The 57,671-nt window shown below is 69.2% G+C and carries 44 protein-coding genes (1 of these 44 running past the window's edge); 32 read left to right on the plus strand and 12 right to left on the minus strand.

Annotation, left to right across the window (positions count from 1 at the left end):
• Positions 1-48 precede the first annotated feature (48 nt).
• On the minus strand, positions 49-1,107 hold the full coding sequence (locus LBW94_RS35510) for an alpha/beta hydrolase (RefSeq protein ID WP_225056927.1): 1,059 nt from the start codon (positions 1,105-1,107) through the stop codon (positions 49-51).
• Between the two features lie 135 nt (positions 1,108-1,242).
• On the opposite strand from LBW94_RS35510, the gene LBW94_RS35515 reads away from it, so the two are divergent.
• From LBW94_RS35515 to LBW94_RS35525, 3 genes are all read left to right on the plus strand, one after another.
• A complete protein-coding gene (locus LBW94_RS35515; protein WP_225056928.1) occupies positions 1,243-1,947 on the plus strand; it encodes a demethylmenaquinone methyltransferase in 705 nt (234 codons plus the stop codon).
• A gap of 150 nt (positions 1,948-2,097) precedes the next feature.
• Complete coding sequence (locus LBW94_RS35520; RefSeq protein WP_225056929.1) at positions 2,098-6,663, plus strand: bifunctional nitrate reductase/sulfite reductase flavoprotein subunit alpha; 4,566 nt, start codon at positions 2,098-2,100, stop codon at positions 6,661-6,663.
• A 248-nt stretch (positions 6,664-6,911) separates the two neighbouring features.
• Complete coding sequence (locus LBW94_RS35525; protein ID WP_225056930.1) at positions 6,912-7,451, plus strand: DoxX family protein; 540 nt, start codon at positions 6,912-6,914, stop codon at positions 7,449-7,451.
• A gap of 186 nt (positions 7,452-7,637) precedes the next feature.
• On the opposite strand, the gene LBW94_RS35530 is transcribed toward LBW94_RS35525, so the two are convergent.
• The 4 genes from LBW94_RS35530 to LBW94_RS35545 form a co-directional block, all read right to left on the minus strand.
• The gene (locus tag LBW94_RS35530) at positions 7,638-7,844 is read right to left on the minus strand and encodes a DUF397 domain-containing protein (protein WP_225056931.1); all 207 of its coding nucleotides are present in this window, start codon (positions 7,842-7,844) and stop codon (positions 7,638-7,640) included.
• Entirely contained in the window at positions 7,834-8,421 is a 588-nt protein-coding gene (locus LBW94_RS35535) for a DUF5753 domain-containing protein (RefSeq protein WP_225057052.1), read from the minus strand. Before LBW94_RS35535 ends, LBW94_RS35530 begins: the two co-directional genes overlap by 11 nt.
• 66 nt (positions 8,422-8,487) lie before the next feature.
• A complete protein-coding gene (locus LBW94_RS35540; protein WP_225056932.1) occupies positions 8,488-9,540 on the minus strand; it encodes a tyrosine-type recombinase/integrase in 1,053 nt (350 codons plus the stop codon).
• Entirely contained in the window at positions 9,537-10,040 is a 504-nt protein-coding gene (locus LBW94_RS35545; RefSeq protein WP_225056933.1) for a hypothetical protein, read from the minus strand. The genes LBW94_RS35540 and LBW94_RS35545 overlap by 4 nt, the downstream gene beginning before the upstream one ends.
• A 661-nt stretch (positions 10,041-10,701) precedes the next feature.
• Between LBW94_RS35545 and LBW94_RS35550 the strand changes: the two genes are divergently transcribed.
• On the plus strand, positions 10,702-11,496 hold the full coding sequence (locus LBW94_RS35550) for a helix-turn-helix domain-containing protein (RefSeq protein WP_225056934.1): 795 nt from the start codon (positions 10,702-10,704) through the stop codon (positions 11,494-11,496).
• Between the two features lie 75 nt (positions 11,497-11,571).
• On the opposite strand, the gene LBW94_RS35555 is transcribed toward LBW94_RS35550, so the two are convergent.
• Positions 11,572-12,480, minus strand: coding sequence for an MBL fold metallo-hydrolase (locus LBW94_RS35555; protein WP_225056935.1), 909 nt, complete (start codon positions 12,478-12,480; stop codon positions 11,572-11,574).
• Positions 12,481-13,438: 958 nt separating this feature from the next.
• Here LBW94_RS35555 and LBW94_RS35560 point away from each other — a divergent pair.
• Both LBW94_RS35560 and LBW94_RS35565 read left to right on the plus strand, forming a co-directional pair.
• Positions 13,439-14,200 carry a hypothetical protein gene (locus LBW94_RS35560; protein ID WP_266272948.1) on the plus strand — a complete coding sequence of 254 codons (762 nt, stop codon included), beginning with the start codon at positions 13,439-13,441 and terminating at the stop codon, positions 14,198-14,200.
• 139 nt (positions 14,201-14,339) lie between these two features.
• Complete coding sequence (locus LBW94_RS35565) at positions 14,340-15,146, plus strand: DUF6545 domain-containing protein (protein ID WP_225056937.1); 807 nt, start codon at positions 14,340-14,342, stop codon at positions 15,144-15,146.
• A 194-nt stretch (positions 15,147-15,340) separates the two neighbouring features.
• Here LBW94_RS35565 and LBW94_RS35570 read toward each other — a convergent pair whose 3' ends face one another.
• Together LBW94_RS35570 and LBW94_RS35575 are read right to left on the minus strand one after the other, a co-directional pair.
• Positions 15,341-15,802 carry a hypothetical protein gene (locus tag LBW94_RS35570; RefSeq protein ID WP_225056938.1) on the minus strand — a complete coding sequence of 154 codons (462 nt, stop codon included), beginning with the start codon at positions 15,800-15,802 and terminating at the stop codon, positions 15,341-15,343.
• Between the two features lie 43 nt (positions 15,803-15,845).
• On the minus strand, positions 15,846-16,565 hold the full coding sequence (locus LBW94_RS35575; RefSeq protein WP_225056939.1) for a helix-turn-helix domain-containing protein: 720 nt from the start codon (positions 16,563-16,565) through the stop codon (positions 15,846-15,848).
• A 538-nt stretch (positions 16,566-17,103) separates the two neighbouring features.
• Here LBW94_RS35575 and LBW94_RS35580 point away from each other — a divergent pair.
• The 26 genes from LBW94_RS35580 (at position 17,104) to dnaG (ending at position 48,236) form a co-directional block, all read left to right on the plus strand.
• Positions 17,104-18,492: a cutinase family protein gene (locus LBW94_RS35580; protein ID WP_225056940.1), complete on the plus strand. Its 1,389-nt coding sequence runs from the start codon at positions 17,104-17,106 to the stop codon at positions 18,490-18,492.
• Positions 18,489-19,409 (plus strand): hypothetical protein, encoded by a 921-nt coding sequence (locus LBW94_RS35585; RefSeq protein ID WP_225056941.1) that lies wholly within the window; start codon positions 18,489-18,491, stop codon positions 19,407-19,409. Before LBW94_RS35580 ends, LBW94_RS35585 begins: the two co-directional genes overlap by 4 nt.
• A gap of 286 nt (positions 19,410-19,695) precedes the next feature.
• Positions 19,696-19,863 carry a hypothetical protein gene (locus tag LBW94_RS35590; RefSeq protein ID WP_225056942.1) on the plus strand — a complete coding sequence of 56 codons (168 nt, stop codon included), beginning with the start codon at positions 19,696-19,698 and terminating at the stop codon, positions 19,861-19,863.
• Positions 19,860-20,921: a GAF domain-containing protein gene (locus LBW94_RS35595; protein ID WP_225056943.1), complete on the plus strand. Its 1,062-nt coding sequence runs from the start codon at positions 19,860-19,862 to the stop codon at positions 20,919-20,921. The genes LBW94_RS35590 and LBW94_RS35595 overlap by 4 nt, the downstream gene beginning before the upstream one ends.
• Complete coding sequence (locus LBW94_RS35600; protein WP_225056944.1) at positions 20,918-21,436, plus strand: hypothetical protein; 519 nt, start codon at positions 20,918-20,920, stop codon at positions 21,434-21,436. Before LBW94_RS35595 ends, LBW94_RS35600 begins: the two co-directional genes overlap by 4 nt.
• Positions 21,433-21,579, plus strand: coding sequence for a hypothetical protein (locus LBW94_RS35605; RefSeq protein WP_266272952.1), 147 nt, complete (start codon positions 21,433-21,435; stop codon positions 21,577-21,579). The genes LBW94_RS35600 and LBW94_RS35605 overlap by 4 nt, the downstream gene beginning before the upstream one ends.
• Entirely contained in the window at positions 21,576-22,778 is a 1,203-nt protein-coding gene (locus tag LBW94_RS35610) for a cytochrome P450 (protein ID WP_225056946.1), read from the plus strand. The genes LBW94_RS35605 and LBW94_RS35610 overlap by 4 nt, the downstream gene beginning before the upstream one ends.
• Positions 22,779-22,813: 35 nt before the next feature.
• Entirely contained in the window at positions 22,814-24,667 is a 1,854-nt protein-coding gene (locus LBW94_RS35615; RefSeq protein ID WP_225056947.1) for an acyl-CoA dehydrogenase family protein, read from the plus strand.
• A gap of 2 nt (positions 24,668-24,669) precedes the next feature.
• Positions 24,670-25,005 carry a transposase gene (locus LBW94_RS35620; RefSeq protein WP_225056948.1) on the plus strand — a complete coding sequence of 112 codons (336 nt, stop codon included), beginning with the start codon at positions 24,670-24,672 and terminating at the stop codon, positions 25,003-25,005.
• Between the two features lie 516 nt (positions 25,006-25,521).
• The gene (locus LBW94_RS35625) at positions 25,522-26,574 is read left to right on the plus strand and encodes a hypothetical protein (protein WP_225056949.1); all 1,053 of its coding nucleotides are present in this window, start codon (positions 25,522-25,524) and stop codon (positions 26,572-26,574) included.
• Positions 26,575-26,598: 24 nt separating this feature from the next.
• The gene (locus LBW94_RS35630) at positions 26,599-27,300 is read left to right on the plus strand and encodes a hypothetical protein (protein ID WP_225056950.1); all 702 of its coding nucleotides are present in this window, start codon (positions 26,599-26,601) and stop codon (positions 27,298-27,300) included.
• Complete coding sequence (locus LBW94_RS35635) at positions 27,297-29,378, plus strand: cutinase family protein (protein WP_225056951.1); 2,082 nt, start codon at positions 27,297-27,299, stop codon at positions 29,376-29,378. Before LBW94_RS35630 ends, LBW94_RS35635 begins: the two co-directional genes overlap by 4 nt.
• Positions 29,375-30,985 (plus strand): M23 family metallopeptidase, encoded by a 1,611-nt coding sequence (locus LBW94_RS35640; protein WP_225056952.1) that lies wholly within the window; start codon positions 29,375-29,377, stop codon positions 30,983-30,985. Before LBW94_RS35635 ends, LBW94_RS35640 begins: the two co-directional genes overlap by 4 nt.
• Positions 30,982-31,593: a hypothetical protein gene (locus LBW94_RS35645; RefSeq protein WP_225056953.1), complete on the plus strand. Its 612-nt coding sequence runs from the start codon at positions 30,982-30,984 to the stop codon at positions 31,591-31,593. Before LBW94_RS35640 ends, LBW94_RS35645 begins: the two co-directional genes overlap by 4 nt.
• On the plus strand, positions 31,574-32,941 hold the full coding sequence (locus tag LBW94_RS35650) for a MinD/ParA family ATP-binding protein (RefSeq protein WP_225056954.1): 1,368 nt from the start codon (positions 31,574-31,576) through the stop codon (positions 32,939-32,941). Before LBW94_RS35645 ends, LBW94_RS35650 begins: the two co-directional genes overlap by 20 nt.
• 22 nt (positions 32,942-32,963) lie before the next feature.
• Positions 32,964-33,356, plus strand: coding sequence for a hypothetical protein (locus tag LBW94_RS35655; RefSeq protein WP_225056955.1), 393 nt, complete (start codon positions 32,964-32,966; stop codon positions 33,354-33,356).
• A gap of 12 nt (positions 33,357-33,368) precedes the next feature.
• A complete protein-coding gene (locus LBW94_RS35660) occupies positions 33,369-34,124 on the plus strand; it encodes a hypothetical protein (protein WP_225056956.1) in 756 nt (251 codons plus the stop codon).
• Between the two features lie 10 nt (positions 34,125-34,134).
• Complete coding sequence (locus LBW94_RS35665; protein ID WP_225056957.1) at positions 34,135-36,309, plus strand: hypothetical protein; 2,175 nt, start codon at positions 34,135-34,137, stop codon at positions 36,307-36,309.
• Positions 36,306-37,883: an SCO6880 family protein gene (locus tag LBW94_RS35670; protein WP_225056958.1), complete on the plus strand. Its 1,578-nt coding sequence runs from the start codon at positions 36,306-36,308 to the stop codon at positions 37,881-37,883. The genes LBW94_RS35665 and LBW94_RS35670 overlap by 4 nt, the downstream gene beginning before the upstream one ends.
• On the plus strand, positions 37,880-39,337 hold the full coding sequence (locus tag LBW94_RS35675; RefSeq protein ID WP_225056959.1) for an ATP/GTP-binding protein: 1,458 nt from the start codon (positions 37,880-37,882) through the stop codon (positions 39,335-39,337). The genes LBW94_RS35670 and LBW94_RS35675 overlap by 4 nt, the downstream gene beginning before the upstream one ends.
• Positions 39,338-39,353: 16 nt before the next feature.
• Positions 39,354-39,863: a hypothetical protein gene (locus LBW94_RS35680; protein WP_225056960.1), complete on the plus strand. Its 510-nt coding sequence runs from the start codon at positions 39,354-39,356 to the stop codon at positions 39,861-39,863.
• Entirely contained in the window at positions 39,860-41,254 is a 1,395-nt protein-coding gene (locus tag LBW94_RS35685; RefSeq protein WP_225056961.1) for a type IV secretory system conjugative DNA transfer family protein, read from the plus strand. The genes LBW94_RS35680 and LBW94_RS35685 overlap by 4 nt, the downstream gene beginning before the upstream one ends.
• The gene (locus LBW94_RS35690) at positions 41,251-41,694 is read left to right on the plus strand and encodes a hypothetical protein (RefSeq protein ID WP_225056962.1); all 444 of its coding nucleotides are present in this window, start codon (positions 41,251-41,253) and stop codon (positions 41,692-41,694) included. Before LBW94_RS35685 ends, LBW94_RS35690 begins: the two co-directional genes overlap by 4 nt.
• A 34-nt stretch (positions 41,695-41,728) precedes the next feature.
• Positions 41,729-44,026 (plus strand): hypothetical protein, encoded by a 2,298-nt coding sequence (locus tag LBW94_RS35695; protein ID WP_225056963.1) that lies wholly within the window; start codon positions 41,729-41,731, stop codon positions 44,024-44,026.
• A gap of 188 nt (positions 44,027-44,214) precedes the next feature.
• A complete protein-coding gene (locus LBW94_RS35700; protein ID WP_225056964.1) occupies positions 44,215-46,392 on the plus strand; it encodes a hypothetical protein in 2,178 nt (725 codons plus the stop codon).
• A gap of 41 nt (positions 46,393-46,433) precedes the next feature.
• Positions 46,434-48,236, plus strand: a complete 1,803-nt coding sequence (gene dnaG, locus LBW94_RS35705) for a DNA primase (RefSeq protein WP_225056965.1) — start codon at positions 46,434-46,436, stop codon at positions 48,234-48,236.
• 70 nt (positions 48,237-48,306) lie between these two features.
• Here the strand turns inward: dnaG and LBW94_RS35710 are convergent, their stop codons facing one another.
• The 4 genes from LBW94_RS35710 to LBW94_RS35725 form a co-directional block, all read right to left on the minus strand.
• A complete protein-coding gene (locus LBW94_RS35710) occupies positions 48,307-48,783 on the minus strand; it encodes a GNAT family N-acetyltransferase (RefSeq protein WP_225056966.1) in 477 nt (158 codons plus the stop codon).
• Positions 48,784-48,806: 23 nt separating this feature from the next.
• The gene (locus tag LBW94_RS35715) at positions 48,807-49,130 is read right to left on the minus strand and encodes a hypothetical protein (RefSeq protein WP_225056967.1); all 324 of its coding nucleotides are present in this window, start codon (positions 49,128-49,130) and stop codon (positions 48,807-48,809) included.
• Between the two features lie 67 nt (positions 49,131-49,197).
• A complete protein-coding gene (locus LBW94_RS35720) occupies positions 49,198-49,479 on the minus strand; it encodes a hypothetical protein (protein WP_266272961.1) in 282 nt (93 codons plus the stop codon).
• A 175-nt stretch (positions 49,480-49,654) separates the two neighbouring features.
• On the minus strand, positions 49,655-57,671 hold the end of the coding sequence (locus LBW94_RS35725; RefSeq protein ID WP_266272963.1) for a UvrD-helicase domain-containing protein. It continues 12,110 nt past the right edge of the window; only the last 8,017 of its 20,127 coding nucleotides appear in the window; its start codon lies beyond the right edge, outside the window; it ends in the stop codon at positions 49,655-49,657.

Here is a 57,671-nt window from a genome sequence, read left to right on the forward strand (position 1 = left end):
TTCGCGCGTGCACCGGCCGACGACGGCGAGTGGTGGGGCGGCCTCGGGTCAGGCTCCCAGTCCGGCGGCCAGCACCGGCCACGAGGTGTGCAGGTCCTGCTGCCAGTAACCCCAGGAATGGGTGCCGCTGTCCCGGTACACGAACGTGGCCGGGATGTGCAGCGAATTCAGCTTGTCCTGCATGTTGTGGTTGGCCCAGTCCACGCCGGCCTCGATGACGCTGCCGAGCGCGACCACCTTCGGGGTGTCGGCCGGCGCCTCCAGCCGGAACTTGCCGCCGGGGAGGTCGTAGATGCCGGGGATGCCGTTGCCGGTGGAGAAGAACAGGTTGGTGCCGCGCAGCTTGTCGGCGTTCACGTAGGGGTCGTTGGTCACCCACAGCGGATTGTCGGTGGGGCCCCACATGTTCCGGGTGTCGCCGCCGCCCCAGGTCTCGACGGTCAGCTTGACCATGTCCTGGCCGACCCGGTCACTGGTCTGGGTGAGACCGCTGTAGACGGCGGCGCTGCGGAACAGGCCCGGATGCGCGATCACCAGATCCAGCACCGGCACGCCCGACATCGACAGGCCCGCAATGGCATTCACCTGGTTGGTGTTCAGCGCGGCATCGATCAGCGGGGGTAGCTCGTCACCGATGTAGGTCTGCCACTTGTTGACGCCGAGCACCGGATCGGTGGCGATCCAGTCGGTGTAGAAGCTCCACGCGCCGCCGATGACCTGCACCACGTTGATGTTCTTGTCGGACAGGAATTGCAGTGCGTCGGTGCGCAACTGCCAGGACGCGTCGTCCACGCCGCCGCCGGCGCCGTTGAGCAGATACAGCGACGGGCGCGGCGTCGAGGTGTCGGTGGGCCGCAGCACATCCACCGGGAAGGTCTTGTCCATTGCCGCGGAATGCACCTGGAGGGTGAGGTTACGGCTGTCCTTCACCTCGATCTTCTCGATATAGGAGCCGTCCGGCGAGGTGACGGCCGGTAACACCACCCCCGGACTCTCGACCGGGTCGGCCCCGGCCGGGACTCCCGCCGCGAACGCGCCGGCAATTACCGTCGCCGCCAAAGTCATCAGGCTGCCGAATCCGAGTCGCAACGCCCAACCCTCACCCATGTGCTTGTGCCGCCGCCCTGACGGCTTGCGACTGTGATCTAAAACCGAGACGGTTATGTTACGCAAGTGGGGAATTGAGATCGGTGGGTTCACCTCCCGTGGTTGGCGGGTATCGCCGCGCTAGGGTGGTGCGTCGTGGCGAAAACTGAGTCGTTCCGAGCCTCGCTGGACAAACAGCCCCGAGAGGTCGCGTCGATGTTCGACGGTGTCGCGCGCCGGTACGACCTGACCAACACGGTGCTGTCCGGCGGCCGGGACCGGTACTGGCGGCGGGCGACCCGGGCGGCGCTGGCCCTGCGGCCCGGCGAGCGGGTGCTGGACCTGGCGGCGGGCACCGCGGTGTCGACCGCCGAACTGCGCAAGTCCGGCGCTTGGTGCGTGGCCACCGACTTCTCCCAGGGCATGCTGTCCGCGGGCCGGTCCCGGCAGGTGCCGATGGTCGCCGGGGACGCGATGGCGCTGCCGTTCGCCGACGACGTCTTCGACGCGGTGACCATCTCCTTCGGGCTGCGCAATGTCGCCGACACCGGACTGGCGCTGCGTGAGATGCTGCGGGTCACCAAGCCGGGCGGGCGGCTGGTGGTGTGCGAATTCTCCACGCCGGTGATCCCCGGTTTCCGCACGATCTACATGGAATATCTGATGCGGGCGCTGCCGCGGATCGCGAGCGCGGTCTCCAGCAATCCGGACGCCTACGTCTATCTGGCCGAATCCATCCGGGCCTGGCCGAGCCAGTCGCAGCTGGCGCTGAAACTGACCGACGCGGGCTGGTCGGCGGTCAAGTGGCGCAATCTCACCGGTGGCGTGGTCGCGCTGCACCGGGGTTACAAGTTCGGCTGACCCGCCGCGGACGCCCGCGGACTCCGGTGAGCTGCGGCAAGTGGTGCAGATCACATCTCACAGTCGCGAATCACGGTTGTGAGGTGCAAAGTCACCTACCGATAACGTCGGTTGATTCCGGCGCAATCGGTGCTCGGAATGATCGATCGCATGGCGCAGTCAACCGAGCCCACGAGCAGCACGCGCACCGTGTGCTCGTACTGCGGTGTGGGGTGCGGGATCATCGTGGAGACCCGGCCCGGCGCCGACGGCGCCCCGGTGATCGCCAAGGTCCGCGGCGACAAACTGCATCCGGTCAACGGCGGCCGGCTGTGCACCAAGGGCGCCACCCACGCGGAGCTGATGCGGGCGCCCGGCCGGATGGCCGCCGCGTACCGCCGGGCGGCCCGTGGGCGCGCCCCGGCGCCGATGCCGGTCGACGACGCGATCGAGGAGACCGCGGCCCGGCTGCGGGCGATCCTGGACGAACACGGGCCGGACGCGATCGCCCTCTACGTCTCGGGGCAGCTGTCGATCGAGGCGCAGTATCTCGCCACCAAACTCGCCAAGGGTTATCTGCGGACGGTCCATCTGGAGGCCAATTCGCGGCTGTGCATGGCCAGTGCGGGCACCGGCTACAAACAGTCGCTGGGCGCCGACGGCCCGCCGGGCTCCTACGACGACATCGACCGGGCCGACCTGTTCTTCGTCATCGGCGCCAACATGGCCGACTGCCATCCGATCCTGTTCCTGCGCATGGTCGATCGGCTGCACACGGGTGCGCGGCTGATCGTGGTCGACCCGCGGCGCACCGACACCGCCGCGCGCGCCGACCTGTTCCTGCAGATCGCCCCCGGCACCGATCTGGCACTGCTCAACGGCCTGCTGCACCTGCTGGTCGACAACGGCGACATCGACGCGGCGTTCATCGCCGAGCACACCCGGGGCTGGGACGCCATGCCGGCGTTCCTCGCCGGATATCCGCCCGCCGAGGTCGCCGCGATCACCGGACTCGCCGAGGACGACATCCGCACGGCCGCCCGGTGGATCGGCGAGGCGGGCGAATGGATGTCGCTGTGGACCATGGGCCTGAACCAGTCCACCCACGGCACCTGGAACACCAACGCGCTCTGCAATCTGCACCTGGCCACCGGCGCCCTGTGCCGGCCCGGCAGCGGGCCGTTCTCGCTCACCGGCCAGCCGAATGCCATGGGTGGCCGCGAGATGGGGTACATGGGCCCGGGGCTGCCCGGTCAGCGCACCGTGTTCGCCGCCGCCGACCGGAGTTTCGTCGAGACCGCGTGGGGGCTCGCGCCGGGGTCGATCCGCGACGAGGCCGGGCCGGGCACCGTGGAGATGTTCCACCGGCTGGCCGCGGGCGAGATCAAGGCGTGCTGGGTGATGTGCAGCAATCCCGTGGCGTCCATGGCCAATCGGCGCACCGTGATCGCCGGGCTGGAGGCCGCGGAACTGGTGATCGTCCAGGACGTCTACACCGAGACCGCGACCACCGCCTACGCCGATCTGCTGCTGCCGGCCACGCTGTGGTCGGAATCCGATGCGGTGATGGTGAATTCGGAGCGCACGCTGACCCTGCTGGCGCGGTCCACCGATCCGGCCGGCGAGGCGCGGCCGGACTGGCAGCTGATCGCCCAGGTGGCCACCGCGATGGGCTTCGCGGGTTTCGACTTCGCCTCCAGCGCCGAGGTGTTCGAGGAGATCCGTGGATTCACCAATCCGGCCACCGGCTACGACCTGCGCGGCATCGACTACGCCGGGCTGCGCGAGGGCCCGATGCAGTGGCCGTGCCCCGATCCGGCCCAGCGCCGCAACCCGATCCGCTACCGGAACGACGGCACGGTCCGGGAGCCGTTCACCGACGAGACCGGGCACCGGCCCCGGCTGGTGTTCCCGGCTCCGGGCGGGCGCGCGGTGTTCCACCCCCGGCCGCACATGTTGCCCGCCGAGATGCCCGACGACGACTACCCGTTCGTACTCAATACCGGCCGGCTGCAACATCAGTGGCACACCATGACCAAGACCGGCCGGGTCGCCAAACTCACCAAGCTGACCGGTGAGCCGTTCGCGGAGATCCACCCGGACGACGGGGAACGGCTGGGCATGCGCGCCGGGGACGCGCTGGAGATCACCTCCCGGCGCGGCCGCGCCGTCCTGCCGGTGCGGATCACCGACCGGGTCCTGCCCGGCAGCTGCTTCGCGCCCTTCCACTGGAACGACGAACACGGCGAATACCTGACCGTGAACGCCGTCACCAGCGACGCCGTGGACGCCGACTCGCTGCAACCGGAGTTCAAGGTCTGCGCGGTGGCGTTGCGGAAGGTGGCGGTGGCGCCGGGGGTCGACCGGATGGTGGCCGCCGGTGGCCGAGCGCCGGTGGTGGCGAGTGGCCAAGCGCCGGCGGTCGCCGGTGGCCGAGCGTTTCCGGAGGTGGGCGGCCGGCCGTTGGTGACTGCGGCCGGTCAGTCGTCCCCGATCGCGGGTGGTCAGGCGTGGGCAGCCGCGCGTGACGAAGCGTTTCCGACCGGTGGCGGCCCGGCGGCGACTGCCGCGCCCGGCCAGTGGGCGGCGGCCGACCGTGGCGGAGCATGGCCGGGTGCGGGCGGGCCACCGATGACCGCGGTGGACGGTTCGTGGACGCCGGCCGGTGGCGGTGGATCGGCGTCGCTCGCCGGCGGGGGGTCCTGGGCGGACCGCAGCGGGCGTCCGGCCCTGCATCCGCTGTCCGCCGCGCTGGGCCTGGAAACCGCGATCGCGCCGACGTTCAGCGAAGCCGAGCGCATCTATCTGGCCGGATATCTCGCGGCCCTGCACGAGATTCCGGTGCGGGGGCAGCCGATGTTGCCGGAGTCGTCGCCGCTGTCCCCGCAGAGCCGGACCTGGGTGAACGGGCTGCTGGCCGGGATGTACTCCCGGGCCGTCGAGCCGGTCCTCGGGACGCTGATCCCGGCCGTCGCCGCGGATCCCGTTGCCGCGGCGGATCCGGAGCGGTCGATCACGGTGCTGTGGGCCTCGCAGACCGGCACCGCCGAGGAACTGGCCGCGACCGCCGCGGCGATGCTGGCCGAATCCGGTTTCCGGCCCCGGCTGCTGGAGCTGAATTCCTGTGCACCCGACGAACTCAGCGGTGACACCCTGGTCATCACCAGCACCTTCGGCACCGGCGGCCCGCCGGACAACGGTTCGGACTTCTGGGACAGCCTCAGCGACAGCGCGATCCGGCTCACCGGCGTACGATTCGCGGTGTTCGCCCTCGGCGACTCGTCCTATGACGACTTCTGCGGATACGGCCGCAAGATCGACGAACTGCTGGCGAAGCTCGGCGCGACCCGGGTGCTGCCGCGGGTCGACAGCGAGCCGGATCACGAGGAGCTGTCCGAGCACTGGCTCACGGAGGTGCTGGCGGCCTTCGGGACCGCCGCGCCGCAGTCCGGCGCGGGTCCGGCAGGCGGTCCCGCCGATGGTCCCGATGCCGGTCCCGGCGGTGGTCCGGTCACTGCTTCCGCCGGTGGTCCGGCCGCCGCCCCGGTTCCCGCCGGTGCCGCCCCCGGGACCGCGCCTCGCGCCGCCGGTGTCGCGACCCTCGGCCGCACCGAAAAGCCGGCCACCGCAGCCCCTTTCACCCGGCAGTCGCCGGTACCCGCGCCGGTGGTCCGCAACCGGTTGCTGTCCCGGCCCGGTGCGGCGAAGGAGGTGCGGCAGTTCGGCTTCGACCTGAGCGGGCTGGGCGTCCGCTACGAGGCCGGTGACGCGCTGGGCGTCTGGCCGACCAATGACGAAGCGCTGGTGGCGGAATGGCTCGAGGTGACCGGACTGGACGGTGATCGGTCCGTCGAGCCGGACGGCCGGGCGGTGCCGCTGGCCGAGGCGCTGCGCACCCGCTACGACATCACCCGGCCCGGTCCCGATCTACTGGCCTTCGTCGCCACCGAGAATCCCAGCCCGCGGCTGGCGAAACTGCTGCGGCGCGACAACCGCAACGAGCTGGACAGCTATCTGTGGGACAAGCAGGCGGTCGACGTGCTGCGCGACTTCCCGGTGCGGGCCGATGCGGTGGACTGGCTCGGCGTGCTGAAAAAGCTGCAACCGCGCCAGTATTCGATCTCGTCCAGCCCGCTGGTGACGCCGGACGAGGTGCAGTTGACCGTCTCCGTCGTGCGCTACGCGCAGCGCGGCGGTGTCTGCTCGACCTTCCTGGCCGACCGTTGCACGACCGCACCGGTCCCGGTGTTCCTGCAACGCGCACCGCATTTCCGGCCGCCGCTGGACCCGAACGCGCCGATGATCATGGTGGGCCCGGGCACCGGTATCGCCCCGTTCCGCGGCTTCCTCCAGGAGCGCCGGGTGCTGGGCTGCCGCGGTCGCAACTGGTTGTTCTTCGGCGATCAGCACGCCGCGGACAATTTCTACTACCGCGCGGAGTTGGAGGACATGTTCCGCAGCGGCTTCCTGACCCGGCTGGACCTGGCCTTCTCCCGGGACCAGCGGGAACGGGTGTACGTCCAGCACCGGATGATCGAGCACGGCGCCGAATTGTGGTCGTGGCTGTCGGAGGGCGGCCACCTGTACGTCTGCGGTGATGCCGCCCGGATGGCGAAGGATGTCGACGACGCCCTGCTGACCATCGCCCAGGTGCACGGCAAACTGGACGAGGCCGGGGCCGCGGCCTTCAAGAAGCGGCTCGTCGCCGAGAAACGCTATCTCCGCGACGTGTACTGACACCTCTGCGGATCACGGAGACAGCTCTCGGCAAAGTTCGGGTTCCGACTTGCCGCCGGTTCGGTCACGCGGCGGTGCCGCACCCGCCCGCGCGGTCCTATCTTTCCGGTATCGGCTTCTCATGGTCGTTGTTCGACGTGGTGCGACCCGATACGGTTCCCTCGCGCACTGCCCGGTCTGCACCACGCGCGACCGGCCGACGGGTGGTGCCGGGCCGATTCGGCCGACCGCTACGAAAGGACGGCAAAATGTCAGCAACTGCATCTCCCGTCTCGCCCGCGCACGCCGCCGCCGACCCGCTGCCGGGCAGTCTCGGCGCCGATATCGGGTTGCTGGTGCTGCGGGTCGTGGTCGGCGTGGTGATGGCCGCGCACGGCACGCAGAAGCTGTTCGGCTGGTTCCACGGCAACGGGCTCAGCGCCACCGGCCGCTTCTTCGAAGCGAAGGGTTATCCGGCGGGCAAGACCATGGCGGTGATCGCCGGGCTCAGCGAGACATTCGGTGGTCTCGGCCTGATCGTCGGCCTGCTCACGCCGCTGGCTGCCGCCGCGGTGATGGGCGTGATGATCAACGCGGTCGCCGTCAAATCCGGATTCTTCGCGCCCAAGGGCTACGAATACGAACTGGTCCTGCTGGCGGCGGTCGTCACCCTGGCGCTGATCGGCCCGGGCAGGCTGGCCCTCGACCGCGCCGTCCCGGCGCTGCGTCACTACCGCCTGGTCTACGGCGTCGCGGCGATCGTGCTGGCCGCCGTGGTGGCGGGCGTGGTGCTCTCGATGCGTGACTGACGGCGGAGCACGACCGGAGGCGGAGCCGGGACCGAAGGGAGCGCGGCCGCCGGGCCGATCGTGAGGGGGCCCAGCGGCCGGCTCCGGTACGGTGAACGGGCGGCTCCGCCCTGGTGGAGTCGGGGCGGAGCCGCTTCTTTCACTGTCGTCGAGCCCCCGGCGTCGTGACGCCGTGAGCCCTCGGCATCACGCCGTGCGGTCGAACTCCTCGGCCTTCACCCCGGAGGTGAACGCCGACCATTCGGCGCCGGTGAACACCAGCGCCGGGCCGCCGGGATTCTTCGAATCCCGCACGCCCACGCCGCCTTCCGGCAGCCAGGCCACCTCCACACAGTGGGTGGTCTCGCTGAAGGTGCTCTTGAACCAGTCCGAGTTCGCGATCTCAGTGTTCATGGTCGTACTCCTTTGCCACCTGCCGTAGCAGGTCTCGTGTTTCGGTTTCCGTGAGAGCCATCGCGCGGATCGCCGCGGACAGCTCGGTATAGCGATCCACCTCATCCGGTTTCTCGATGTAGATGTCGCTGCTCGGTGCACCTTCGCGGTACACGATCGATGGTTCGGTCGAACCTCCTCTCGAATCGGGACGGAAGCTCAGGATCACGAACGGGCCGTGCAGGATTCCCCACGTCAGGCCCGCCCGGTACGGATGGATGCGCAGCGACACGTTCGGCAGCGTGGCGAACTTGTCCAGGTGCCGTAACTGGGCCGCCATCAACTCGGCATCGCCGACGAGGCGATACAGCGCCGATTCGTGCAGCAGCACGTCGAGAGTCAGCGGCAGCCGCTTCCTGGTGAGCAGGCTCTGCCGCTTCAGCCGCAATTCCAGGCGCTGTTCGAGTTCCTCCTCCGGCACCTTGACGTGACAGGCGCCGATCATCGCCTCGGCGTAGTCGTCGGTCTGCAACAGGCCGGGAATGTGCTCGTTGTAGCAGATCATCTGCTGCGCAGCGGATTCCAGATCGAGATACAGACCGAAGGTCTCGTCGGACCAACACGCAGATGGGGGCGAACTCGCGGCATTCGCGGGTTCATAGCGTCACAGTGTACGTCCACCGGCACTCCTCGGCGCCAGAGGATGACGCACCGCCCGCGCCAGCGGATGCCGCTGCCCGGTCAGCGCCGCCAGCGCCTCCGCGACCTCGACGATGCTGGCCTTGGTATAGATCGGAGTCGTTGTGCCACCACCGGATTCGGCATGACCGGCGTACGCCCGCGCGATCGCCTCCCCGAACTCCCGCTCCACCCACGTCAACGTCGTGTGCCGCACCCAATGGATCGACACCTGCAACCGCGCCGCCCACGGCAGATGCTCCCGCACCCGCCCGGTCAGATGGTCGTAGCGGCGCCCGGTGATCGCCGCACCGCTGCGGTACCGCAGCACCTGCCTGGTCGCCTCCGGCCCCCCACGCCGGGCCACATGCTCCACCAGCCTGCCCATCAGCAACGGCGAGATCGGCTGCCACCGCACCTGCTCACCCTTCTCGTGCAACCGGATCAAGCAGTACTCGGTATCCAGATCATCGACGGTCAACGCGACCGCGGCACTGCGCCGGCACGCCGCCTCGATGTGGATCCGCACGATCAGCGCATCCAACTCCGTGTCGTTCCCCGTCGTCGACGCCACCTCCCCCATCGCCACCACCTGCTCATGGGTCAGCGCATGCCGCGAACTCGGCAACCGGCCCGGCTTGCGCACATTCGCCGCCGGATTGTCCAGCGGCCCGATCAACTTGTCGTACTCCGCCCGCTTGTACAGACACCGGATCGCCGCCACCAGATGCGCCTCCGCCCCACGGCCACCACGCCAATTCGACCGCACCACCGCCCGCCCACGGTGATCCTGCACCAGCGCACCGATCTGCGACGTCGTCGGCTCATCGATGCGCCGCGGCCCCCACTCCCGTTCCAGCACACGCCAATACGAGTCGTAATTCCGGACCGTCGACACCGGAAGCGCCCTCCGCAACGTCGCGATGTACTCCGAGAACGTCGGCACCACACGATCCACCGACCCACCGGGAACATCGGCGACCGCCACCCCCAGCCGCGACGCGATCAACTGCAACGCCCGACCGACCTCGTCGCTCATCGCGCCGCCTGCCACAGATCCGGAAAAGACCGCCACAACGCCACCGTCACCGCCGGAATCGGCAGCACCACCAGACGATCCGACACCCCATGCCCCGCCAGCAACACCCGGTCACCGGGCATCAGGCCGCACCGGCGACGACGCGCCGCCGGAATGCACAGATACCCGTCCTTGCTCACCGCCGACCCGCCCTGTCGCACGCACGACACCACCACCGCCCGATGATCCGCCGCGAACGACACCCGCTGCCCCGGCCACCACCCCAGCGACCTCAGCACCGAACGATCCGACAACCGCCCCTGCCCATCGACAGACGCCGTCGCACACGACAACGCACCCACCGGGCAGTCCGCATCGACCGCCCCCGGAAACGCGAACGGCACCGGCTCGATCGCCGCAACCCCCCGCTGCGAGCGCAGAACCGGAAACAGGCCACCGAACCCGAGATCGCCGAGCACCGGCGGACCCTCCCGCCCGGCCATCGAATCGGTACCGTTCACCGCCGCCCACCTCGCCGCACCCGACGACCGGCCCTCGTCAGCAGCCGCGCCGCCGCACGATGTACCCGCCACCGCGACCACCGCTCCACCCCTCCAGGCCGTCGCCGGCGCCGCCCCCGGCAGCCACCCACCTCCACCTCGTGCCCGCCGACACCCGGCCCGCCACACCGCCGCATGGTCTCCTCGGTCCTTCTCTCGCCGTGCCGACCGATCACATCGTGAACGCTGCGTCGGATACTAATCAGCGCAACATACACCTGTCCATAGGACCACTGATCCTATATACAGGATCGAAGGGTGGGGAGACCTCCCGGGCCCGGACGCGGGCCACGCGGCCCGGCCCCGCGTGGCGCCCCGCCCGGGCCGCACCACCGGGTCGCGTCACCGCACACCGCCGGCGGCGGACCCGTGCCGCCGGTACCTGCCGCCGCCGGGCATCGATCCTGCCCGGCGCGCGGATGCCGAGACGGAAATGCACGTGCAACCGACGGAAATGCACGTGTACTCCGGGTCCGCGGCGAGCGTGCAAAACGCGCCGCCGGTATGTTTGAGATCGGCACGGGTGGACTCACCGGATATCGACTGGCATTCTGGACTGTCGGGTTCCCGGATGCCCGGCCGGACGACGTAATTCCGGGATCCCCGGGGAGGAGTACCACTGATGGCTTCGGCGTCGGACGCGGCGCGCAACGACTGCGTGGCGATACCCTCCTCGCCCGCGAGTCTCGAGCGCGCCAATCGGCAACGTGCAGCGCGGGTCATGCGCAGTCTCCGAGAGGCAGCCGGACTGACCCGGCCGCAACTCGGGGCATTACTGGGGGTCGCCCCGCAGACTATCGCGGGCATGGAGCGCGGGCGCTCCCCGGTCACCATCGACACGGTGTACCGGTATTACCGGACTCCCGAGCTGGGCATGACATACCTGTATTTCGAATTCATCGTCGACATCATCAGCGGGCGCGTGCGGCCGGTCGACGACCTGAATCCACCCGATGCCCGGAAGATCGCCTTCTGCGATCAACTACCGGGTCCGGCTTTGATCGTGAGCCACGGAATCTTCGATCTGGGACATTGCAACCAGCCCGGCCGGAGCTGGTTCCAGGGTATCGACGAGTTCCGGAACCTGACTGTGTGGTTGATGCTGGACCCCCGCGCCCGGGATGTATTCGGCGACGGCTGGGAACCCATCGCCTACATGGCGGTACTGGCACTGCGGCATCTATCGATCGAGCTGGTCGGCGAACGCCGCCGGCGCACCGTCGTCGGAGCGGCGAGCCAGGCCGAAGAATTCAGCGAACTCTGGGACAGAAGAACTCCCGTCGACGAGGTGATGCCGGATCAATTCACGCTCAACAATCTCACGACCGGCGAGACCGCCGACTTTTATTTCGGCGCCTGGCGACCCTATTTTCCCGTCGACAGGGACTGGCAGCAGATGACGTTCTGGCGTGTGTGACCTGCCGACCCGGCACAAGCCGTAGCAGCGCCCCCGGAGACACCCGCCGCCGCGCGCGCGATCCGGCCGTGTGCCTCACACCGGCAACGGCCGCCAGTGGATGCGGCCGTCGTCCCTGCGGGCGCAGACACCGAATTGGCAGTCGGCGAAGTGCACACCGAACGCGATGCTGGTCTCACCGCCGTCGGCCAGCGAGGCGACGAGGGCCTGGCGCACAGCCGCAGCCCGGCGAGGGTCGAGATCGCCGGCCGCGGCGAGCTGGGGATACTCCACTTGCAGCGGCGTGTGGAGAGCGTCGCCGAACGCGATCAGCGAGACTCCCTGCGAGGAGATCCGGTAGCCCACGTGACCGGGAGTGTGGCCGGGCAGGGCCACGACGCTGACCCCCGGCCAGATCTCCTCGCCGGCGGTGACGAGCCGGACCTGACGCTCGAACACCGCGAGCAGGTCGGCGCCGACGCCGTGGGAGGCCAGCAGGTGCCGCTGCTCCCAATCGTCACGGCCGACGGCCACCGACGCATGGGCGAAGGGCAGCCGATCGGTGCCGGGGATCGGCCTGGCCAGCCATCCGGCGTGGTCGAGATGCGGATGCGTGAGCGCGACGGTCGTGATCCGCGACAACAGATCCGGACCGGACCCGCCGCCACGATCGACACGCTCCAGGTTGGCCAGCAGCGCACCCCCCGCGAGCGCGCCGAACGGCGTCTCGAAGTGGACGGGCCCGAGGCCCGCGTCGATCAACATCGCCTCACCACTGGCGTCGTCCTCGACCAGCAGCCCCCCGACCCCGGCGGTCAGCGCACCGTCGGGATCGAGGAAACAGCGGTGGGCGGGATCGTCCCAGAACTCCTCGGTGGCGGTGGGCAGCCAGCCGCGCGCCGCCAACGGGGTCTGGCCGTCGGGCACATAGGTGCAGGTGAGGTCCCCGAGAACGATCCGGCGGATGCCGGGGACAGCGACCCTGCGTGCATCGACACCGGTCATCGGTGATCTCCCTTCCCGAGTCGGACGCCCGCCGGCCCGCGGCCGCCGCGACGGCCCGCAGGCACCGTGCCCGACGGTGACGGGACCACAGGCGCGGTCACCTGCACCGTGGGAGGAAACGATGTGCGCACGAAAAACAATCCTCTCCGACAATTCAACCCACACGGGGCGTCGAACCCTGCCCCGGCAATACGGTTGCGAGATGTCATATCGTTGATCGCCGACCGGAACACGGAACCCCGGCACAGTGATCCGACAATGGCTGAATGCCGACGTCGGTGAATCCCGACTTCTCGGTCATGTGACACGACGCGGTACATCGTCATCTGCTCCCCCGATCGACCGGAAGCCCGGACCGGTGACGCGCCGCCGGGACACTGCGCCGCACAAAGTCGAGGATATCGTGCATCAGCAGAGCGTGTGCCGAACTGTCATCTACCGATCGTGGGCATATCGGCCCGGGCCGTCGCCGTTGGTAGAAGTAACATCGGCAAGAGATACGAATGGTAGTCCTCGAGGCTGCGAGAACTACGAACGGTAGCCCCGGGCCCGATACCGGGCCGGGCTGGTGTGTTGTCGGAGCGGGCGTCCTGCGGGACGGGCCCTTGCGCACACGAACCGTAGCCGTGTGCGAACCGAGGACTACGAACGGTGGTTCCCGATATCGCCATATTCGCGCCAGTGCTACGAATCGTAGCTCTCGATCCCCGCAGAGATACGAAATCCAGGTGTAGTAAGGGTTGCATTACGTTGCCGCCGCCGCAATGCTGGGCTCGACGCTCTATCGAGGCTGGCGACAGTGGCCCCGACGGAGGTCCAGCGACGGGTGGGTAATGCGCTGACAGCATTGTGACGGGGCGTAAGGGCCGCTCCGCTATTCACGCTGTCGCGCTCATTCATCGATTCACATCCATCGACTGACGCATTGCGAAAGGGGCACGTGATGAGGGCATTACCGATGACCACAGAATTTCCGGACACGACCGATACAGCGCCGGAGGAAACAGGCAGCATCGAATCCGGTGCGCAAGCCATGGATCCGGCCGCAGCGGGTCGCCCGCACCCGGGACAGCACATGGCAGGCAACCCGGACCCGAGCCTGTCGCGACCGGACCTCGCGGCTGCCCCCGAGGAGTCCGCCGAGGCATGGGGCGACCACATGGCCGGCCTGCTCGGTGAATGGCTGCACCTCCGCACGGCGAGCGAACGGGCCGGGGCGGCAACCGAACAGACGGTGGCCGCGGACTCCCGCGACGGTTCCTCCCGCGAGCAGGCCGCACAGAAGACCCCGGAGGCCGCCGACGAGCGACTGGCACGCCTGCTTGCCGAAGCGCTCCGTGCCCAGTCGGATTCGCGCTCGGATGCGCCCTACGTGGGACCGGACCTTCCGGACGACATTCTGATGCGGGGATGGTTCGACCTCACGAAGGGCGCGAAGATCCTGGCCGTGGCGTGGCCGCGTCCCCTGCCGTGGCGGCGGCGTCAGCTACTGCTCCCGTTGCTCGTCGACGCGCTGCGGCACCAGGCCGACTCCCGCGTCGACGGGCCGTACATCGACGCGGCGACCCCCGACGACGTGCTGTTGGACGGGTGGTGGGACCTGGAAGCCGCGCTGCGGCACATCCTTGCCGCGATGCCACCGGATGTCGCGCCCCGCCGACGCGGGTTGCATTGCTTCACCGGCGACAGGGACCCCGGCGGCGAGGCACCCGTTGTCTGATCTGCCGTATCAGCGATCAGCAGGGCGGTGGGAACGACCCGGGCCGCCGGCGCGACCCCGCACGGTGTCGCGGCCGGACCGTGTTCAGTTCCGGCGGGAACTCCTGGCTCTGATCGGGCCCGAGCCCGGGGTGAAGCCGGTGGCCGAGCAGGCGCTGGCGATCGTGGAGGCGGTGCCGCTGGCGGTGCCGTGGACGGTGGCCCAGCTGTGTGGCTGGCTCGAGCAGGCCACGGGGAAACGAGTCGATGTCGCGCCGTGGCCGCTGACCCCGGCCGCGGCACCGCAGCCGGCGGCCTGCCTGGTGCATCCGGGCCGGTTGATCGTCCGCTTCGACGGCCGCCGCAGTCCACGGCACCGTCTCCAGCAGGTCATGCACGAGCTTGCACACCTGATCGGCGACGACCCGGCGCTGTTGCGCTGGGGGAGAACGGAATCGGACAGCCTCGCGCACATCTCCCACCGCGGGACAATGGCCACCGCGACAGAACTGCGGGCGGAGATGGTCGGCACAGGGCTGGCGGTGTCGAGCCGCGACATCGCCGACCTGGCCGCAGCCGGCCCGTTCCGGTCGCCGCTTCGCCCTGGTGCACACCGGGTTCGGACGCTGGCAGTGCTGTGGAGGGCATTGACCGAGGTCGTGCCGGACGTGCGCCTGGGCAACGCCGATTCACCACTCGACCAGGGTGTGGCCGAGCATCGGATGCGCGTCGAGATCGAGGACGCCGTGGTGGCGTTGTCGACTCAACTCGAACCCCCACCGCGCACCGGTGATCCCCACGGGTGGGCTCGCGCGCTCACCGACGCGGTGGACCGGTACCGCCGTGCGGTGCCGGCCACCGCGTCCGGTGCGCACTGGTCATGGCCCGGTGACGAACAGCACGTGCTGGCGATCGCGCGAGCATGGAAACACCTGCACTGCACGGCATCCGCGCCGCAACCTCGATGAAGAACCGCGAGAACCTGCCCGTTGTGCAATACGCGTCGGGCAGGTTCTCCTCGATCGGCGCGCGATCAGTGCCCACCCGGTGCACACGCGCATCGCCGCACTGTACGTGGTCGCACCGCTCGCGCTCCCCGGCAAGCCGTCGCCGAGAGGCCACGGTGCCGACCACGGGCACCGGCGTGGAAACGCCGACGCCTCTACGGGAAAGCCGTGAGGTCGTGGTGCCGGGCGGCGGAGCCGGCTGCGGTCTGCGGCACCGGACATTCGTTCTCGATCAACGCAACGAGTTCCTGAAGCGCCACCGTGTCGAGGTTGAAGGCACGAAACGCCACGCGCAGACCACGATCGCGGATAAGAATGCAGACCTGCAACACCAAGTCGTAACGCGTGACTTCCTCACCGGTTTCGCGCAGGTACATGGCATCGACCGCGAACACGTCCGCCAGCGCGTCGGCGATCTCCGCAGGCAGATCCAGGAGGTCACCGGAGCGCGCGCTGTCGATGATCTCCGGGTCGACGATCCTGCCGAGGAGCTGCGAGACGGTACCTGCCACGTCGGCTGTGCTGCGCTCGGGCTCGTCCCGTGATCGGCCGAATTCGAACAGCCGGTCGAGCTTCGTCCGGAGGGGTAGTGCTGGTTGATCGCCCGTATGCGACATCGGCTCCCGATCTTTCCTGAGTGTGTGGGGATGGCTCGGCAGGTCATCCGGAGGGGGGGTCTGCGGACGGTTCGCCGTCGGCGCTGAGGTGGGCACGCAGCAGCGCGAGTTCGGCCCGACTCTCGTTGTTGTTGGGCGTCTTGCGGGCGAGAGTGGTCGCCAGCATCGCTGTGACGAACGGGTCATCGGGGACACCGTCGGCCCGCCGTCCGGCCACCTGCCCGTCGTAGAAGGCCCGCAGCAGCATGTCGGTGCTGCGCGCAATCACCTCGTGAACCTCTCGCAGCTCCGAATTCCTGGTGGTCAACGCGATCCGTGCGAGAGCGGCGTCGGCTCCGGCCAGATCGATCAGAGCCTGCAATGGCATCTCCACCGGATACAGCTTGGCCGGCACCCGCGTCTGCGGCAGCGGTGCCGGCACTTCGATCGGGACCAGATCACGGCCGTGGTGGTACAGATTCCACACCGAACCGGACAGGCATCGCAGCCAGGTGTCGAGCTTGTCGAAGGTTTCGGGGCGCTTGGGTGCGCGGTACCCGTTCTCGTAGTCGTTGACCATCGATGGGGAAAGGCCCACCGACCGGGCGTCGCGTCGTGTCAAATCCAACTCGTCACGGCGAGCGCGCAGGACACCGCCGCAAAACTCGAGGTGCTCGTCGGTCGGACGTATCGGGCCGTTGCCTACTTCTTCGGCAGCGGCGGGCGGCGTGTAGGTTGCCAGCCCGCGTTCTGTCGTGTCGTCGTCATCCCCATGCGCGTCCACCGGGAAACGATACCACTCACTATTGGTGCACGGGTACACAAACGATGGACACGCGATCCTATAAATAGGTCCACATGCTCCGATGAATCGTTGCCTTCGATCCTGTATGTAGGTATGTTCGGTGGTGTAGGCGTAACCCGCCGGGCGGGCTGGGCGTGAAAGGTGTTGCGAGCCCACCTATCCGGCAGTCAAGTCAGGAAGGGAGGGGAATCATGGACTTCTCGGCACTCGTGGCGATCGCGTATCAGGTACTCGGGATAGTGGGTAGTGGTCTGAACCTGGTCTACGACGGCATCGGACTCCTGTCGCAGTCAGCCTGATGGCGCGGCAGGTCAAGAGCACGGTTCCCGCGGAACGAAATCCCCAGCGTGTCCTGCGGGGACCGTGCTCGTCACCCACCAGTTCCGCCAACGGCCTTCCTTCTGCGATCGCCATGGCGCCTATGTGGAACCACCCCTCGCTGAGCGGCGCGGCCGCCGCGCCGCTGGCTATGTGCAGGCACGCATTCTTGTGGCGGTGCCAGTCAAAAGGACACTCTGTGCGACGACAAATCCCCCGACTTGGCGTTCCCGCCGTGCGGCGCTGCCGCGAACCGAAGACTGACTGTCTCGAGATATCTTGCAGTGCAACAAAATTAACCTCTCCAGACGGCATACGTTCCGCGCCGGTTGCATGGCGAGGCCGCAGAGCCTTTGATCGCAGCTTCTGGGCAGCGGCGACCTGCGCGACCGCGGCCCTTGTTGCGTCTGGGCTGGCGCGAGCTGACGATGCGGTGCTCGTGCCCGATCTCGGCACCGGGTGCCCGGCGCTGGTCGTCCTGGGTGTTCAGGGGACGTCGGAATCGTCACCGGCTGCGGATCCGCGCGCGCTGACCGGCATGATCGGGCAGGTTTTCGCGCCGATGCTCGGCTCCGACCCCGGCATCGGCGCTTTCACGATTCCCTACGACGCAAGTTTCGGCGGCGTCTGGGGTACCGGGGCGGACACCACGACGTTCGCGGCGTCCTCGACTCGCGCCGAGGATCGACTGGGGGCGGCAGCGGCACGGGTGGTGGCCGAGTGCCCGCACACCCAGCTCGGTGTCGTGGGCTTCAGCCAAGGCGCCGGGGCCGCAGCGGGTTTCGCACGCGCTGTCGGCGATGGCATCGGCCCGGTCGACGCCGATCACGTCGCCGGTGTTGCGCTGCTGTCGGACTGGACACGGTCGCCTGGTGGTCAGATTCCCGGGCGACCCGGGCAGACCACACCGGACCCTGCCCCGGGCACCGCCGGCACGGAAGTCTCCGGAATCTCGCTGCCCCCGGTCCCCAGCACCGGTGGAATAGTCTCGGACGCAGCAGATTTCGGTGACCTGAGCGGCCGGGTCGGTCAGTACTGCGCCGCTGGGGACCTGGCCTGTGATTTTCCGGATCATGCTGCGGTGGTGCAGGCGGTTGCCGGTATCGCCGCGCAGGCCGATCTCGGGGATCCGGTGAGCGCGGTGTCCTCGCTGACCGCCGTGGCCACGGCCACGGCGGCGCGGGCGGGTACCGCCGCGATCCTCGACGATGTGCAGTTGGGTGCCGACGGCAGCGTGGATTACGTTCCCGCCGAGTCGTTCTGCCGGCGCCTGGCCGACGCGGCCGACCCGCGTGACCCCGGTCCGGCGCCCGAGGCAGAAACCCGTGCGGCCTCGGACAAGGCCGCACAGGTCGCGGCGGCGATCGCCGCCGATCCACTCGGCCAGATTCCCCGCCTCGTCGGAGAACTCGGTGCCGCGGTCGCGGCCAATATCGCCGACAATGCCGATCTCGCCGATCCGGCGGTGCTCTCCCGTGCCGCCGGTGTGGTCGCCGACCACACCGGTTACGGCCGGGACGGCACCGCCGCAGCCGCCGGTGACTGGTTCGACGCGATCGCCCACGACCTCGAAGGGGACGGGCGGTGACGATCGAATTCCTCTACGGCAGAGCGCTGTACTCGGCTGACCGGCCGCGCGGTGCACGCGAGCAGCGACCGGAGGGCGTCGAACAGCAGGCGATGGTGCTGCGGCGGACTGTGCGCGCGGCGGCGGTGATCGCTTTGTGGGAGTACGAGTGGTGCCGTCGTGTGCGTGCCACCGGTGCGGTGCTGGAACCGCTGCGTGATCGAGTCGACGGGTCGGTGAACGGGTTCGTGGTGCAGTACCGGGATCTGGACACGGGGCGGCTGATGGCGCCGGTGACCGACTGTGACCTCGCGCCCGATCTCCGTTTGCACGAACTGCGCCGCGGGTGGTCCGCGGATCCCCGCACGATCACCGACGCCGAGGTCGAATGGCGGCGGCCGCCGGGTGCGCCACTGCCCGCCGGCCGTGACGGCCTGGTCCTGACCGCGCCGGTGATGTGGTCACGGGCGCTGGCCGACATAGGCCGCTTCGCCGGGGCGGTGCAGCGGTACCCGGCCGGGGACGTGGCGGCGTGGCGGTGGGCAGCCGGGCGGATCGCCGGGGTGCTGGCGGTCTGGGCGCAGCGTGCCGAGTTCGGCACGGTCGGCCCGGTGACCCTGGCCGCCGACGCGCTGGCCCGGCTGACGGCGGCGCCGGGCAGCCGATGCCGGCCCGCCCACCGGGCACCGAGGTCGGACCTGAGCATCACGGGCCTGATCCTGGGCCACCTCGACCACGAGGACCCCGGCAGCGATTTCGTCGTGCAGGGCCAGCTGATCGCGCTGGCGATCGCCGTGGGCAAGGTCCACCGTGATCGCGGGGAGCACACGACCGCGCAGGCGCTCATCGACGAGGTGGTCGCCCCATTGACCCAGGCCCGCCAGGACCTGTCGTCGAAGGCCCGGCCCCTGGACCCCGGCGACGGGACGTCACGGTGACACCGGCGCGCGGCCTCGACCCCGCCACCGCAGACACCCGCGACCGGGACGACCGGCCGCCGCCGGGCCGATGGGCGTATGCGGCCGCAGCGGCGCTGCCGATCGCTGCGGCCGTGGCGATCTGGGCTGCGTCCGCGGCCCCTGCGCCGCGACCGGTGCCGCCGCAACCGCTGCCGCCCCTGTACGTGCTGACCCCGTTGATCATCGGCCAATCACCGCTGGGGCTGTGCCGGTCGCGCAACGGCGCCGGCTGGCAGCCTCTCGGACCCGTGGGAGGTGGTGGACCATGGGTTTCGACTTGTTCCTCCTGATCGCGGTAGTCACCGCCGCGGGCGCGGTCAACCTGGCCATCACTTTGACCACGTCGGATCCGGCCGCCCGCAGCGAGACCGCGACCGATGGCCCCGAGGAGGACGTGCGCCTCGCTCGTGCTGCCGGAGGCCGGCGGTGGTGACCATCGGCAGCTCGACAGCCTCCACCGGCACGGACACGGTCGCCGAGAATCCTCCGTCGTGGGCGCTGGTGGAAACCATGTCCGGTACAACGACATTGGCAGTGATCGCCGATGGATCCAGGCCCCGCGACTACACCAGGCTGTCTCGTACCCGCATCGCGGTCACTGCCGGGGTGGGCAGGGAGATCATCGCGACGGTGACCGCCTGCGCGAAACGTGGTGAACCGCAGGTCCGGGCTGTCTGGCTGCCGGACAGCCGGAAGATCCGCGTCATCGCCGTGCCGGTCTCGGGTCCCGACACCGCCGTCCACGCCGTGCACGTGTGGGCCGGTCCGAGCCGCCGCCGCCCGCCGCCACGGCCGCCGGTGGCGACGTTGTGCTGGGATGTCCGCACCGGTGTCGCGACCACCACGATGGCGCTGGAGCACCTGATCGACAGCGACAGTGCCGTCGGCAGGGATCGGGCGCTGCCGGACCTGATGCGGCACTTCGACTCCCGGCAACCGGGCATGATGGCCGTGTTCGACCGGGCCCCTGCGCCGGTGGCGTGGTCGGGAATCTTGACCACCGCCGGACTGCACACCGGCCGGCAGCGCCGGGTACGTCTGGCCCTCCACCGCTGCCTCACCCCCGGCGGGCGGGATATCGTGCGTGCGGTCGCCCACGATGTCGGCGTCGCGGACCCGGCACCGGCTCCGGTGATGGCGATGGTGTTGCGGCACCTCGCTAGTGCCACCTCGCATGCCCTGGGCGTGATCGATCTTCCGACCGGGCTGCTCCAGGACTGGCTGCTGCCCGGTATACCGCCGGTGGATCGCTGGGCGGCCGAAACCCCCGAGATCCACCCCGACGACATCCCCGTTCTCGCGTCCGCCCGCGCGTCCCTGCTCGCCGGTACCGAGCATCTGCGCACAAAGTTCCGCCTCCGGTTCGGCAGTAGCGACTGGACCTCCGTCGACACGCATTGGAGCGCATTCCGGACCGGCCCACGACCACAGGCCATGATCGACGTGAAGCTCACCACGCCCGGCTCCCCGGACCGACAGGCGATCCGGTGACCCCCGGCCATCGCCGCGACCCAGCCGACACCGCCCCGAAAAGCGGCACGGTGCAACCGTGGTGGCGGGCACTGGCCTCGAAGGTGTTTCCGCACGGTACTTCTCGCCACCTGCACATCATGGTGGAGCATCGTGGGGGCTATTCGCTGGCGCTGCCGGCGCCGCGGGCCCACGCCGGGATCGGCCTGGTCGCTGCGGATGTCGCGGCGCTGGTGGACGCGGTCGAATCCATGGTGCTGCTGACCAGCACCGGCCATGCCGATCTGGTGGTGCGTGAAGTGGTCCTCCGGCATCCCTGGGTCAGGTCCCGGATCGCCGCGACCGAGATCCTGTGGCCCGCAGCCGATGTCGAGGCCGTGGCGGGCCGTTGGACGACGACGCTGTCGGCTCACCTGGTCGGCGCACTACACGGGCCACCGCTGCCGACGGTAGCCGAATCCCTCAGCGGCCGTGGCAGTGCGGCACTGCTGCGTATCTCGGAATCGGCGCTGCGGGCGCGGCGGGCGAGGCCGTGATGATCGCGATCCCGCGTCTGCGCCGCACCGCCCACGGCTGGACGGTGACCTGCCGCGAGCCGTTCCCGCTGTGGGTGTACCGCTTCGTGTTCCCGCTGCTCGAGCGGCTCGCCCGGTCACTACAACGAAGAAGGCAGCCTTGACCGAATCCACCACCGGCACCACGATGCACGAGTTGCTCACTGCGGCCATCGACTCCGGACAACGACTGGTCGTGATCCCCGGCACCGACGGACGGCCGCGCATGGTGGTCACCACCGACCCCGGCGATGCCCGCAAAGTGCTGCTCTCCGGCGATTACAGCGTCTTGACCGGCCCGAAAGCCTGGTTCGCCGAGCATGTCGCCCCGCACGGACTGCTCGTCACCGAGGGCGACCCGTGGCGTGTCCAGCGGAGGTTGCTGGATCCGCTGTTCGCGTCCCCGGAGTGGATGGACGACACGATCACCGAATGCGTCGCCGCGGCCGTCGAACAGCTGGAAGGTTATGCAGACACCGGGGAACCGGTCGACCTGACCGCCATGATGAGCCGTCTGCTGCTCGCCATCACCGCCGGTGGCCTTTTCGGTGTGGCCGGACAAGATTTGACCACCGCCATCGAAGACGTGACCGCGGTCCTCGACACGGTGACCACCCTGTTGCCGTCGGCTGGGCGGGCCCGCGAATCCGGTGCGGTCGAGGCACTGCGCACGGTCGTCGCCCGCCGCATCGACGACCTGGCTCCCGACGAACACGGGCCCGTCCTGCGGGCGCTGCTGACCGTGCCGGGCGACGACGACCGTGCACTGATCGATCAGATCGTCACCTTGTTGCTGGCCGGGTTCGAAACCACTGCGAGTACGGTGACCTGGGCCTGGGTGCACCTCATGCGACACGAGCAGCTCTACCGGCACTGGCGGCGACTGGTGTGCACCGGCGACCCGGACGCCGACGCGATGACCGCCGCCATCCTCGACGAGACCCTGCGCGACACGCCCGCCTCATGGCTCATCGGCCGCACCGCCCGCCACGACACCCGCCTCGGCGACATCACCATCCCCGCTGGATGTCCGGTGACCACCTCCCCGTGGCTGATCCACCACCACCCCCGCCATTGGGATACTCCCAGCGTTTTCGACCCGGGCCGGTTCCTGTCCGGTCCGCCGCCGCGGCGGGCGTGGCTGCCCTTCGGCGCCGGCAGGCGCTATTGCCTCGGCGCGCGCCTGGCCCGGCGGGAAGCCCTCGTGGTCCTGACCGGGCTGGCCACCCGATTCACGTTCCAACTGCTCAGCGATGACCTCCGCCCGCGGTACCAGTTCGTACTCAGACCTCCGGTCGTCCACGTCAGCGTCCACACCGAGTGATACCACCCCATCCACGCACCGACAGGTCGTCCGCCATGAGTACTGCCATTCCTGCTCGATCCTCTTCGCCCGCAACAGATCCCGTCCCTCAGGACGCGATCTCGATTCCCGCCCTGCACTCGGTGATCTTCGGTGAGGACCCGGTCGCGTCGTTGCGCATGCGGGACCGGGTCGCCGCGCTGGGGGACCGCCCCGACCCGGGCCCCGGGCACACCATCGACGATCGGCTCCGCACCGGATATGGCTGCCTCCAGCGCATCTCGCGTGAGCTGGGCGGATCGCGTGCCCTCGCAGCGGATGTGGCGGCGGGGGTGGATCTGTGTGAATGGGCCGCGCAACTGGCCCCGCATCTGATGCCTTTCCTCACCGGACATCTCGATCTCGCCGTGGGCACGATCGCACGCCTGACCAACGGCGCACCGTATCAGCTGGAGGCACTGACCGACCTCGACGGCGTCGATGCCGTCGGGGTGATGGCGCTGACCGAGATCGGTCACGGCACCCACGCCGTCGACCTCGAGACCCGCGCCGAATGGCGACCGGACCCCGTCCACCCTGACGGCGGCTGGTTCGACCTGCACACTCCGCGGCCGGAGGCCGCGAAACAACCCCCGAACGTCGGACTGGACGGGATCGCGAAAATCGGGATCGTGCTCGCGCGGATGATTGCCTTCGGTCGCGACGAAGGCGTCTGGCCCTTCCTGGTGCGGCTGCGGACCCCCGCCGGCCCGGTCGATGGAGTGACGATCCACGCGATGACCGACAACCGGCACGGGCCGGTGATGGACCACGCGACCGTCACCTTCGACCACCTGCGGATACCGGCGGACGCCTGGCTGCGCGGCGACCTGGCGCGCCTCGACGGAGACAGGTTCGAGTGCGCACTCGACCATCGCCAGCGGCTCGGCGAGGCGATCAGCGAACTGGTCACCGGCCGGGTGAAACTGGGCCGCGCGGCCACCGCCAGCAGCCGCGCCGCGCTGGCGTTGACCGTCGGCTACGCCCCGCGCCGGCGTCTCGGCGACCAGACCCTGGCCGACCTCGACACCGTCCAGCGGGACCTGGTGACCGCGACCGCCGCCGCCTACGCCATGTCCGCGCTCGGCCACCACCTCACCGGGGCACTGATCGCCGACGATCCGGTCGCGCCGCTGCTGGCGATGCTGGGCAAACCGCTCTTGGTCACCACCGCCCGCGCCACCCTGGACACCTGCCGCCTGCGACTGGGAGCCCAGGGCACCTCCGCCGCGAACTACCTCCCCGCCTGGATCGCGAACGCCAACGGGATGACCACCGCCGAAGGAGACGACAAGGCACTGCTCGCCGCCGCCGGCCACCGACTCGCTGCGACACCGGCCTTCGCGGCCGCCGCCGACACCGGCCTGTGGCGGCCCGAGAACCCCGACGAGGTGCCCTGGTGGCAGCAGATGCTGCACAACCGTCAGCGGACCATGCTCGCCGCCGCACGCCGCGACGACCCGCCGCGGGGCATCGTCGCGGTCGGCGCAGTCTGCGAAGCCACCGCACTGGCCCTCGCCGTCGCGCAACGGCTGGCCGTCGACAGTCTCGCCGCCGCTGCCGCCCGGATCCCCGACCCACCGACCCGGGCACTGGTCAACGCCCTCACCGCCATCCAGGCCCTCACCACGATCCACGACCACGCCCACTGGTATGCCGCCCACGACCAATATCAACCCGAGGTCGCCGACACCGTCGACAGCGACCTCGTCTACTACATCAGCATCGTCGCCGACCAACTGCCGGTGCTCACCCAGGCATTCGGCCTCCCGCTGCTCACCGCGCCGCTGGCACACCCCGACTACGCGGCGAAATCGGCAGCTCATTATTCCGCACAGCCCGGGAGCGGGCCCGGCGTGCAGCGGAGCTGAGAATGGCGAAGCGGTACTCTCCCGAAATCCGTGCGGAGGCCGTTCGTGTCGCGCTCGAGCATTTCGACGAATACGGGTCGGCGTACGCGACCGCACAAGCTCTCGGCCCCGGCCTGGGAGTCAACTACGCGACGCTGACGCTGTGGCTCAAGAAGGCTCTCGCCGACGGAGCCCGCACGGGTAGACGACGCGCCCCTGTACCGCAGCCGCAGTCGGCAGTCGATGATCAAGAAGAATTGCAGCGCCTCCGCAGGGAGAACCACGAACTGCGGCAGGTCATGGAACTGCTCGGACTCGTTTTCGGGCTCTACTCCCGACCCTCACCGCAGGATCGCTGACAGCTACCGGCTGATATTCGTGCGGGCTCGAACACGGCAGGGTGCCGCTGTGGTGAGCGTGATGTGATGTGGCACAGATCATTTCGTCCAGTGGTGTTCGGATGGGACGCGATCGCGTCACCGTCGCGGTGTCGCTGTCGCCGGTGCCGCAGCGACGAGGGCCGTGGCGGTCTCGAGTGGGTTGCCGCTGTCGAATTACCGTGTCCGCGAGTTAATTTCGGTCGAATCGGGATGAAAGTCGTTCGTGAACATTGTGCTCGAGGCGTACCTCGATCTAGAGTGGGGTGGCGTCTCGCGTTCGCGAGGTTTCCCGGTTCCTCGATTCGGTTCCGGATGTTGCGCCGCTGCCCGGCTCCCTCGGTTGTTCGCTGATGGGTCTTCCCGGTCGCGGTCCGTGAGTGGGCTCCTGTGGCACACCGGATCGCCGTCGGCGTCCGGCTGTTCCTGCCTGGGGCGACTCGCGTCCGAAGACATCCTGCGATGGGTGACGTGGTCACCCGGTGCCGAGGGGATTCGATGACCGAGACGTATCACCGCTGGCTGCGCCGATCCGTGATCATCGGCGTGATGCCGGTCGCGATCGCGACGATGATGGCATCCGCCGGTACCGCCGATCCCGGGCAGGCCGGGGTGACCGACAGCGGCCAGGCCGGTGTCACCACTCCCAGCGAACCCGCGCCCGCGCCCGCCCCACCGGCTGCGGGCCTGGCGGTGTTCGTGCCGGACCCCCCGCCTCCCTCGGTACCGGACCGGCCGGTGCCGCGCCCGCAGTGGACCGTGTCCCAGGCCGGTGACACCGACCAGCCCGAGGACACCACCGGCGACGCCACGCCGCCCGGCGACACACCGGCCCCTGCACCGGGCCCGCGGATTCTCCAGATCGGTGATACCCCGGTCCCCGTTCCGGACTGGATGGATCCCGGTCTCCAGGACAAGGTGCAAGCCTGGTCGGACTACATCGCCACTGAGATCGCGATCGGTTACGACGCGCTGGGCGTGCCCCGCGACGAGTCCGATCGACGGACCCTGTCGACGGTCTCCGGTGGTTTCGGCGGCGGCTATCTCGGGCTGGAAGTGGCCGGTATCGCCTCGGGCATCCTCGGCTGCGTCGGCGGGATGGCTGTCGGCGCCGCCGTCGGGGCGGGCGTGGGCGCTGCGGGCCTCGGTGCGGGCGTGCTCGCCGGTGCTCTGGTCGGTGCCTCGGTCGGGTGCCCCGCCGGGGCGGCGATCGTCGGCCTGCCGGTCACCGCGGCGGGTGTCGCCGTGGGCGCGGCGATCGGCGCCGGAGTCGGTGCGGCTGTGGGTAGCCAGACCGATCCGGGCCCGGTCACCCCGCCGCCACCGCTGATCGACCCGCCGCAGGCCCCTTCGGACCCGGCACCGGACCCCGATCCACCCGCGGACACCGCAAACCCGGATCCCGCGCCGGCACCGGATCCGCTGACCGCGGCCGCGGAAACAGTGTCAGCGGTCGCCGGCACCGTGGCGCAGGACGTGACGCATGCTGCGGCCTCTGTGGTCACGGCCGTGCAGCAGGCCTTGTTCCCGTCACCGGCACCCGCGCCGTAGTCGGCGACTCACGGGAGCAACGACATGATCGTCTCGGATCCTCGTACGGAACCCGGCCGCCGGGCACTGCCCTCGGTCGCCGACGCGGCACGGGCCCGCCGCCTCGATGACCCGGGCGCTGCGGGACACCACCGCGACTGGGCTGATGACCTGGACGACCGGCTCACTGAGGCAGTGGCGCAACGACTTCCGCGTTCACACTGGAAGATTTCGCTCCGCACCGGCCTGATGGCGGGCATCGCGGCGGTGGCCCTGGCGGTGGCCGTGACAGTGCTCGCCCACCCGGCCCGGCCCCGGCCCGCACAGGTGCCGATCGCCGCTTCCTCGCCGACGGGATCGCCGTCGGCGGCTTCCGGTGACTGGTGCCCGGCGGCGACCCACGGTGACGTGGTGACCGGTGCCGGGCCCGGCGGGACCGACACCGGCCCGGACGCGATTCTCGCGTTCGAGAGTGGCTACTACCTCGCGCGCAGCGGCCCGCTGGCGCGACAGGCGACCACCGCCGACGCGGCAGTTCCGTCGGCGGACGCGATCCAGCACGGCATCGACACCGTGCCACAGGGGACGACCTACTGCGTGTCGATCCGGCCGGACGGTGGCCCCGGCCGGTGGCAGGTCGACCTCACCGAGCACCGGCCCGGGGCCGCAGCGGTGAGCTACCACCAGACCGTCACCACCATCGAGCAGGGTGCGCAGGTGCTGATCACCGGAATCACGGCACGATGAGCACCCCTGGACACCCCGCCGACCGCCGGACCGCGCGCGCAACCCGTCGCCTCGCGGCCGAGCACTGCGGTCGTTTCCTCCACCGCCGGACAGCGGCAGCCTGCTGGTCCCTGCTGCTGGTGCTTCTGGTGATGGCCACCCGGTACCCGTGCGCAGTGGCGCAACCCGACACCGGCCAGCCCGGCCTCGCTACCGGCCAGGGATGCCCGGCCGTCGCCGGTGTGTTCGTCGCGGGCACCTGGGAAACGGGTCAGGACGCCGATCCGAGACAGCCGGTCGGGATGCTCGCCCCGATCGCCACGGCACTCGGCCAGAAATTCGGTGCCGGGTTCACCGCGATCTTCCCCGCCTACCCCGCGCGTGCGATGGACGGTCTCGCCTACGGGGACAGCGAATCCCTGGGCGTCGCCGCAGCGTCACAGGCGCTCAGCGACCTCGCTGAGCGCTGCACCGCGACGAAGTTCCTGATCTCAGGCTATTCCCAGGGCGCCGACGCCGCCGGTGACCTCGCCGCCGCGATCGGGTGCCGCCGGTCCCCGGTCCCACCGTCGCGGATCTTGGCGGTGGGACTGCTCGCCGATCCCCAGCAGGGCACCGCGGGCGGCAAACTCGTGGGGCCGCCGGTCCAGGGAACCGGCATCCGTGGCACCCGGGCCGGCGGGTTCTGCGCACTGAGCGCGGTCACCGCCGAACTGTGCGCCACCGACGACCTCTATTGTTCGACCTCCGCCGCCAGCAACCCCGTGATCGCCGCCCTCGGGAGGGTCCTGACCCAACCGACCGGCGCGATGTCGGCACCCTCGTCGGCGACACAGGCTCCGGACTCCCCGGTGAGTACGAGCGCACCCGATTCCGCCGGAGTGACCCGATCACTGACGTCCGGTGTCGCCGAAACGGACCTCGCCCGGCTGCCCGCCGAGCTGACCGCCGTCATCGGCGCGAGCCGCAGCGGCGGCGCCGATCCGGCTGCGCTGACCGCGGCCGCCACCAACGCGCGCGACACCCTCGGCCGACTGACCGACCTGTCGACCTGGATATCAGCCAATCCCGATGCCCGCCAACAATTGTCGACAGCGACACAGGGAACATCGGACCAGTCCGCAGGCCAGGTCCTCGACACGGTGGGGTCCGGGGCCTCGAACCTTTCCGCTGCCACGACCGCGCTGACCACCCTCATCACCGCACTGTCGGGCACGACCACCACCGCCGGTGCGGGGCCTGACATCGCTTCGGCCGCAGATACACTCGCCTCGTCGACGGCGGCGCTGACGACCCCGGCCGACTTGCTCGCCCACGCCGCACCGGCACTGTCGCTGCTGAAGCCGTCGACACTGATCGGCCAGGTCACCAATGTCGCGGCGAACACGCTCGCCTTCGGCGGTCACCTCCCCGAGATTCTCGACACCCTCGGCCGCATCCCCGCCGCGGTCACCGCCGGCGACACCGACCTCGCGGGCAAAGTCCGTACGGTGCACGACCTGTTCGGCACCGTGAACCACTTGTGTGAACCGCTGGTGCAGATGGCCGCCGGGGTGGATCTGCACACGGTCGCCGCGATCCTGGCCGCGATCCCGGATCCCTCCGGCGTGGCGGGCATCGCCTCGCTGGTCGTGAGCATGCTCGGCAATCTCGACGTGGTCGGGCTGGCCCGCCAGGTCGGGCAGTTGCAGGAAGATCTGTGGCACATCGTCGAAACCCTCACCAGCGGTGCGGATCTGGCGACAATCGCGACGGCGTTCGTGCAGCTGATCCCCACCGTGCTGGGATTCGCCACCACCGCGCTGGACACGATCACCGGCACGAAGTCCAGTCATGCCGACGACGTGACGGTCACCGGCTCCGGCGGGGTCACCGACCTGGCCGGACTGGCGTCCCAGCTGACCCAGGCGGCCTCTTCACACGGTGCCGACGACGTGTCCCAACTGGTCGGCGACGGCATCACCGCGGCGTCGTTCGTCGGGTCCGGTGCGCATCAGTCCTACGACCGGTACGCCGTGGATTCCTCCGGGCGCACCGCGGTGCAGTGGCTGACCGACTGGTTCGGCAACCGGATCCAGCAGGCCGGGATCGGGGCATGAGCATGAACGACGACGATGTCCAGCCCCGGCGAGTCCGCTGGGTGTGGCTGATCGTGGTGGGCCCGGTGTGCCTGTGCGTCGTGATCGGCCTGTCCGGTACCGGCGGCGACCATCACGGGAGCGGGAACTGCCTGCCCGACATGCCCGTGTCGGACACCACCATCGTCCGCTGGCCGCTGGACCACCGGGAGGTGTCCTCCCCGTTCGGGGACCGCGACGGCGGCTTCCACTACGGCACCGACTTCGCCGCACCCGACGGCACCCCGATCCTCGCCGCCACCTCGGGAACCGTCGCCGCCGCCGGGCCCGCGACCGGATTCGGCCAGTGGATCGTCGTGGACACCACACTCGACAACCAGCCGTACTCCACGGTGTACGGGCACATGCCCGACACCGGCGGTGTCCTGGTCCACGTCGGCGACCAGGTCACCGCCGGTCAGCACATCGCCAACGTCGGCCACAACGGCGAAGCGTCGGGCCCTCATCTGCATTTCGAGGTCTGGCCGGGCGGACGCCTGTCCGGCGGGCACGCCATCGACCCCCTGCCGTGGCTGACCGGCCACGCCGGGCCGATGACCGCCACCACCGCCGATGCGGCGGCCCTCGCACAACCGGCTCCCGTCGGCGGGGACACCATGCTGGCGCCGCTGCCGGACTCGGTCGGCTCCGAAGATCACCTCCAGGTGGACACCATTCGGCTGGTTCGGCTGCTGCACGAACACTTCCCGCAGATCCGCACGATCTACGGCTGGCGCGCCGCCGACCCGTACCCCGATCACCCCTCCGGCCGCGCCGCGGACTTCATGCTGCCGACGCCACCGGGGTGGGACAGCGACGACGGCAAGGCTCTCGGTGAGCAGATCGCCGACTACGTCATGTCCCACGCCGACGAATTACACGTCGTCTACGCGATCTTCCGCCAGGTCTACCGGCCCGCGCACGGCACGCCCAACACCATGGAGGACCGCGGCAGCCCCACGGAAAATCACATGGACCACGTCCACGTCACGGTGGAAGGACACGGGTACCCCGCCGCCGGCCAGACCTACTCCGGCCTCACCGGGGACACCGCCGGATCCGGATGCGACCGGCCCGCGGCCGCGGGGGACACCACCGTGCGGCCCGGCGCCGTCCCCGATGCGTACTCGCCGTGGATCGCGCGCGCCGCACGCACCTGCCCGGAGGTGACAGCGCCGCTGATCGCCGCGCAGCTGGAGCAGGAAAGCGGGTTCCGTGACGTCGACAACCCGGCCTCCGGCGCACTGGGTCCGGCGCAATTTCTGCCGGAAACCTGGGCCGGCGAAGGCGTCGACGGCGACGGCGACGGCACCCGCGATCCCCACTCGATTCCCGACGCTGTGATGAGCCAGGCCTCCTACGACTGCAAGCTTGCGGCACAAGCGAAAAGCGATCTCGCGCAAGGCATTCTCCACGGGGACCTGACCCAGCTGTGGCTGTCGGCCTACAACTGCGGTCCCGCCGCCACCCGCGCCGCCGGACAGGTGTGCCAGAACCCGGAGACCCTCGCCTACGTCACCGCAATCACCTCCCGCGCTGCCGCATTCACCTCCGGCTCGACGGATGTTCTCGCCGGAGCGCCCCGATGACCATGTCGCTACGCCCGCGCACCCCGATCCGGCTGCACGTGGCCGCCGCGCTCACCGTCCTCGCTGCCGGGTGCGCCTCGGCAGCCGGCCCGGTGCCGCAAGCCGGTGGGCCGCAGCACTGGTCACCCGGCGCGCTGCCGCCGGATCCGCCGCATCGGCCCGTCACCGCGGCGACCGTGCTGCCGCCGCCGCTGGGCGTGGTGGACCGGGCCGACCCCGACGCGACCGCCCGCGCCGCGCTGACGGTCTGGTACGGGCAGAACACCTGCACCGATCGCGGCCCGCTCGATGCCGCCGCGCGCGCGATTCCGTTGCTGTCGGCCGGGCTGGCCGCCGCGGTCACCGGCACATCGCCGGTCACCGGACCCGGTGCCCGCTGGGACACCTGGGCGCGCGCCCGCGCCGTGGCCGCTGTCCGGATCGACGCGTCCACCGAAACCGTGCCACCGCCAACAGATTCGGAAGCGATCAGGGTCTACGTGGTCACCCGGGAGATGTACGGCCCGCAAGGAGACCTCGTCGACACCGTGACCGACACCGTCGGGGTGCTGCTGCGCCGCGACCCGGCCCGAGGCTGGGAGGTCGCCCGTGTCGATCCCCGAGGATGACCGCCCCGCACCCACCGCCGGCACCGCCGCGGAAGACCAGTACGCGGCCGAGGCCGCAGTGAACCTGCGCCAGCAACGGCTGCGCCCGGCCACGGCGGAACCGTCCATGCGGTTGCGGCCGCCCACCACCGGGCCCGGCTCCGCGAGCGCCGACCGGTACGGCGTGGGGGCACAGAATCTCGCCACGACACCCCCGACCGCTGCCGAACTGGAAGAACTGCGCGAAGAACGGCTGCGGCGGTTGCTGGGCGCCCCGCCGGGAGTCGAGACCGATCCGGCGCAATGGGGATGGCGCGGCCGGGCCAACCTGCTGGGGGCCCGCCTGCGCCCGAGCGCCGCCGAGATCGCGCACCGGCTCGACATCGAACGCATCCGCCAGCCCTTGCCCGGCACACCGGTCATCACCGTGGCCAACCCGAAAGGCGGGTCCGGCGTCACCCCCGCAGTGCTGATGCTGGCCCACACCATCGCCCGCCATCGCGGTCACGGCGTGGTCGCCTGGGACAACCACGAGACCCGCGGCACTCTTGCCGCCCGCGCCGCACAGGTGCCGCCGTCACCGCCGACGACGTGGGACCTGCTCGCCCATGCCCGGGACCTGTGTTCCCCGACCGTGGTCGCCTCGGCCGTGGCGCGATTCCTGCTGCCACAACCCACCGGTGACGAAATCCTGGCCTCGGACCAGTCCGCGCTGCGTCACGAGATGATCGGCGCCGACGAATGCACAGCGATCCTGGCCGTCCTGCACCGGCATCGCAGCATCGTGATCGCCGACACCGGCAACAGCGACCGCGCGCCGGCGTTTCTCTGGGCGGTCGAGCACGCCACCCAGCTGGTCGTGCCGATGACCTATCGCCGTGACCACGCGCACGCGGCGCTGCGCATGCTCGACGGTCTCGCCGCCCGCGGGTACGACCGGCTGGTGCAGTCGGCGGTGATCGTCCTGGCCGACGGCACCGCCGCCGATCCACCGTCGCGGGAGGCCGTCCACGAGGCGCTGGCCCGCGCCGACCTCACCCGCGTCGTGCACGTCCCCTTCGACCCGACCCTCGCCGGCGGCGAGCGCATCGTCTACACCCGCCTGCCACCGCCGACGGTGCGGGCATGGACCCACGTCGCAGCGGTGGTCGCCGACGGTGTCGCCGACGAACTCGCGGCTGCCGCCGCTCCGCTGCACACCGACATCACGCCCCGATCCCGGGCCGTGCCCCGCGAATACGACACCCGCCGCCCTGATCCCGGGCCACGGCGGCGCGGCCGCAGCTACCGCGGCACCCGCATCCGCTTCGGCGGCCCCGGAGGCCGCCCGGACACCTTCGACGACCGGAACGGCACCGCTGCCGGATGACATCCCTTGGGAGGCAACAACAATGAGACGACCCAGACATCGTGCCCGCCGCTCGCGGCCGTGGGCGTCACTCGCCGTCGCCGTGACGCTGCTGCTGTGGATGGTGGTCGGCGCCGGTATCGCCTCGGCGATCGACAACCCGCTCGGCGGCGTTGCTCCCCGGTTCGACCTGTTCGGGACCGCGCTGGACGCGGCCTGGAAGCGGGTGGTCGCCGCGATCTGGGCGGCTGTGCTGATCGGTTGCTCGGTCCGCGTGGTCGTCGGTGCCTACAAGGTCCGCTCCGCCAAGCAGCGCGGGTACAGCAACGACCTGTCCGAGGGCATGGACGACGTCCGCGACGCCCTGGTGGCACTCGGGCTGGCGGGGCTGGCCTCCCCGATCGTCGGCGCGATCCTGTTCGTCGTCGGCGGCTGAGGCGAAACCATCATGGCCACACGAGGATTCGGCGCGATAACCCCCGACGCCGGGCACCCGCAGCCGATCGCGGGCACCACCGCGACCGACCCGGCCGCCGGAGCGCGGCCGCGCATGCCGACGCGTCGCATCAGCTGGGCGTGGGTGATCGCGGTGACCCTGGCGGTGGTGACGGTGCTGGTCATCGCCGTGGTCGCCGGTGGGCACCGCGACCGTCCCGGTGGTGCCGCCGGATTCGCGGTGCGCGCGGCCCACGGCCCGACCCGTGTGCTGGGCAACGTCCCGGTCGGCTACAGCCGCGACCGTTCCGGCGCGGCGACCGCCGCGGTCAACGTGGTGCAGGCCCTGGCGCAGGCCGGTTCCGGGCGGATCGCGATGGACAAGGTGGTCGCGGCGCTGGTCGCCACCGATCCGGGACCGGCGCTGCGCGCGTCGATCGCCCTCGGCAGCAACCGGGCCCCCGACAGCGACGTGCTCACCGTGCTGCCTGCGGCCGTGTCGGTGACCGCCTTCACCGACACCACCGCGGAGGTGTCGGTCTGGACGATGGGCGTGTCGCGCGCGTCGATCTCCCCCGGAGACCCGGTGTCGGTGACGACGGTCTGGTCCACCGACACCGTGGAGCTGGTGTGGCAGGACGGTGACTGGCGGGCCCGGGAGAAGACCGGCCGGGTGGGCCCCACACCCGACGACGCGGTGGCACCGACCGCGGGATCACCACTGGCACAGCCGCTGGTCGGCGGCTACTACACGATCTACGTGGACTGAGGTGCCGGGGATGCGGCAATTCCTCACCGTCGTGGCGGCCGCCACGATCTTCGCTCTCGCCGCCGTCGCTCCGGCGGTCGGCAGCCCGGCGCCCGCACCCGGCGGTACCCCCACGGCCTCGGCGAGCACGCTGCCGCAGGGGTTTCCCGCCGAGCTACGCCAATTCGTCGGTGGCACCGACGAATTCAAGGCAGCGCCGTGGTTCTCGGGCCCGTGTCACGACCGGGGCGGCGACATGGGCGTCTACCTCGACGCGGCCTTCCCGGTCGAGGACCGGTTGCTGTACTGGACCGCGGCCCCGGACCAGAAGCGGGCCCTGCTGCGCGCCTCGGCCCGCGATCCCGTCCTCGGTCCCGCCGGCGCGGCGGGCGCGGCGGACGACTCCAGTCTCGACGTGCAGATCGCGGCCGGCACCGAACCGTCTGCGCTGCCGAAAGTCTTCCCCGCCGGTGATCCGGCGTACCGGATGCCCACCGGATACTGTGCTGCGGACTTGCAGCGCTGGGCGACACGCACCTTCAACACCTGGGGATTCCAGTGGGCGGCGACCCCAGACCGGCAGTCCATGACCGAGATCCACAGGACCGCTGGTGCAGGCGATGTCCCGGGCGAGGCGTGGACACAGCCGTGCGGAGGCAAGGTATCCGAAATCTATTGCGCGCACGCATTTTTCGTAGATTGTGATCAGGCGGATCCCGGTGCCGACGATCTGCGCCGCTGCGTGGAATGGAATCGGGCGGTCGGGCGCCTGTTCGCCGGGACCGCCCATTGGATCTCCGCCAACACGTCGCTGTCGGACCGGGTCGGCCAGGCGCTGGAAGCGACGCCTCAATTCAAGGCGGCGGCCGCGTACGCGTCGGCGTTCGCCTGGACCTGGGGTACCGCAGTCCCGGGCATCGTGAAATTCGTCTCCGACCCGCAGTCGGTGATCGACCAGTGGGCCGACGCCGCGAAGGAATCGGCGGTCGACCTCACCTCGAAGACCCTGGCCGGGCTGGCGGACGTGGGAGGGTTCGACCCCGCCGCGGCCTGGTTCCTGCGCTGGTACGCGCTGAGTTGCGGGATCGGCGTCATGACCATGGGCATCATGACGCTGCTGGCGGTCTGGCGGGCGGCGTCGAAGGGCGAGACGATCAAGACGATCGGCGGCGACCTGCTGGTGTACGCACCCACCGGGGTCGTGCTGATGCTGTTCGCGCCGATGCTGGCCCAGCTGCTCGTCGACGCCGCCAACGCGCTGGCGACGTCGGTCGCCACCACCGCAGGCCCGGACATGGGCGCGATGGTCGACAACATCTCCACTTTCACCGGGCAGCTGACCGCTCCCCAGCTGCCCGGCGGCGTCATCGTCGGCCTGATCCTCTACCTGCTGCTGATCGCCGGCGCCCTCGGAGTCTTCTTCGGACTGTTGCTGCACGCGAACGCCCTGCCGGTCCTGGCGGTGGCCGCCGGTATCGGCTTCGGTATGTGGGTCCACCCGAAATGGCGGCCCAAAGCCGCGCGCCCGGTGCTGGTCTTCATCGCGATCGTGCTGTCCAAACCGTTGCTGTTCCTGTTGCTGGCAGTGGAGTCGTCGCTGATCGACGCCGAACTCACCGGCCGATCAGCGGCCCAGGGCAATACCGGCACCCTCGGCGAACTGTCGATGATCGTCGCGTCGCTGATCATCGTCGGTCTCGCACCGTGGACCCTGCTGCGGTACGCGCCGCTGCTGCCGACCCGCTCCGACGCCGCCGGATTCGGCGCCCACTCCGGGTCCATGCTCGCCGGTGCGCTCAGCGGATCCGCCATGTCGCGCATGTGGTACGGGCGAGGCCTCGGCGGTGACCGCGACGGCGGCCGCTCCGCGCCCGACACCGGCCGCCCCTCCGCAGGCGCGGTCGCAGCGGCGGGTGGCACCGCCGGGGTGGGACCGAGATGGCGCACCAGCGGCAGTGCCGACGGGCGCAGTGCCCGCGAAGCAGCCTACGGCGACATGCTGACCCGCCGTACCGGCCGCCCGCCACGATCCGGCACGGCGCCGGGCTGGGGCACCGCAGGTCGTGGTGCCGGGCGCCTGCTGCGCGGCGCCGGTGGTGCGGCGGCGCTGGCCGCGCCCATCGCCGCCAGCGCCGCCAGCGCGGCACTCAACAAGGCACGGTCGGCCGCCGAATCGGGGCCGGGAGAGGCAGAGCAACAGCAATGACCACGACCGAACCACGCACCTACGTCCTCGGCGGGGAGATCGCCCGCCGGTCCCTGCTGGGGATCTCCCCGCCGGTGATGGCCACCTGGGTCACCGCGGTCATCGCCGCGATCGGCCTGTACCTCATCGCCGGGACGTCGCTGGTGACCTTGGCGATCATCGTCGCCGGCCTGGTCGCGGTGGTCGCCGCCACGATCGAGTGGCACGGACACCGCTCGTGGGCCGCGCTGCGGATGCACACCCTGCGGACCTGGGACCGCCGCCGCCGCGGCGAGCACATCTACCGCCACGCCACCGACCCCGCCTACGGCGACCCCGTCCTGGACCCCGGCTGGGCACTGCCGCCGCCGCTGGGCACCGTCGCACCCCTGGACGTCAGCGGTACCGGACTGGACGACCTGTTCATCCTGCGCCACGCCAACCCCGGGGAACGCACCTACTTCTCGGTCATGCTCGCCGTCGACGGGGTCGCCAGTGGCCTGCGCGGCGACGCGGCCTACGCCGCAGCTGCGGCGGCCTTCGGCAGCTTCCTGGCAAGCATGGCGCGGGAGTCCTCGTTCATCCGTGGCATCCAGATGGTGCACCGCAGCGTGCCGCACGACATGGCCCCCCACGAACAGTGGGCGGCGGCGCAGGTCGCCGCGCTCACCGACGCGCGGTTGCTGCCGGTGGTGGAGTCCTACGGTGCCCTGCTGGACGTGCTGGCCCCGCTCGCTGAGGAGCATCGCTGCTATATCGCGCTGCGGATCCCGCAAACCGACCGGTTCATGGCCGAGACAGCGGCGGTCGCCCGCGCCGCGCACGCGCCGATCATCGGAGCAATCGCCCAGGTGATTCGGGACGAGACCGAGCGAGCGGTCCGACTGCTGGCCTCCGCGGGCATGGGGGAGGTCAGCGTCTTCGGCGAGAAACGGGCCTGCGCGGTCATCCGCGCCTGTATTCACCCCGATCATCCGCTGGCCCGCCACGCCGATGCTTCCTGGACCTCCTGCTGGCCCAGCTACGTCGGCGGCCGCGACGCGGTCGCCATCGGCGCCGAGGGCCGGTGGCGTACCCGGGTCGGCTGGATACCCGGCCGCGCGATCGAACCGGTGGAACTACACACGTTGTGGCTGTCGCCGCTGCTGACCGGTGTGGATGCCGATCCCGGCGACGACGAGACCGCGCCGATGCCGACCATCCGCACCGTCAGCGTCCGGCTCGACTTCGTCCCCGCCCACCGCGCCCGAGCCGCCGCCCGCGGCGACTTCACCTCCGACCAGGCCCGCGCCGCCAAGGACCGGCGCAAAGGCCGCATCGACGACGGATCGGTCGGCACGCTGCTGTCGGCCTCGGACCGCCGCCGCCAGGACCTCACCCCCGGCTCCGGCCACCACGGCGTCATCTACACCCTCGCCGTCGCGGTCACCGGCCGCGACGCCGAAGACCTGGATCGTGCCTGCCTGCGCGTCACCGAAGCGGCCACCGAGTCCGCCATCGGCGACATCGACTGGGCCACCGACGACCACGACGTCGCCCTGATCGCCACCGTCCCTCTGGGCCGTGGCCTGGCCCCCACCCGATACACCCGGTGACCGCCACGATGACCACCACCGTCACCACCTCGCCCCGATCCCGCGCGGAGCAGCCTCTGCGTGACCGGTCCGCCGCCGCCGAGGTCGTGCCCCCGCCGCGACGGCCGCCGCCGAAACGGCGACGGTTCCTCGATCGGTACGGCTGGTACGAGGCTCGCCGCGAAGGAGCGTGGACGACGACCCGGCAGGCCGAAGCGCTCAACCTCGGTGCCAGCCGCCGATCGTCGCGTCAGGAAGGCGTCGCCGCAGGACTGAACCGGATCAGCCAGGAACTCGAGGTCATCGACCCGTTCATGCTCTACGCCGGTGCCGAGATCAGCGGGATCAACGTCTGCGTGATCGGTGACATCGGCCGCGGCAAATCGGCGCTGATCAAAACAGCGTTCGGGCTGCGGCAGCTGATCGGCGGCCGCCAAGTGGTGGTTTTCGACAAGAAACCGCAGGCAGGCCACGGTGAATACACGCCACTCGCGCGGGCGCTCGGCGCCGCGTCGATCCGGTTCCAGACCGGTGGCGGCACCGGCGGCGCGTGCATCAATCTCTTGGACCCGGCCATCTCCACCGGCGGCGACCACGCCGGAGGCCTGTCCGGCGTGGTCCCGGCCGGGCAGGAAGCGCTGGTGCTCGCGGTGCTCGAAGACAGCATGGGACGCAGCCTCACCGAGCGCGAGAAAGCGGCCGTCGGCGCCGCCTTGGTCCTCATCGGCGCCGACGCGCAGCGCGATGGCCGGGCCCCGGTCGTCCGCGATCTGGCACTGCGACTGCTGCGGCCGCGCCCCACCGATGGCGACGTGTTCGGCGACCGGTGGGCCGAGCGGGCCCTGGAATGGGGGCTGGAACCCGGGCTTGCACTGGTGCGCCTGGCCGATCGCGATCTGGCCGGGCTCGTCGACCGCGAAACCACCCCGGATGTGCGCGAAGCCTTGGACACCCACCCGTTCGTCCATTTCGATCTGTCCAGCCTCCCGACCTCCGGGCCCGCCCTGCGCATCGTCATGACCGTCGCCAACACCTGGCTGGCCAACCGCCTGGCCGCCCGCAGCAGCCGATTCCAGCAGACCGTGCTGATAGTCGAAGAAGGCTGGCACGTTGCGCAGGGATCCACGGGCAACGTGTTCCAAGCCAACCTGAAACTCAGTCGCGGGCTGGGGCTTTCCACCATTTCCGCGTTCCACCACCTCGCCGACGTGCCGGCGGATTCACCGGCGCGGGCGCTGATGGCCGAAGCGTCGATCGTACTGCTGTTCGGGCAGGCCCGCGCCGACGACGTGGCCGAGGCCGTACGCATGTACCGGCTCCCGCCCGGCACCGAGGAAGCACTGATGCGCCTGGGCCGCGGTCAGGCCCTGGTCAAGATCGGCACCCGTGACCCTTTCCTGCTCGATCACATCAGGTCACCGCACGAAATTCTGCTCACCGACACCGACACCGCTATCACCGGTGTCTCGTCATGACCACCGTGGAGGGCCCATGAGCCGCGACGACACACCCATCGCCCCGACCCGGGAGCGCGCCCTGCTACCGGCGCAATGGGAGTTGGCGCTGTATGCCGGCTCGGCGGTGCTGGTGGCGGTATTCGGCGGGGGCGCGCTGTCCGGGCTGCTGGCCGGCCACGGGTTACCGGCCCCTGGGTGGCATGCGATCACCGCGGTGCTGGCCGGTCTGTGGCGTCATCCCGGAGATCCCGCCGCCGCATGGCCCGCTGACCCCCGGCCCGGCCCGGCCTGGCTGACCTGGCTGTGCATCACCAGTACCGCCGCCGTATTCCTGCTGACCGTGGAACTGGCGCGCGCCGAATTCCACCGGCGTCGTCGTCACCGGCGCCGGCACCAGCGCAGTGGGCTGGCGGTTCCCGCGGACTTGCACCGCGCGGGACTGGACAGCCGAAGCGCGGTCCGCAAGGCCCGCAAGGAATACCCGAATCTGGCCGCCACCAGCGGCGTACCCGGTCGGCGGACACCCGGACGGAGGCAGCGATGAAACGGCCGTGGGATACCGGCCGGCTGGATCCGGCGCGGATGGCCGTGCCCTTGGGTACCGTGTCCGGTCACCGGCAGCAGGTCTTCTTGCAGCACCGCGACGCCATGCTCGTCGAAGGGCCCACCGGATCGGGCAAGACGTGGCGATTGGCTTACCAACTGGTGTCCGATGCGCCCGGCTTCGTGCTGGTCACCACGACGAAGGCCCGGGATGTGCTCGGCGCCACCATCGCCGACCGCGCCCGCGTCGGCGCGACCGCGGTCTTCGACCCCGAGGGCTTGACCGGGTGGCCCGCCCCGATCCGCTGGTCGATCCTGACCGGCTGCGACGACCCCGACACCGCGATCCGTCGCGCTGCCGCACTCGCGCGCGCCATGCCGATGGAAGGCGCGCGCAACTCGGGCTATTTCGAGAGCAAAGCGGCGACCCTGTTGCGCTGTTACCTGCACGCCGCCGCGCTCGAGCACATCGGGATCCGGGAGGTCCGCCAGTGGGTGTCCTCCCGGACCACCACCACCGCGCACGACATCCTCGCCCGCCATCTGCCCGACTGGGCATCGGAGCTGTCCCAGATCCTCACCAGCGCCAGCGAATCCAGTGACGATGTGATCGCCGCGGCGGCGCGACTGCTGGAACCGCTGGCCTCCCCGCGATTGTTGTCCGCTGTCGACATCGATCAGGACGCCGGCTTCGACGTCGCCTCTTTCGTCCTGGACCCCGACCGCCGCAACACTCTCTACCTGGTGTCGAAGGGCACCACCGGGTCGATGGCGCCGTTCGTGGCCGCGCTGGCCGCCGAAGTCCATCATGTCGCCGACCGTGCCTCCCAACTGCACCGGTCCGGGCGGCTGGACCCGCCGGTGCGGCTGGTGCTCGACGAGGTCAACAACGTCGCCCCCATCCCCGAGCTGCCCTCGATCATGTCCGACAGCGGCGGCCGGGGCATCAGCGTCTATGCCTTCGCCCACAATCAGAGGCAGAACCAGGCCCGGTGGGGGGATCACGGCGGGCTCATGCTCGCGCACTCGGCCCCGGCGATGCTGATCCTGCCCGGCATGCGCGGGGACGAACTCAACGACCTGTCGCGGTTGATCGGCAATCGCCGGGAATGGCGCGCGACCATCGGCCGCGGCGCCCCGAGTTACCAACTGCACGACGACCCGATCATGACCGCCGCGCAGCTGCGGGAATTGGATACCGACGACGCATTGCTGCTCTACCGCAACGCCGGACCCATAGTGCTGAACCTGCCCACGGTATGGCAGGTGCCGCACCTGCGCCGCCGTGTACTCGCATCGCTGGCCGAGTTCGACGCCATCGTGCAGCGCGGCACCGTCCCACGCCACTACACGGGCACCACCGCCGTGACGATCCAGGAACCCCTGCCATGACCGGCGGTCAGCAGCCGGTGTTCGGGCCGAGCCGATTCGCCTGGGCCGATCTCGACCGGGACAGCGCCCGCAGCCTGTGGACCGATCTCACGACGTGGGTGGACTGGTTCCGCGAGCGATACCAGCCCGGCAGCAAGATCACCCCCTGCTGGTACCGCCACGGCGCGGTCGTGGAGGAGCTGACCGCGCTCATGGCCGCGCACAAAGCCGTCTACGTGGTGGATCGCGGAGTCCCGGAGCCCTGGACGGAAAACCTGACCGCCTGGCACACCCAGTGGATGAGGTCTGCGGTCGACGCGGTCGCGCGCCTGCTGGCCGACTGCACCGACCAGCACTGCGCCCACCGCCCGCACCCCCCGAAAATCGCCACCGACCTCGGGGGCTTCATCCGCGACGACATCGCACGACGCCCAGCACCCAACCGAGGAAGCACACCGTGAACACACCGCAGCATGACGATTCGACGGCCCGGCCATGACCTCTCCCGCGACCACCGGCCGGACCACCGGCGACGCGGACTCTGCTCCGGCCCGGCGCGCCCCTAAAGGCCCGTTTCAACTGCTGGCCTATTTCCTGGTCGCGTTGGCACTGCATCGCGCGGCCAAGCAGGTGCGGCTACGCGCCGACGCCCGAAGCCGTATCGCCGACGGCGACGACGGGCGGCTGGACCGCTACGCCGCCGACATCGTCGCGGCCCGCACCGAAGCCGAACAACGGCTGCAAGGGCTCACCTTCGCCATGCCCAGGGAAGACATCGCAGCCGCTCTCACCGACGCGGTCGCATGGTGCGACGACTCCGTCATCGCCAGGCAGGCGCTGGACCGGCTGATCGACCACTACGAGGTCGACTACGGACTGATTGTCGGCCGCACCGGTCTCACACTCGACGTCGACCCGGACTACGAGGTCGACTACATGCAAGCGGCCATGTCCAACAGCGCGATATTTTTCCGGCAGGAAGCCGCGGCACTCCACATCACCGCCGCGCTCACCGCCGCACCCGTCTCGGAGCAGACCCGTGCCGAAGTCACCGGCCTGGTCTCCGACTGGGTAGGACCACGAGCGGTCGACGCCAACCTGACCCCCGATGCACTCGACGCCGGCCGCACCCGTCTGCAACACCGGCTCGACGACACCGGGCTGTCCCCCAGCGACAAAGCGCAACTGCTGTTCGACGTGGACTACCTCACCGGGCGCGCCGGTACGGCCAGCGGAGTCGACCTGCTGTCCACCTCCACGTGGGATCCGGTCCCGCCCACCCCGCCATCGGTTCCGGCCCCCGTGTACCCGCCGCCGACCACCACACCGGCCGATCCCGGTTTCGAGGCGGCAACCCCACCGCCACCGAGGGTTCTGTCGCCGATCCCGCCCACTGGCGCGGTGGGCGAGGCCGGTCCCGCACCGGACATGCTCTCCGCCCCCGCCCCCGCCCACGACAACGGTCGCGCTGCTCCCCGGCCCGACACCGGCGGACGCTTCCCCGCCCGCGGTGACCGCCGTGCGCCACCGGCCTTCCCACCCGCGGCCTCACCCCCACCTGCACCTGCGCCCGTCCCTGTCCCGCCCCCGCCTGCGCCGGTCACCGGCCCGGCACCGCAGTTGGGGCACTCTGCCACCGGCACGGCGGTCGACGGTGCCAGGTTGCGCATCGAGGTGCATCGCCTGATCACCGAATACCTGGACAACACCAGATCCGCGCACGGGTACGCCCAGGCGCTGGCTGGTGATCTCAACGCGCCCATCACCACCGAGTGGCTCACGCTCGCCGATAACCTGCGTGCCCAACGCCACCAGTTGCTGAGCATCGCCTGGCACGAACCCGCCCTGGCCGACATCGAGCGCATCCAGATCCAGGCCATCCTGTACGACGCTGACACCGGCAACACCTCCGCACCGCCACTGATCTGGATCGGCGACGACTTCAAACGCGCGGCCGACCGGAACCTGCTGGCCGAACAAGCCCGAGACCTCCGAACCGCCACCGTCGACAAGGTCAACAAAATACTCGCCGAGGCGGGCGCCTTGCAGAAGCCGCAGCCGGAAACGAGACTGCCCGAACCGATTCGGCGCACCGTGCGCACGCTGATCGAGGCCGCGACCGCTGACGATGCCGCCACCGAGGGCTACACCCGGTTCACCGCGGCCGCAGCCGAACTCGGTACGCAACTGTCCGCCGCCGGGGTCGGCGAGGACCTGCGAACCACCATCAGCAACTTCGTCCAATCCGACCAATTCGCCGCCCACGATGCGATCCGGCCGTCGCGGGTGTTCAAACGCCTGGCCCATTTGCTCGACGGCACCGGAGTGCTGGCCGATCTCCCGCCACAACCAGCGACCGATCACGGCCTGATCCGGGGAATTGTCGGCTCGCTGGGTGACACGATCGAGGCGGTCGCCGGCAACGCGCGCAACCTCGACGGACTCCGGCGCCGATACAGCGCGGCACTGGACAGCTTGCTCGGGCACCTCGCTACCGCCGGTGTGCCCAAGTCCGTCTGCGACGACGTGGGCGGCACCATCCGCACTCAGGCCGAACTCGCCACCGCGCACGCCCGCCGCAGCCGAGACCGGTCAACCAAATGGGCCGAGCGCTCCGCCACCCACTCGCCACCGGCCGCCGGCCCGGCGAACTCCGGGCACCACGTGACCAGCGACCGCCGCGACACCCACCACACCCCGGCCCGCCCCATGGCGCCAGAGCAACGCCGCCAGCAGTACTGGCGCGCCCAGACGCGCCACCGCGTCGATGCGGCCCCCACCGCACGCCGATAGCCGAGTCGTCGAAGAAAGGACACTGCCATGGCCCTGCGCCCCCGCGAACTTCCTCCCGATCAGCTGCTTCCGCCCAGCAGACCGCTATGACCGCCACCGCCGATGCCCGCCAGGGCAGCCCGCCCGACCGATCCCGCACCCTCAGATGCGGGGGCGGCCCGAATCCCACTGCACACCAGGGGGACTAGGTGCCGGTACTGCTAGCTCACGGACTACCCGCCCCGCGATTCCAGGCCCGGCTCGAACCCCTGAACCGCGCCGCCCTCGCCGGTAACGCACCCGCTGTCGAATGGCTGCCTTACGAGCAGTTGGCAGCAGTATGGATGCTCTACCGCTCCCAGCCCCTCGAACCGGACGGCTTCTACCGCGCGAGCGTGACCGAACTGACCAGCGAGCACCAGCCGATCAGAAACCTCCACCTCATCGAGGGCACCCCGGCACAGATCACCGCGCGGTTCTCCGCCGTCGCCGTGGACCCGACGCGCACCGCTGAAGTGGTCGCCCCCGGCATCCTCGAACTCGACGATCGGACCGCGCGGGAGATCCGCGTTCTCGAGTGCCTCGATGCCTACGAATCCGCCATCATCGACCTACCGGCGCTGTCGCCGTCACGAAATCAGTGGCGGCAGCACTGGCGCACCGAATTCGATCATGCCGTCGCGCCCGGCTTCAACGGGCTGGGACTCGGGTGGGCCAGGGCTCGCCTCAGCGCCGCGGACATGACGCTGTGGGCACACCCGGACGGCCCGTTCAGAGCAGTCCTGGAACGTCCGAGACCAGCCTCCGCGGTCACCGAACCGTATCTCACCCAGCGATTCGCGACAGCCCGGCACGCCCGGGAATGGCTGCGCGTCGTCGCCACCGCCCACGGGCTCGGCGTGGATCCCACCGCCCAGCTGCAAGCCACCGTCACCGAGATACGTGCGGGCGGGCCGGAAGTCGTGCGGCATGTGCTCACCGACAGGCCCTGGGCCATCGCCAGAGCCCTCCACCTCGAAACCGGCGACTTCGACGGCACCTACGTCACCGGTGTCCCGTCCGTCGACATCGGCACGCTGTCCACACTGGTCGACAGCTATCGCGACCTGACCGGCCGGCTCGTCAACGCGGAGGTCTACACCGATACCCCAGCGCCCGGGGCCGGGGCCGGATCGGTGGGGCACCGCGACAACGTTCGCCGCGACAACGTCCGCCGCGAAATCGAGGCGATGCTCGGCGAGCCTCACCTGCGAACCCGCTCCGGCGCCGTCCACGCCCAGCTCGCCCTCGCCGATCGCCGGGTGCTTCCCCGGCCGTCCCCGGTCCGCTGGGCCACCGGGACACCGTCCTCGGGATTCTTGCACGCGGACATCCAGCTGGCCTGCGATCAATATCAACGCCTGTCGCGCGAACTACCCGAGGTCGAATCGCCGCTGCGACCGATGTTCAAGGAGCAGATCACCCAGATAGAACTGCGGCTGGAACAGTTGCTCGAGCATACGGCCACCTTCGAGCATCGCGGGCAGATCCATGCGCGCTTGAATGAGATCGTCAACGACCCCTCCGCACAGTACGAGCCCTTGTTCGTCGCGCCGTATCCGGCGGAGATCCGCCGGCGAGCCGACGAGCTGGCAGCGCTGCCACCACCGGCGCCCGGCGGACTGCGCGGTCGTGACGTCGACGACGCGCTGCGGCTATATCAGCTGACCCTGGCCACCGCCACGAACGAGACCATTCCCAGTGTGCGCCGCGGCATGATGAACACCCTCAGCGACCAGAAACTCCACTTGCGAGACCGCATCACCGGGCATCCGCTGCTGCGCCTCCCGGAAAAACGGGCAGCGCTGGAGGCCCTGGCCACCCTCGACGTCGATCCCCTGGCCCCGCTTCCGAGTCACCGAGTCGAATCACTTCCCCCTCCGCTCGAGAACCTGGATTCGCCCGCTTCCCTGGGCCGCATCTTGTTCGGAACCGCGAACCTCCGCTTCACCGATCCCGACCTCACCACCCGTGAGCTGACCATCGGACGCGATTCGGACCGCTGGAACTTGAACGTCTACAACCGATACCCCGGGCACCCGAGATGGTTCCAGCTGGAATCGGCCACCGACTACCATGATCTCGGCGACCTCGTGCAGGCACTTACCTACGGCACGGACTATCAGCACCTCGATCGGATACAGCAGATCCCGAAAGTGCAGATCCCGGATGCCGTGGCCGCCACGCTGAAACAGCTGCGCACGCGCACCACCGCGAGCCCCGCGCCCGGGACCGACCCGCCTCACCTCACCCACGGGTCTTCGAAGCCGATGAGCCCCGAAAACCGTCGCGCCCATCTCCCGCCGCGACCGGGACTCAACGGAAACGGCAGACGCCTGGGCAAATAGGCAGCACAGCCGGGGAGACCTCCACTAGGCAGGCAGGAGAAATGAATCAGCCGAAGCGAATTCCGGACCAGGAGATCGCGACAGTCCGTGAACTGGCGCGACTCGAGGAGATCGTCGGCAGCTATCTGACGCTGCGACCGGCCGGCGCCGACTCCTTGAAGGGGTTGTGCCCGTTCCACGACGAGAAGACTCCGTCGTTCCACGTCCGCCCTAGCCGGGGTCTGTTCCACTGCTTCGGTTGCGGCGAAAGCGGTGACGTGTTCGCGTTCCTGCAACGGCACGAACAGATCGGGTTCCGCGAGGCCGTCGAACTGGTGGCCGACCGGGTCGGTCACCGGCTGCGCTACGAAGGCGGCGGTCCGTCCGCCGCCGCCGCACGCAACACCCGGGCCCGCCTGCTGGCCGCCAACACTGCCGCTGCCCAGTTCTACCAGCGGCAACTGGCGACTGACGACGCCGCCACCGCACGCCAATACCTCGCCGAACGCAACTTCGACAGCACCCTCGCCGAGACCTTCGGCTGCGGATTCGCCCCCACCGGCTGGGACACCCTCACCAAACACCTTCTACAACAAGGGTTTACCGGTCAAGAGCTGGAAGCGGCCGGTCTGTCCCGTCCGGGACGGCGCGGCGGAATGCTCGACCGTTTCCGCGGCCGGCTGGTCTGGCCGATCCGCAGCCGGGCCGACGAAGTGCTCGGCTTCGGTGCCCGCCGGTTGTTCGCCGACGACCCCATCACCGCGAAATACCTCAACACCCCGGAAACGTTGCTGTACAAGAAGTCTCACGTGCTGTTCGGTCTCGACCACGCCAAACGGAGGATCGCCGCCACCCACCAGGTCGTCGTCGTGGAGGGCTACACCGATGTGATGGCCATGCACGCGGCAGGAATCACCACCGCCGTCGCGTCCTGCGGCACCGCGTTCGGCGAACACCACCTCGGGGTGCTGCGCCGCATGCTGCTCGACGACTCCGCCTGGCGCGCCGAGATCATCTACGCGTTCGATGGAGACGCGGCCGGAATCGCCGCTGCCGGAAAAGCATTCGGGCACGCGGTAGCGATGCCGGGAAGATCGTCGGTCGCGATCGCCTCGAACGACCGCGACCCCTGCGACCTTCGGCGGTACGAAGGAGACACCGCCCTGCACGAACTGATCGGCGCCCGGCAACCGCTCATCGAATTCGTGTTGCGCAGTGCCGTCGGGGAGTTCGATCTTTCCGAGGTTACCGGCCGGGTCGCTGCGACCGGTCGGGCACGGGCTCTGCTCGACCGGATCCAGGATCCGGTCGCGCGCGGCGAATACGGGCGGCAAGTCGCCCGGTGGTGCGGTGTCGAGCCCAACGCAGTCCTGGGTGGCGGGCCAGTCGAGACGAATCAGCGATCCCGGCCGGACGCCGACACCGCGAACGTCCCCGACGGACAGCAACTCGAACGGAAAGCGCTGCACGCAGCGCTGCATCACGCGTCGCTGGCTGCCGCCAATGGATTCGATGCCGTGCCCGCGGAGGCATTCCACCATCCCGAGCATCGGCGCCTGCGTGAGGCGATCGCCGACAGCGGCGGTGCCACCGCCGCAGCGCAAGACCCCTCCGGCTGGGTCACACGCCTGATCGCCCGCCTCGCCGGCGACACCCGCCTCGTCGGTGAACTGATCGTCACACCCTTCCCCGTCGCGAAGTCCGACGCGAGCGCGTACATCGCCGCCGTCATCTCCGGCCTGTCCTCCACCGGTCGCAGCGACTCGGCCCCGTCTCCCGCCGGAGCACCCATGGCCGAACGGAGCCGACCTCGGCGCCCGATATCGAACCCCGGCTCGTCCACCGCCCACCGGCCCCGGCGCTAGACCGGACCCGACCCCGACCCGAGTACGGGCACCGGGTCCAGGGCCTCATCCGCTCTCCGCGCCCTCGTCCTCACCGAAGCACCTCGGGCTCGAACGGTGCAGGCGATGTGACCTCGAGTGGTGCGGCGAGGTGGATCGCGCTGTTCTGCACGCTGGTGAATCCGTGGGCCGCGAAGAAGCGCCGACGGTTGATGCGGTGAGCAGGCTCGGTATCCAAACTGACCGTCAGCCGAGAAGCGCCCGCCTCCGCGGCCCGGGTGGAAAACACGGTGAGCAAGGCCGAGCCGACACCTCGCCCGGGATTCAGCGTACCGACGATCGAGACGTGACCAGTCGCGGGCATCCCAGCGAGGAAACCGACGAAGCTGCCGTCGTGCTGGCAGGCGACGAGCCTGATCCACGCATCCTCGGCGTGCCGATCCAGCCAGCGCGCGGCCCGAAAACGGCTGTCCCGCAGCCGATGCTTATCCAACGCTGCGAGCAAGCGCTCATAGTCGGTGGAGGCCTCCGCGCCGATCGTACGAGCGTCGAGGACATCGACGGTCACCTCAGCAGGGTATTCCCCGAAGCTCAACCGTCTCGCGGTCGGATGGCCGCGGCCGGGCACAGCTGGGTGACGCGCAGCCGGCCGCGCCCGTTGCCGGTGCGGAGGACCACTTCGACCAAACCGAACCAGGTCCCCTCGCTCGCACGTACCCAGGCTCGGAGCAGGCCCGGCGTCGTGCCCATGAGGTCGATCCCACCGGCCTTGATCCGCATCGCAATCTTGTTCTGTCCGAACCCCTTCGGTGCGGGTGTCGGCAGCGCGGTCGGCAGGTGGACGGCAACCGGCAAGGGCGGATCGATGACCCGCCGCAGCGGTGGGTCGAAGCTATCCGGCCATTCCTCGAACATATGTTTCGGATACTAGACGGTCTGTATGGCTGAGGGTGTCGTTCGGTCACGGGGGTCGCTGCTGCTCTTACGGCCTGGCCAGGCGCAGTCCGGGCAGCCGGAAAATCTGGAATGCCAGCCAGGATCGCCAGAACCCGTCGCGGTGGGCGTAGACGAGGTGGCCGACCAGCCAGGCTGCGAGACCGATGACCAGCCACATCAGCGAGTAAGCGGAGCCCTGGCCGAGGTGGAGCAGCAAGCCACCCATCGAATCGATGATCAAGAGGACGCCGCCCCAGCGGGACAGCCACGGGAAGATCGCGCCCAGCGCGACCAGCGCCAGTGCCGCTCCCACTAGAATCGTAGTCAATATCATCGAAACTCCCCGGATTCGATATTGTGAGTTGCCGCGAATTGTCGGCTGCTCGTAGGCCGCCGAAAACTGAATACATAGATACTTCAAGGTGCGCGTGCAGACTACATCCCGAGTCGTCGGTTCGCAATCGTGATTCTGCCCGAATCCTGCGTGTGACGGTTCGCCCTGGTCAGCGCTTCGTGGTGCGGGATAGTGCGGGCGGGATGCTGCGCTGCATCTGTCGGCGGCGTGTGTCGGCATCCAAAGGTGCTGTGGCGCTGTATGTTTGCGGGGGCGGTGGCGTGTGCTCGCTGGGCGGTGGCCCGGGGACTCCGGCGGTGTCCCCGCTCGGTGGCATGGTCTGGGTGGTGCCATCGCCGTCGGCGGTGGCGGCGCCGACTTCGTCGCTGTGGTCGTGAATTTGCCGGTATTCCCGTGCTTTCGCGCGGTGGCTCGCGCGCACCATCGCGACATAGTTCTCCTTGGTCTCGAGCCCCGACTCCTTGACCGTGTACGCGGTGGGGTTCAGGTCCAGACTCCAACCTGGCATGCGGCCCTGTCGTGCCATTCTCTCCCTATGGGCTTCGCGGGCCGCGATCGCTTCGGGGGAATTGCGCATGGTTTCGATGGCCAGTCGGAGCTGTGTGAGTTCCACGCGCGCATTGACGAGTTCTTCTGCGCGTTCGAACGGCTTGTCGACCACGGATCGGGCATATTCCAGCTCCGAATTGTAGATACTGATTTTGGTTTGCAGGTCCCTGTACAGTTCGGGTAGCTTCTCGTAGGCATTGCTTATCCGCTGGGTCAGTCCGCGTGCCGTAGCCGACTCGGCGGCACGCATCTCTGCTGGCGAGGGTGTAGTCGTGGTGCCGGAATCGAGACTCGCGGGGTCTTTTTTCACGGCTGTGAACAAATCGGTGGAGCCGACGGCTCTCAATATTCCGAGCCCGCCTATATCAAATACCAGCATGTCGTTGGCAGTGTGCACGTGGATCGGATGGCCGTCGATTTCCGCGATCTTCATCGGGGTCTGCTTGCGTTGCATTCTGCGCAACCGCAGAAACGCTTCCCGGGCGGCCGAAAGGAATGCAAGGTTCGCTTCTCCTCGTTTCGTGAAATGTTTCCCTCCTACGACGAGAATTCCGGGATTTTCGGTCCAGGCGAGTGCTGCGGGCAGGTGTCGTTCGATTGTCTCCAAGTCTCGCTCTGCATTGCTGAGCGAGATCGGATTGTACTTGAGGGTGTCACTTGCACGGTATCGTGTTTCGGCTGCGGATTTTTCGAGAGCGGTGAGTGCGGTCACCAGTTGCTCCAGTTCGGCCATGCGTATGAATCGAGAGTCGCCGGTGGCTGCCGCTTTCGCAACAGCGGCTGCGTCGGCGAGGTCGTCCTCAAGGTCGTCGATCTCGTCGATGTCGGGCTGGCCGGTCTTGGTTTGGGCGATGAACCGGGCTTTCTCCTCGACGATGCCGTACATCATGGCGTCGGTCGTGCCCTCGGTTACGAACTGTTTGATGATGACGGTGGGATTCTGGTTTCCCTGCCGGAGGACTCTGCCTTCGCGTTGCTCGAGGTCGGCCGGTCGCCACGCGATGTCTATGTGGTATAGCGCGACGGCTCGTGTCTGCACATTCAGGCCGGTGCCCATGATTTCCGTGCTGCCGAGCAGGACCGCGGTGAGACCGTTGTTGCAGTCGTCCTGAAGCTGGATCCTTTCCGACGGTTTTTTCGCATCTTGGGCGAAGCGAATTTTTTCGAGTGGAATCCCGCCGGGGAAGTGGTCGTTACCCGTCACCAGGAGGTCCCGGAGGGTGTGGTAGAAGTTGTCCTCACCGCCGGCGCCACCGGGTGTGCCGCGGTCGCAGAATCCGATCAGTAGTCCACCGCGTATCGGGTGTTCGGCGCCGTCTTCTGCCTGGTACCGGTTGTTGCAGTTGGCCGCGTAGTCCTTGAGCATCTCGTCGGCGACGACTCGGGCCCGGCTCGACTCGGTGTCACCGATCAGGCCGGCGAGTTTCGGATCGAGGGCGGCGGCGCGGGCGTCGTTCATGGCCTTGAGGAGGTTGTCGCGGCGCGGCTCGGAGGCATCAAAGCCTTCGATTCGCCAGTCGATGTCGGTGATGAAGTCACGGACCTCCTGAGAGGCTGGAGTGGAGATGATGGTGCGCTGACCGCCGGCGATGGTCACTCCGACCGGGACCTGGTCGCGGGTGACGACGTCGGTGAACATCATCGTGATTGCGAGCATCCGGCCGAGGTTGGTGAATTTCGCGATCTTCTCTTTGGCTATCAGCTTGGTGCCGGTGGGATTGGTGGTGATGACCGATTTGGATGTCGTGAAAACCGACCCCCACGCGCCGATGTCGCCGACACCGGCCTCTTCTAGCAGGTCGGGGCGCATATAGTTCTGCATGACCCACTCCTCGGCCAGCGAGTTCGCTATCCGTGTCCCGGTGGCCAGGGTGGCGATGCGCATATTCTCGACGTCGGGGGAAAGGCCACGGGTGATTGCCCGCGCGAGGGCGCGTTCACGCAATAGTTCCAGCTTCAGGGAGAGGTCTTCGGCCTTGCCGGAACCTTCGGGCAGGCTGAGCTCACGCATTGCCGCTATTCGTGATTTGTTCTTGTAATGGTGGGCCTCGTCGACGATCAGATAGTCGCAGCCCGACTGCTCGAAGGTGAGGCCGAGGTCTTTGGTGTCTGCGGCGAGCATTTTCGCCAACCGTATCTCCATGGTCTTCTTGGCTCGCATGAGATCTTTGAGGCTGCGCTTGTCGCCGTCCACTTTTACATGAAACACTCTGTCTTCGAGGTCGGCGAGTGCGCGGCGAACGTATGTTTGACGGCGGATCGGGTGGACGGGAATCAGCTCGAAGGTCGATTGTGCGATGATGACGATTTCCCAATCGCTGGTGGCAGTTTGCGCGACGGCGCGACGGCGCTGTTCCGCCGTCAGATTCGACGGTATAGTAAGGATTTTGGCCGCCGGGAACCATCTCCTGGCTTCCAGGCCGATCCCTTCGGGAAGGTGGTTGGGTACGACGATCCACGGTTGAGAAACCATTCCGCGCCGACGCAGCTCCATTGCCCCTATCACATATGTTCCGGTTTTCCCTGCCCCCACGACATGATCCAGCAATCGCACCGGCTCCGAGAGAATTCCCATGACCGCGTCCAGCTGGTACGGGTACGGGATGCGCGCCAGCCCGGGAATGTGTAGGAATCGGCCGTCCCAGCGAGCCGGCACCGAGGAATTGAATCGGATGTTGAACTCACTGACCAGGCGGTTGCGGCGGTCGTCATCGGACCACAGCCACCGGACGAATTCCGCGCGCATCCGATCCGCTTGGGCCTGGGCGGCGGTCGTGGCGGTCAAGTCGATGCCCGTCCCGTCGGGCCCTGCGTACTGTACTATAATATCGGCGCTGTTGCAGGCATGTTCGAAGATCTCGACGGCGTTCATGCTCTTAACGCCCCAGGACATCGCCTTGGCGTTGTGCAGATTTGTTGCATCGAAGCGCCACCGGACTCCTTCCCGGCGGGCTTGGACATTGGTTGCGCCGAAGGTTTCGCGCACGAATTGTGCGTGGTCGTCGGTACTCACCCAGACCGAGCCGGCCCGCACGCGTATCTCTGCGGCCTCTTTCTGGGGTGGTAGCGCAGCCTGGAGAGCGGTGACGTTCGCTTCATAGAGTGGGTTCTCGACGGCCGCGGCGCGGGCGGCGTGCAGTTTTTCCCGCACATTTCCCGACAGATATTTGTTGGCGGGGATCAGATGATCGACGTCGTCGGGATCCGGGAAAACGTGGCCGACCAGTTGGGCGGCGGCGGTCGGGGGGTCCACTGCCAGCAGTTCGGCGATGTAGGGCACGTCGACCCCGCGGCCGCAGGCCAGGCTGATCGACAGGGCATCGCCGGGGTTGTCGGCGTGGGTCGGCAGGACCGGCTGGGGCGCGACATCCCGGGTGAAGATCTCCGACTTGCGCACAGCGCCGGTGGCGTCGGAATAGTGCTCCAGCGCGAGGACGACGGCCATCGTGGGGTCACGGCTGATGGCACCCTCGAGATGGGGGCGTTTCTTCACCCGCGCGCTGGTCTGCCAGGCCTGAGTGTCGAGTTCCTCGGCCACCTCGGGTGGAAGCGCGTCCAGGTAAGGTCCGCCTTCGCCGCCGTTGCCGGTGCGCCACTGTGCTTCCAGCCGCGCGTAGCGGGCGTCGTGATCGGCCTGCGAACGTTCCTGTCCACCTTGCCATTTGAAGCGCGAGATGGGTCCGTAGCGGCGCACGTAGTCGTCGTAGACCCTGTTGAGGTCGGCACGGGCCTGGGCCTGCGCCGTCTGGTTGTGGTCGTCGCTACGCTGGGCGATGATCACGTCGTAGGCATGATCACGCAGGTCCAGCAGCGCTCGCGTCTCCCCGGCCCGCGTCGCGAACACCTTGACCGGTTCCCAGCTGCCGAACTCCGTGACAGCCTCGAACCTGCCGCGATATCGCATCATGCCAATGGGGTTCGCGAACTTCGCCGCCGGCCGGTACGTCACGAGGCCTGCGGTGTTCAGCACTTCGCCGACGGTTTCGTCGGCGGTCGCCGTCAACCCGAGATCCTGCTCGCATGCCGTGTCGACAAGCTGGCCCAGTATCGAAACCACCTGGGTGGGAAGGGCATCGAGTTGGTGGTTGGTCACCGTGAGGGAGCCCTCACCGTACAGGCCGTGGCCGATTCCCATCTCGCCGAGCACGTACTGTCGGCGCAGCTGGAACCAACTGCTGATCCGGAGCTTCTGCACGATCTGCTGCGGCTGACCGTCGCCGGTGTCGGCCGTGCGGGGGAAGTCCACGAGTGCGGTGTCGAGGAACAGGCGATTGCGGTGGGCCACGGCAGCGGGGCGGTCGCAGAACGGGTCGAGGCCTGGTTCGCGCTTGCGGAGCACGATGATGTCGGCGATGGCTGCGGTTCCGGCCACACGGCCGAAGGTTTTGCCCGGCAGTCGCACCGCGGCGATGAAGTCGGCGGACTCCAGGATCTCCTCGCGCACGGCTGTGTTGGTGGCATCCATCGTCCACGGCGAGCTGATGACTGTTATGTAGCCGCCGGGTGCGACCAGGGCGGTGCTCTTGATGAGGAAGTGGTTGTGGATATTGTGGCCGGCCGGGTTGTGGAGCGGGTCTGGCAGAGAGAATTTGCCGAAAGGCAGGTTGCCGACAGCCGCGACGAACGAGTCCTGGGGCAGCGGGGTCGTCTCGAATCCTTCGAGCCGTACCTGAGCCTGGGGGTAGAGGTAGTGGGCGATGCGTGCTGTGGCCGGATCGACCTCTACCCCGACCATGCGGGCGTTGTCCGGTGCGAGGCCGATGAAGGTGCCCGATCCGGCGCCGGGTTCTAGTACGTGCCCACCCCGAAACCCCGCCCGCTGCAACACCGTCCACATGGCCGCTGCGATCGCGGGATCGGTGTAGTGGGCGCTGAGAACCGATCCCATCGCGATCTCGTAGGCTTCGGGATCCAGTAGTTCTTGCAGCCGCGCACGGTAGACGCTCCATGCCGGCTTTCGTTTGTCGAAGATCTCCTGGACCGCCCCCCAGCCCGACCACGCGGCCAGCACTTCGTGCTGTTCGCGCGGTGTCGCTGCCCGCTGTTCGGACTCCAGTTGCTTCAGAAGTTCCAGGGCTGCAAGGTTCGCGCTGGCTCGGGCGTGCTTGCTGTAGGGGACGGTGATCGTGCCGGGATGCCGCCACGCCTGACCGGCGACCGCGGGCGGCTGCCACCGGTCGTTGCCCGAGGAGGGCGATTCGGCTGCGGGGGTTTCTGCGGTGATCGGACCGGATTCGACGTCGGTAAGCTTTACGGGCCTCTGTGTCCGGTCCGTGACAGCATCGGACCGGTTGCGGGCATCGACTCCGGCACCGGGCAGCGGCAGGTTGCCGGTGTCGGCCGGTGAGACAGCGGGATCGGCCGTTGCCGGCGGTGTGTGATCGTCGGCGGTGGGTGGTGTCGGGTGGCCGAGCGACTCGCGGTCCAGGGTGTCGCGGTCAGCGGGAACGGGTAGCCGGTCGGTGAGCAGCTCACCGGCGACGCTGCCGTCGCTGTCGAACAGTGCGGGCATCTGATTGCGCGCCTGCTCCTGCTCGAACAGCTCGGTGACCTTCGCCAGCGGAAGGCCGGGCGTGAGGTGCCCGTCGGCAACGAATCCCGAACGCCACCGGTCGAAGTTGAATTTCTCGGTACCCGGGTCCAACAGCCAGGTGAGCAGGATCGTGCGCGGCGGTTCGCCCGGCGAGGTGAGGCGTAGTTCGTGGGCGGGAATCGCGGCATCGTGGCGGGTTGTGCTGTGCGCCGTCCAGCCGAGCGCGGTCGCCGTCGTGGATTTGTCGATCGCCGCCTGGGGAGCCGGGAATTGACGCTCGTCGACCACCGTGATCTCGGTGGAAGAGTCGGGCAACGACACTCCCGGCAGATCGGAGGCATCCCCGGAAAACAGTGAATTATCAAGGGGGGCAACGGTGTTCGTATAGTTAGCGTTGTCGAATTGCGGGCCGGGATCGTTGTGGTGGTGCCAGACAATGTCGGCGACGTGCTCGATGAGCGCCGGCCGGCCGTCACCGATGAAGTGCAACTGCTCGACGATCCGGCGCGCGTCGGGAGAATCGTCGCGATCGAGGTGCTCGAAGATGACATCGGCGACGATCTCGGGGATCCGAGTGGTGGCCGAGGTGAGGTACGTGTCGTGATCGTTGGCCGCGGCGATCATGGCGAGCCGCTCGTCGGCCAGCGCACGTTCGGTGATGCGCTCACGCAGCGGATTCGCGGCGACGGTCCCGGCCGGGTTGTGATGCCCGGGATCATCGGCTGGCTTTTCGGGTGGCGTGGTCGAATCCGTGTGCGGTGGTGGATGTTCGGCGTCCACGCTCGGAAGCGGCGGCGGGTCGCATGCCGCCGGGCGGACGGTTTCTTCGGCTGGTGCTGCCTGTTGGCGGCCGCGCTGGATCGCGAGGTCGATGCCGGCGCGGCCGGTAGCCATGTCGAGTTGGTCGGCGATGTGCGGCGCTGCCCAGTCGATCGGGAGTCCGGCTGCGTCGCATCCGGTCTCCAGCGCGGTGGCGAAGTCGAGGGCGGCGGGTTTGGCGTCGAATCCGGCCCCGAGGGTCATGATCGTGCCGGACCCGACGTGGAAGGCATGCCATGTCCGCTGGCCCTCGCGGGTCACCAGGAAGTGGCCGCCCGGCGACAGTTCTGCGGTCCGGGCGATCTGCATGCCCCGGCGGAACGACGAGGTGTCGATGCGTACCTTGGCTCGGTCGGCCTGATTGGCACCGCGCACCGCCACACCGTTGTGCGTGCGGGGTGGCGTCCGCCACCGTGGGTCGCGGGTACCGGACTCCAGGTGAGCACGCGCCGCGGCGACGGAGCCGAACCGCGGGGGCTGCGCGCCGGCTGTCGGCGCAGGATCGGTTTCGGGATCGGGATCGGCTGCGGGACCGTCGTTTCCAGTTCCAGCTGCGATGATGGTGGCGTCGGCCGGTGCGGTGGCCGGTATGTCGGCGCTCGGCGCTGCTGAGGAAGCGGGCAGGCCGAGATGTGCGCGCAGGGACGGCAGGAGTTGATCCGGTGAGCTGGCGGTGACGATGTCGGGGGTGAGCAGGCTGCCCTCGCGTACGCGCCAGAGCGTGTCGTTGATGCTGGGTTCGAGTACCGAGAAGGTGCGGTCACCGACTCGGAGCATCACCAGCAGGGCACCGTAGGGGTCGACGTCGATGTAGCGCAGGCTTTCGCCGTCTGCCGCGCCCATGGTCGCCGCGAGCGCCGTGGTACGGCCGATGCCGGGGTGGACGCTGTCCCAGGCGTGTTCAGCGCTGCGGTTGGCGGCGTCGCGGCGGATCACGGACAGGATCTGTGGTGCGTCACGGAATCTCAGGCGTGAGACGGTCCGGGTGTCGTCCCCGGACGGTGTCTTGATGTGCAGATCGCTGCCGGCAACAACGAGATAGGGCTGATGCCCGGCCGTCACGACGACTTCGATGTCGTCATCGTCGTCGTGGTGGCGCAGCGGGCTGATCGACTCGAGGCCTGGTTCCAGATCGGCCTCCACCGCGGCCCACCCGGTGGCGACGGCCCGGACGATCGCCGGTTTCCCGGCAGGATCGACCCAGGGATGGCGCTTGCGCCAGTACGAGACGCGCTGGTGCCAAAGCTGGTACCGAGTCAGTTCA

It is taken from the genome of Nocardia sp. alder85J (assembly GCF_020176955.2).
GTDB lineage: Bacteria > Actinomycetota > Actinomycetes > Mycobacteriales > Mycobacteriaceae > Nocardia.

Bases quoted from the DNA above. Each gene is read 5' to 3' on its own strand.
- LBW94_RS35510 (WP_225056927.1), bottom strand. From the start codon at position 1,107: ATGGGTGAGGGTTGGGCGTTGCGACTCGGATTCGGCAGCCTGATGACT.
- LBW94_RS35520 (WP_225056929.1), top strand. From the start codon at position 2,098: ATGGCGCAGTCAACCGAGCCCACGAGCAGCACGCGCACCGTGTGCTCG.
- LBW94_RS35525 (WP_225056930.1), top strand. From the start codon at position 6,912: ATGTCAGCAACTGCATCTCCCGTCTCGCCCGCGCACGCCGCCGCCGAC.
- LBW94_RS35530 (WP_225056931.1), bottom strand. From the start codon at position 7,844: ATGAACACTGAGATCGCGAACTCGGACTGGTTCAAGAGCACCTTCAGC.
- LBW94_RS35540 (WP_225056932.1), bottom strand. From the start codon at position 9,540: ATGAGCGACGAGGTCGGTCGGGCGTTGCAGTTGATCGCGTCGCGGCTG.
- LBW94_RS35550 (WP_225056934.1), top strand. From the start codon at position 10,702: ATGGCTTCGGCGTCGGACGCGGCGCGCAACGACTGCGTGGCGATACCC.
- LBW94_RS35555 (WP_225056935.1), bottom strand. From the start codon at position 12,480: ATGACCGGTGTCGATGCACGCAGGGTCGCTGTCCCCGGCATCCGCCGG.
- LBW94_RS35560 (WP_266272948.1), top strand. From the start codon at position 13,439: ATGACCACAGAATTTCCGGACACGACCGATACAGCGCCGGAGGAAACA.
- LBW94_RS35570 (WP_225056938.1), bottom strand. From the start codon at position 15,802: ATGTCGCATACGGGCGATCAACCAGCACTACCCCTCCGGACGAAGCTC.
- LBW94_RS35590 (WP_225056942.1), top strand. From the start codon at position 19,696: ATGGGTTTCGACTTGTTCCTCCTGATCGCGGTAGTCACCGCCGCGGGC.
- LBW94_RS35615 (WP_225056947.1), top strand. From the start codon at position 22,814: ATGAGTACTGCCATTCCTGCTCGATCCTCTTCGCCCGCAACAGATCCC.
- LBW94_RS35620 (WP_225056948.1), top strand. From the start codon at position 24,670: ATGGCGAAGCGGTACTCTCCCGAAATCCGTGCGGAGGCCGTTCGTGTC.
- LBW94_RS35625 (WP_225056949.1), top strand. From the start codon at position 25,522: ATGACCGAGACGTATCACCGCTGGCTGCGCCGATCCGTGATCATCGGC.
- LBW94_RS35630 (WP_225056950.1), top strand. From the start codon at position 26,599: ATGATCGTCTCGGATCCTCGTACGGAACCCGGCCGCCGGGCACTGCCC.
- LBW94_RS35635 (WP_225056951.1), top strand. From the start codon at position 27,297: ATGAGCACCCCTGGACACCCCGCCGACCGCCGGACCGCGCGCGCAACC.
- LBW94_RS35640 (WP_225056952.1), top strand. From the start codon at position 29,375: ATGAGCATGAACGACGACGATGTCCAGCCCCGGCGAGTCCGCTGGGTG.
- LBW94_RS35645 (WP_225056953.1), top strand. From the start codon at position 30,982: ATGACCATGTCGCTACGCCCGCGCACCCCGATCCGGCTGCACGTGGCC.
- LBW94_RS35655 (WP_225056955.1), top strand. From the start codon at position 32,964: ATGAGACGACCCAGACATCGTGCCCGCCGCTCGCGGCCGTGGGCGTCA.
- LBW94_RS35660 (WP_225056956.1), top strand. From the start codon at position 33,369: ATGGCCACACGAGGATTCGGCGCGATAACCCCCGACGCCGGGCACCCG.
- LBW94_RS35665 (WP_225056957.1), top strand. From the start codon at position 34,135: ATGCGGCAATTCCTCACCGTCGTGGCGGCCGCCACGATCTTCGCTCTC.
- LBW94_RS35670 (WP_225056958.1), top strand. From the start codon at position 36,306: ATGACCACGACCGAACCACGCACCTACGTCCTCGGCGGGGAGATCGCC.
- LBW94_RS35680 (WP_225056960.1), top strand. From the start codon at position 39,354: ATGAGCCGCGACGACACACCCATCGCCCCGACCCGGGAGCGCGCCCTG.
- LBW94_RS35685 (WP_225056961.1), top strand. From the start codon at position 39,860: ATGAAACGGCCGTGGGATACCGGCCGGCTGGATCCGGCGCGGATGGCC.
- LBW94_RS35690 (WP_225056962.1), top strand. From the start codon at position 41,251: ATGACCGGCGGTCAGCAGCCGGTGTTCGGGCCGAGCCGATTCGCCTGG.
- LBW94_RS35695 (WP_225056963.1), top strand. From the start codon at position 41,729: ATGACCTCTCCCGCGACCACCGGCCGGACCACCGGCGACGCGGACTCT.
- dnaG (WP_225056965.1), top strand. From the start codon at position 46,434: ATGAATCAGCCGAAGCGAATTCCGGACCAGGAGATCGCGACAGTCCGT.
- LBW94_RS35715 (WP_225056967.1), bottom strand. From the start codon at position 49,130: ATGTTCGAGGAATGGCCGGATAGCTTCGACCCACCGCTGCGGCGGGTC.